55 protein-coding genes, 3 tRNA genes and 1 riboswitch (1 of these 59 running past the window's edge) are annotated in these 57,671 nt (G+C 47.3%); of the genes, 11 read left to right on the top strand and 47 right to left on the bottom strand.

Annotated elements, in window-relative coordinates; genetic code table 11:
- Positions 1–567, bottom strand: the 5' portion of a protein-coding gene (locus ACO9K6_RS12940) for a 5-formyltetrahydrofolate cyclo-ligase (RefSeq protein WP_424767976.1). It extends 33 nt beyond the left edge of the window; only the first 567 of its 600 coding nucleotides appear in the window; the start codon lies at positions 565–567; its stop codon lies off the left edge, out of view.
- Positions 568–719: 152 nt separating this feature from the next.
- Between ACO9K6_RS12940 and ACO9K6_RS12935 the strand changes: the two genes are divergently transcribed.
- On the top strand, positions 720–2,657 hold the full coding sequence (locus tag ACO9K6_RS12935; protein ID WP_424767975.1) for an ATP-binding cassette domain-containing protein: 1,938 nt from the start codon (positions 720–722) through the stop codon (positions 2,655–2,657).
- A gap of 295 nt (positions 2,658–2,952) precedes the next feature.
- Here the strand turns inward: ACO9K6_RS12935 and ACO9K6_RS12930 are convergent, their stop codons facing one another.
- From ACO9K6_RS12930 to yyaC, 21 genes are all read right to left on the bottom strand, one after another.
- Complete coding sequence (locus ACO9K6_RS12930; protein ID WP_424767974.1) at positions 2,953–3,603, bottom strand: response regulator; 651 nt, start codon at positions 3,601–3,603, stop codon at positions 2,953–2,955.
- Positions 3,581–5,977 (bottom strand): ATP-binding protein, encoded by a 2,397-nt coding sequence (locus ACO9K6_RS12925; protein ID WP_424767973.1) that lies wholly within the window; start codon positions 5,975–5,977, stop codon positions 3,581–3,583. Before ACO9K6_RS12925 ends, ACO9K6_RS12930 begins: the two co-directional genes overlap by 23 nt.
- A gap of 33 nt (positions 5,978–6,010) precedes the next feature.
- Positions 6,011–6,181: a competence pheromone ComX gene (gene comX / locus ACO9K6_RS12920; RefSeq protein WP_424767972.1), complete on the bottom strand. Its 171-nt coding sequence runs from the start codon at positions 6,179–6,181 to the stop codon at positions 6,011–6,013.
- 139 nt (positions 6,182–6,320) lie between these two features.
- A complete protein-coding gene (locus ACO9K6_RS12915; RefSeq protein ID WP_424767971.1) occupies positions 6,321–7,238 on the bottom strand; it encodes a polyprenyl synthetase family protein in 918 nt (305 codons plus the stop codon).
- Positions 7,239–7,282: 44 nt separating this feature from the next.
- Positions 7,283–7,495 (bottom strand): hypothetical protein, encoded by a 213-nt coding sequence (locus ACO9K6_RS12910; protein ID WP_424767970.1) that lies wholly within the window; start codon positions 7,493–7,495, stop codon positions 7,283–7,285.
- 62 nt (positions 7,496–7,557) lie between these two features.
- Positions 7,558–8,301, bottom strand: a complete 744-nt coding sequence (locus tag ACO9K6_RS12905; protein ID WP_424767969.1) for an ABC transporter ATP-binding protein — start codon at positions 8,299–8,301, stop codon at positions 7,558–7,560.
- 635 nt (positions 8,302–8,936) lie between these two features.
- Positions 8,937–10,490: a 2-isopropylmalate synthase gene (locus tag ACO9K6_RS12900; protein WP_424768043.1), complete on the bottom strand. Its 1,554-nt coding sequence runs from the start codon at positions 10,488–10,490 to the stop codon at positions 8,937–8,939.
- A gap of 17 nt (positions 10,491–10,507) precedes the next feature.
- Positions 10,508–10,741, bottom strand: a complete 234-nt coding sequence (locus tag ACO9K6_RS12895) for a hypothetical protein (protein WP_424767968.1) — start codon at positions 10,739–10,741, stop codon at positions 10,508–10,510.
- Positions 10,742–11,431: 690 nt separating this feature from the next.
- Entirely contained in the window at positions 11,432–12,526 is a 1,095-nt protein-coding gene (gene tsaD / locus ACO9K6_RS12890; RefSeq protein WP_424767967.1) for a tRNA (adenosine(37)-N6)-threonylcarbamoyltransferase complex transferase subunit TsaD, read from the bottom strand.
- A complete protein-coding gene (gene rimI, locus ACO9K6_RS12885) occupies positions 12,523–13,011 on the bottom strand; it encodes a ribosomal protein S18-alanine N-acetyltransferase (RefSeq protein ID WP_424767966.1) in 489 nt (162 codons plus the stop codon). The genes tsaD and rimI overlap by 4 nt, the downstream gene beginning before the upstream one ends.
- On the bottom strand, positions 13,008–13,826 hold the full coding sequence (gene tsaB / locus ACO9K6_RS12880; RefSeq protein ID WP_424767965.1) for a tRNA (adenosine(37)-N6)-threonylcarbamoyltransferase complex dimerization subunit type 1 TsaB: 819 nt from the start codon (positions 13,824–13,826) through the stop codon (positions 13,008–13,010). Before tsaB ends, rimI begins: the two co-directional genes overlap by 4 nt.
- A complete protein-coding gene (gene tsaE / locus ACO9K6_RS12875; protein WP_424767964.1) occupies positions 13,823–14,311 on the bottom strand; it encodes a tRNA (adenosine(37)-N6)-threonylcarbamoyltransferase complex ATPase subunit type 1 TsaE in 489 nt (162 codons plus the stop codon). Before tsaE ends, tsaB begins: the two co-directional genes overlap by 4 nt.
- A 14-nt stretch (positions 14,312–14,325) precedes the next feature.
- Positions 14,326–15,540, bottom strand: coding sequence for a thiamine-phosphate kinase (locus tag ACO9K6_RS12870; protein ID WP_424767963.1), 1,215 nt, complete (start codon positions 15,538–15,540; stop codon positions 14,326–14,328).
- Positions 15,459–15,629, bottom strand: coding sequence for a hypothetical protein (locus ACO9K6_RS12865; protein ID WP_424768050.1), 171 nt, complete (start codon positions 15,627–15,629; stop codon positions 15,459–15,461). The genes ACO9K6_RS12870 and ACO9K6_RS12865 overlap by 82 nt, the downstream gene beginning before the upstream one ends.
- A complete protein-coding gene (locus ACO9K6_RS12860; RefSeq protein ID WP_424767962.1) occupies positions 15,616–16,485 on the bottom strand; it encodes a YitT family protein in 870 nt (289 codons plus the stop codon). The genes ACO9K6_RS12865 and ACO9K6_RS12860 overlap by 14 nt, the downstream gene beginning before the upstream one ends.
- A 206-nt stretch (positions 16,486–16,691) precedes the next feature.
- Positions 16,692–17,774 carry an HD-GYP domain-containing protein gene (locus ACO9K6_RS12855; protein ID WP_424767961.1) on the bottom strand — a complete coding sequence of 361 codons (1,083 nt, stop codon included), beginning with the start codon at positions 17,772–17,774 and terminating at the stop codon, positions 16,692–16,694.
- A 128-nt stretch (positions 17,775–17,902) separates the two neighbouring features.
- The gene (locus ACO9K6_RS12850; RefSeq protein ID WP_424768042.1) at positions 17,903–19,579 is read right to left on the bottom strand and encodes a histidine kinase N-terminal 7TM domain-containing diguanylate cyclase; all 1,677 of its coding nucleotides are present in this window, start codon (positions 19,577–19,579) and stop codon (positions 17,903–17,905) included.
- An 83-nt stretch (positions 19,580–19,662) separates the two neighbouring features.
- Positions 19,663–20,862: a class I SAM-dependent methyltransferase gene (locus tag ACO9K6_RS12845; protein ID WP_424767960.1), complete on the bottom strand. Its 1,200-nt coding sequence runs from the start codon at positions 20,860–20,862 to the stop codon at positions 19,663–19,665.
- A 79-nt stretch (positions 20,863–20,941) separates the two neighbouring features.
- A complete protein-coding gene (locus ACO9K6_RS12840) occupies positions 20,942–21,586 on the bottom strand; it encodes a DUF6483 family protein (protein WP_424767959.1) in 645 nt (214 codons plus the stop codon).
- Positions 21,587–21,618: 32 nt separating this feature from the next.
- Entirely contained in the window at positions 21,619–22,482 is an 864-nt protein-coding gene (locus tag ACO9K6_RS12835; RefSeq protein WP_424767958.1) for an alpha/beta fold hydrolase, read from the bottom strand.
- Entirely contained in the window at positions 22,479–23,027 is a 549-nt protein-coding gene (gene yyaC, locus ACO9K6_RS12830; protein ID WP_424767957.1) for a spore protease YyaC, read from the bottom strand. The genes ACO9K6_RS12835 and yyaC overlap by 4 nt, the downstream gene beginning before the upstream one ends.
- Before the next feature lie 170 nt (positions 23,028–23,197).
- Here yyaC and ACO9K6_RS12825 point away from each other — a divergent pair, with 170 nt between their 5' ends.
- Complete coding sequence (locus ACO9K6_RS12825; protein ID WP_424767956.1) at positions 23,198–23,428, top strand: DUF1128 domain-containing protein; 231 nt, start codon at positions 23,198–23,200, stop codon at positions 23,426–23,428.
- Between the two features lie 111 nt (positions 23,429–23,539).
- Here the strand turns inward: ACO9K6_RS12825 and ACO9K6_RS12820 are convergent, their stop codons facing one another.
- From ACO9K6_RS12820 to ACO9K6_RS12805, 4 genes are all read right to left on the bottom strand, one after another.
- Positions 23,540–23,992, bottom strand: coding sequence for a hypothetical protein (locus tag ACO9K6_RS12820; RefSeq protein WP_424767955.1), 453 nt, complete (start codon positions 23,990–23,992; stop codon positions 23,540–23,542).
- A gap of 216 nt (positions 23,993–24,208) precedes the next feature.
- Positions 24,209–25,792: a UDP-glucose--hexose-1-phosphate uridylyltransferase gene (locus tag ACO9K6_RS12815; RefSeq protein WP_424767954.1), complete on the bottom strand. Its 1,584-nt coding sequence runs from the start codon at positions 25,790–25,792 to the stop codon at positions 24,209–24,211.
- A 33-nt stretch (positions 25,793–25,825) separates the two neighbouring features.
- Positions 25,826–26,812: a UDP-glucose 4-epimerase GalE gene (galE, locus tag ACO9K6_RS12810; RefSeq protein ID WP_424767953.1), complete on the bottom strand. Its 987-nt coding sequence runs from the start codon at positions 26,810–26,812 to the stop codon at positions 25,826–25,828.
- A gap of 46 nt (positions 26,813–26,858) precedes the next feature.
- Positions 26,859–28,031, bottom strand: coding sequence for a galactokinase (locus ACO9K6_RS12805; RefSeq protein WP_424767952.1), 1,173 nt, complete (start codon positions 28,029–28,031; stop codon positions 26,859–26,861).
- A gap of 205 nt (positions 28,032–28,236) precedes the next feature.
- Between ACO9K6_RS12805 and ACO9K6_RS12800 the strand changes: the two genes are divergently transcribed.
- Positions 28,237–29,118 (top strand): AraC family transcriptional regulator, encoded by an 882-nt coding sequence (locus tag ACO9K6_RS12800; protein ID WP_424767951.1) that lies wholly within the window; start codon positions 28,237–28,239, stop codon positions 29,116–29,118.
- 72 nt (positions 29,119–29,190) lie between these two features.
- Entirely contained in the window at positions 29,191–30,420 is a 1,230-nt protein-coding gene (locus ACO9K6_RS12795) for an NAD(P)/FAD-dependent oxidoreductase (RefSeq protein ID WP_424767950.1), read from the top strand.
- A gap of 131 nt (positions 30,421–30,551) precedes the next feature.
- Here the strand turns inward: ACO9K6_RS12795 and ACO9K6_RS12790 are convergent, their stop codons facing one another.
- Positions 30,552–31,112 carry a hypothetical protein gene (locus tag ACO9K6_RS12790; protein WP_424767949.1) on the bottom strand — a complete coding sequence of 187 codons (561 nt, stop codon included), beginning with the start codon at positions 31,110–31,112 and terminating at the stop codon, positions 30,552–30,554.
- 171 nt (positions 31,113–31,283) lie between these two features.
- Here ACO9K6_RS12790 and ACO9K6_RS12785 point away from each other — a divergent pair, with 171 nt between their 5' ends.
- Together ACO9K6_RS12785 and ACO9K6_RS12780 are read left to right on the top strand one after the other, a co-directional pair.
- Positions 31,284–32,477: a magnesium transporter CorA family protein gene (locus tag ACO9K6_RS12785; RefSeq protein ID WP_424767948.1), complete on the top strand. Its 1,194-nt coding sequence runs from the start codon at positions 31,284–31,286 to the stop codon at positions 32,475–32,477.
- Positions 32,478–32,857: 380 nt separating this feature from the next.
- The gene (locus ACO9K6_RS12780) at positions 32,858–33,673 is read left to right on the top strand and encodes a lipase family protein (RefSeq protein ID WP_424767947.1); all 816 of its coding nucleotides are present in this window, start codon (positions 32,858–32,860) and stop codon (positions 33,671–33,673) included.
- A 108-nt stretch (positions 33,674–33,781) separates the two neighbouring features.
- Here the strand turns inward: ACO9K6_RS12780 and trhA are convergent, their stop codons facing one another.
- The 6 genes from trhA to ACO9K6_RS12750 all read right to left on the bottom strand — a co-directional run bounded on the left by trhA (position 33,782) and on the right by ACO9K6_RS12750 (position 37,680).
- On the bottom strand, positions 33,782–34,426 hold the full coding sequence (gene trhA / locus ACO9K6_RS12775) for a PAQR family membrane homeostasis protein TrhA (RefSeq protein WP_424768041.1): 645 nt from the start codon (positions 34,424–34,426) through the stop codon (positions 33,782–33,784).
- A gap of 79 nt (positions 34,427–34,505) precedes the next feature.
- On the bottom strand, positions 34,506–35,201 hold the full coding sequence (locus ACO9K6_RS12770; RefSeq protein ID WP_424767946.1) for a lipase family protein: 696 nt from the start codon (positions 35,199–35,201) through the stop codon (positions 34,506–34,508).
- 248 nt (positions 35,202–35,449) lie between these two features.
- Complete coding sequence (locus ACO9K6_RS12765; RefSeq protein ID WP_424767945.1) at positions 35,450–35,653, bottom strand: hypothetical protein; 204 nt, start codon at positions 35,651–35,653, stop codon at positions 35,450–35,452.
- 32 nt (positions 35,654–35,685) lie between these two features.
- Positions 35,686–36,603, bottom strand: coding sequence for a TRM11 family SAM-dependent methyltransferase (locus tag ACO9K6_RS12760; protein WP_424767944.1), 918 nt, complete (start codon positions 36,601–36,603; stop codon positions 35,686–35,688).
- A gap of 24 nt (positions 36,604–36,627) precedes the next feature.
- On the bottom strand, positions 36,628–36,954 hold the full coding sequence (locus tag ACO9K6_RS12755) for a LapA family protein (RefSeq protein ID WP_424767943.1): 327 nt from the start codon (positions 36,952–36,954) through the stop codon (positions 36,628–36,630).
- Positions 36,955–37,110: 156 nt separating this feature from the next.
- Entirely contained in the window at positions 37,111–37,680 is a 570-nt protein-coding gene (locus ACO9K6_RS12750; protein WP_424767942.1) for a hypothetical protein, read from the bottom strand.
- A 376-nt stretch (positions 37,681–38,056) separates the two neighbouring features.
- Between ACO9K6_RS12750 and ACO9K6_RS12745 the strand changes: the two genes are divergently transcribed.
- Positions 38,057–39,004, top strand: a complete 948-nt coding sequence (locus ACO9K6_RS12745; protein ID WP_424767941.1) for a hypothetical protein — start codon at positions 38,057–38,059, stop codon at positions 39,002–39,004.
- A 161-nt stretch (positions 39,005–39,165) separates the two neighbouring features.
- Positions 39,166–39,417: an NHLP leader peptide family RiPP precursor gene (locus tag ACO9K6_RS12740; RefSeq protein ID WP_424768040.1), complete on the top strand. Its 252-nt coding sequence runs from the start codon at positions 39,166–39,168 to the stop codon at positions 39,415–39,417.
- Between the two features lie 53 nt (positions 39,418–39,470).
- Here the strand turns inward: ACO9K6_RS12740 and ACO9K6_RS12735 are convergent, their stop codons facing one another.
- A complete protein-coding gene (locus ACO9K6_RS12735; protein WP_424767940.1) occupies positions 39,471–41,372 on the bottom strand; it encodes an ATP-binding protein in 1,902 nt (633 codons plus the stop codon).
- A 216-nt stretch (positions 41,373–41,588) separates the two neighbouring features.
- Here ACO9K6_RS12735 and ACO9K6_RS12730 point away from each other — a divergent pair, with 216 nt between their 5' ends.
- The gene (locus ACO9K6_RS12730; RefSeq protein ID WP_424767939.1) at positions 41,589–41,807 is read left to right on the top strand and encodes a tetratricopeptide repeat protein; all 219 of its coding nucleotides are present in this window, start codon (positions 41,589–41,591) and stop codon (positions 41,805–41,807) included.
- Positions 41,808–42,138: 331 nt separating this feature from the next.
- On the opposite strand, the gene ACO9K6_RS12725 is transcribed toward ACO9K6_RS12730, so the two are convergent.
- The 9 genes from ACO9K6_RS12725 to ACO9K6_RS12685 all read right to left on the bottom strand — a co-directional run bounded on the left by ACO9K6_RS12725 (position 42,139) and on the right by ACO9K6_RS12685 (position 54,562).
- A complete protein-coding gene (locus ACO9K6_RS12725) occupies positions 42,139–43,581 on the bottom strand; it encodes a nicotinate phosphoribosyltransferase (RefSeq protein WP_424768039.1) in 1,443 nt (480 codons plus the stop codon).
- A gap of 143 nt (positions 43,582–43,724) precedes the next feature.
- On the bottom strand, positions 43,725–44,324 hold the full coding sequence (locus ACO9K6_RS12720; protein ID WP_424767938.1) for a response regulator: 600 nt from the start codon (positions 44,322–44,324) through the stop codon (positions 43,725–43,727).
- Positions 44,325–44,352: 28 nt separating this feature from the next.
- Positions 44,353–45,471 (bottom strand): histidine kinase, encoded by a 1,119-nt coding sequence (locus tag ACO9K6_RS12715; protein ID WP_424767937.1) that lies wholly within the window; start codon positions 45,469–45,471, stop codon positions 44,353–44,355.
- Between the two features lie 85 nt (positions 45,472–45,556).
- On the bottom strand, positions 45,557–46,612 hold the full coding sequence (desA, locus tag ACO9K6_RS12710) for a Delta(5) desaturase DesA (RefSeq protein WP_424767936.1): 1,056 nt from the start codon (positions 46,610–46,612) through the stop codon (positions 45,557–45,559).
- Between the two features lie 249 nt (positions 46,613–46,861).
- Positions 46,862–48,094: an aminopeptidase gene (locus ACO9K6_RS12705; RefSeq protein ID WP_424767935.1), complete on the bottom strand. Its 1,233-nt coding sequence runs from the start codon at positions 48,092–48,094 to the stop codon at positions 46,862–46,864.
- Between the two features lie 292 nt (positions 48,095–48,386).
- Positions 48,387–49,256, bottom strand: a complete 870-nt coding sequence (locus ACO9K6_RS12700; protein WP_424767934.1) for an SDR family oxidoreductase — start codon at positions 49,254–49,256, stop codon at positions 48,387–48,389.
- Positions 49,257–49,263: 7 nt separating this feature from the next.
- Positions 49,264–50,073 (bottom strand): adenosylmethionine decarboxylase, encoded by an 810-nt coding sequence (gene speD / locus ACO9K6_RS12695; protein WP_424767933.1) that lies wholly within the window; start codon positions 50,071–50,073, stop codon positions 49,264–49,266.
- Positions 50,074–50,221: 148 nt separating this feature from the next.
- Positions 50,222–53,128, bottom strand: coding sequence for an EAL domain-containing protein (locus ACO9K6_RS12690; protein WP_424767932.1), 2,907 nt, complete (start codon positions 53,126–53,128; stop codon positions 50,222–50,224).
- A gap of 95 nt (positions 53,129–53,223) precedes the next feature.
- Positions 53,224–53,308: riboswitch (cyclic di-GMP riboswitch) on the bottom strand.
- A 261-nt stretch (positions 53,309–53,569) separates the two neighbouring features.
- A complete protein-coding gene (locus tag ACO9K6_RS12685; protein WP_424767931.1) occupies positions 53,570–54,562 on the bottom strand; it encodes a Gfo/Idh/MocA family protein in 993 nt (330 codons plus the stop codon).
- A gap of 192 nt (positions 54,563–54,754) precedes the next feature.
- Between ACO9K6_RS12685 and ACO9K6_RS12680 the strand changes: the two genes are divergently transcribed.
- Together ACO9K6_RS12680 and ACO9K6_RS12675 are read left to right on the top strand one after the other, a co-directional pair.
- Complete coding sequence (locus ACO9K6_RS12680) at positions 54,755–55,150, top strand: GntR family transcriptional regulator (RefSeq protein ID WP_424767930.1); 396 nt, start codon at positions 54,755–54,757, stop codon at positions 55,148–55,150.
- Between the two features lie 15 nt (positions 55,151–55,165).
- On the top strand, positions 55,166–56,557 hold the full coding sequence (locus ACO9K6_RS12675; RefSeq protein ID WP_424767929.1) for a DUF5808 domain-containing protein: 1,392 nt from the start codon (positions 55,166–55,168) through the stop codon (positions 56,555–56,557).
- Between the two features lie 6 nt (positions 56,558–56,563).
- Here the strand turns inward: ACO9K6_RS12675 and ACO9K6_RS12670 are convergent, their stop codons facing one another.
- The 4 genes from ACO9K6_RS12670 to ACO9K6_RS12655 all read right to left on the bottom strand — a co-directional run bounded on the left by ACO9K6_RS12670 (position 56,564) and on the right by ACO9K6_RS12655 (position 57,493).
- Entirely contained in the window at positions 56,564–57,157 is a 594-nt protein-coding gene (locus ACO9K6_RS12670) for a P-loop nucleotide/nucleoside kinase family protein (RefSeq protein ID WP_424767928.1), read from the bottom strand.
- A 72-nt stretch (positions 57,158–57,229) separates the two neighbouring features.
- Positions 57,230–57,304 (bottom strand) — tRNA-Gly (locus ACO9K6_RS12665).
- A 7-nt stretch (positions 57,305–57,311) separates the two neighbouring features.
- Positions 57,312–57,386 (bottom strand) — tRNA-Gln (locus ACO9K6_RS12660).
- Between the two features lie 30 nt (positions 57,387–57,416).
- A tRNA-Asp gene (locus ACO9K6_RS12655) sits at positions 57,417–57,493 on the bottom strand.
- Positions 57,494–57,671 lie beyond the last annotated feature (178 nt).

Below are 57,671 nucleotides of genomic sequence, written 5' to 3'. Positions count from 1 at the left end.
TCCATTCATCGGAAAATCATGCGGTTCAACCGGAACCCGTTCAACCAGCTGCGCCTCAAATGCTGCACCGATCCATATAGGCTTAGATTCTGACTGCTTGATCCGCTCAGCAAAACGATCATAATAACCGCCGCCATAGCCTAGTCTGCCGCCTTGGCGGTCGAACGCCAAGCCTGGGACAAATACGACATCCGGAACAAAATCCTCTGCTAGTGGAGGAGTCATTACCACGTTTGGCTCCCTGATGCCATAGGCGCCCGGTACAAGCTCATCCCAGCTGCGCAAATAATGCAGCGTCATGGATCGATCAGCAGCAACGCAGCGCGGAACGACCACTTTACGTCCTGTGTGCCAGCCCCATTCAATCAGGCCCGACAAATCGAGCTCGCTCCGAAAAGGCACATATACCATAAACACTGCTGCAGCTCGGCTTTCTAGAAAAGCACCTGCGATTACGCACGCTTGCTCCGACCATCGCTCACGCTGTTCGACTGACAAGCCGCTCCGTTTTTGGGTGATGTGTTTTCTTATGCCAGCTTTATGATCCAATGGATTCCATTCCATCATAAGCACTCACCTATTCTGCGTCCCATGAAATTGTTTCATTAAATGTAGTTTACCACTCTTATACAACTTTCGCCAATGCAAGCGCTCGTTTATGGTACACTAATGAGTAATGAAAGCAAACATTCTTATAATTATTTGGTGGAGGTTTCAAAATGCTGCTTCAGGTTTCAAACATTACCAAAAGCTACGGCGTCAATGTCGTATTATCCAATATTTCATTGCAAGTTCTAGAGCGGGAAAGAATCGGTCTTGTGGGCGTGAATGGCGCCGGCAAATCAACACTTCTCAAAATAATCGCCGGCGAAATGTCCGCGGATTCTGGCGCTATTCATAAAGCGAAGGAAACTAAAATTGGCTACTTGGCACAAAATAGCGGGTTAAACTCTAATCGGACGATCGAAGCGGAGATGCGCGCTGTATTTTCACATCTGCTCGAGGCCGAGCAGGAGCTTCGCGATATGGAAATCAAAATTGCCGACCCTTCTCTCCATGCCGATGAGAAACGGTATGCCGACACGCTTGACCGTTACGCTAAACGTTCAGACTGGTTCCGTGAGCAAGGCGGCTTTGAAATGAATACACGTATTAATAGCGTTCTGCACGGAATGGGGTTTGGTCACTTCGCTCCTGATACCGTTATCTCAACGTTAAGCGGTGGACAGAAGACAAGGCTTGCTTTGGCCCGCATTTTGCTGCAGGCACCCGACCTGCTTATGCTCGATGAGCCTACAAACTATTTAGACATCGAAACGCTCACATGGCTGGAATCTTATTTGCGAGGCTATTCCGGCGCGATCCTTGTCGTATCTCATGACCGCTATTTTCTCGATGCTCTTGCCCAAACCATAATTGAAATTGAACGCCATACCTCAAAGCGTTACACCGGCAACTACAGCCGCTACATGGAGCTGAAAGCCGCGGAGTATGAAATCAATATGCGGCAATTTGAGAAGCAGCAGGATGAGATATCCCGTATGGAGCAATTCGTGCAGCGAAATATTGTTCGAGCCTCTACGACAAAACGGGCACAGAGCAGGCGCAAAGCGCTGGAGAAAATGGATCGCTTGGACAAACCGATGGGTGATTTGAAGAAAGCCCACTTCACCTTCGAAATCGAACGTACAACCGGCAAGGACGTCCTGTCAGTAAGCGATGTATCCGTCACTTTCCCTGGTAAAGACAAGCCTTTGTTCCAGGATGTATCATTCCAGCTAACTCGCGGTGAAACCGTCGCTCTAATTGGTCCTAATGGTATAGGAAAATCAACCCTTCTCAAAGTGATCGTGGGTCAGAGCGAGCCTACCACCGGCACGGTCCGCTTCGGAACACATGTCAAGCTCGGTTACTACGACCAGGAGCAGACAAGACTTAACGGTCAAAATACCGTGCTGGAAGAGGTGTGGGGCAGCTATTCTCATATGGAAGAAGCCCGCATACGTACCGTTCTGGGCAATTTCCTATTTAGCGGCGAGGATGTGCTCAAACGAATCTCATCGCTAAGCGGCGGAGAGAAGGCACGCGTATCGTTAGCCAAGCTGATGCTCGCTCAGGCTAACGTTCTTATTTTAGATGAGCCTACTAACCATCTTGATTTATTTAGCAAAGAGGTGCTTGAAGCAGCGCTGCTTGACTATGAGGGCACTCTTCTCTTTATTTCTCATGACCGGTACTTCCTCAACAAAATGGCCGAACGTATTGTCGAGCTTAAGCCGTCTGGAACTGATCATTTCCTAGGAAATTATGACGAAATGATAGAGAAAAAACATGAAATCGAGGAAGCGCGGTTGGAAGCCTTGGCAAAACAAGCTTCGTCGGGCTCTAAAGCAACGGCTATTTCCGACAATGCACCGACAAGCTCCTACGAGGCGGAGAAGCAAGCCAAACGTGAAGAACGAACACGTCAGCGTAAAATAGAGCAGCTGGAGCAAGAAATTGCGACGCTGGAGCAGCAGATTTCAGAGCTTGAGGAGCAGCTCGCGAATCCTGATATATTTAATGATTATATTCGAATTCAAGAAATACAAGCACACATTGAGCTCTGTAAAAACTCTCTATCAGCTGCTTATGAGGAATGGGAGCAGCTGATGTAATTGTGTGCAAGACAGTAAAAGCTGCCATTAGGCCATGGAGGAGCTGTCTATGTCAAATATTTCCGAGAAGCAATTGATACCCTTAATGGACCGCCAACCGTATACCCAGGCTGGGCTGCGTTTGGCGTAACCGGTCTAACCGATGCTCTAATGGCCGAGCGGCTTGATATTTACATGTCCAGCTTGGTGGCAAGGAGCAATCATGCAAAACGGCAGGCTAAGGAATAATCCGTAGCCTGCCGTTTTATAGTTCTCCTAATCGTTAACCTGCTGACTCAACTCTTTCTGTGTGTTACTAATATTGCTCTAAGCTAATAATTCCCAAGCGCTGCGCTTCCTTAATCGCCTCAGAGCGGGAGCGAACATTCAATTTATCGAATATACGAGATAGTTGATATTCGACATTTCTTTGACTTACATGCAGCATAACAGCAAGCTCTTTGTTGCTTATTCCGGTAGATACCTCTTGCAGTATCATTTGTTCTTTTTCTGTAATCGAAATTTCCTCGATGGAAACCTCTGCGCGACCAAGCGTTACTTCATGCCGTCTGAGCTGCTTCAGCAGAGATATAGGGATAACCGCATCTCCGCGCATAGCGCAGCGAATCGCATTATGAAGCTGCTCTCTTGGTACCGTTTTGGAGATAAAGCCGGAGACGCCAGATTCTATGAGTAAATTGAAATGCGATCCAATTTCATATCCGGAATAAATAATAACCTTCCGTTCAGGATCCTGCTGAAGCAGCCGCTTGGTCAACTCCAAACCGCTGATTCCCGGCATATTCAAATCGCATAGAATGAGATCGAACTGCTCTTTATCCACAATATCCATTGCTTCCACTGCGGACAAAACGACCGCTACCGACATCTCGTTATCCTGCTCAATCATCGTTTTTGTTCCTTCACCGACGGAAGGATGATCATCAACTAATAAGATACGAATCACGCGAAATCCCCCTTTCCGTTCGGCCGGTTGTCATCATTTCTGGCAGTAAAATTACTACCTCCAGGCCTTTACCGCGCTCTGAATGAAATGAAATATCTCCTTCAAGACCGGTTACACGCTCTTTAATACCGGATAAGCCCATATGCTCGAATGATTCTATCATTTGATTGACGTCCATGCCTACGCCATCATCCATATAACGGAAATAAATCGTCCCTTTCCGAAGCTCCAGCTCTAAAGTAATGATTTTAGCTTGCGCGTGCTTATCTGCGTTACGAAGCAGCTCTTGCACAATACGATAAATAGCCGTGATTTGCTCCTCATTCAACGGACGGCTAAGTGGTTTGGCACGAAAATCAACCGCAAAGTTAACACGCATTAACGTATGCTCAATAATGGATTCTACGGCCTCTACGACACCCATTTCCTTCAATAGCGGCGGACGCAGCTCGTTACAGGTTTCACGAATTTGATGAATGACATCAAGCAGTCCCTCTTTAATCTCTTCCAGCTCATGCCCCAGCTTATCAGAGATTGGATGATCCATGATGACAGCCTCCAGTTTGCGATACCAGAGCAGTTGATCCTGAAGCGCCGAATCATGCAAATCCGCGGCCAGCTTTCTCCGCTCATTCTCTGAAAGACAGAATAGCAGACGGAGCACCCATGGCGAGGTCGAGTGTTCTTTGCGAACCTCCGATTCCAAGTTCTCAATCAATCCTTCAATAAGAAATAAGTTTTCAAACACAATGCTGGCGTAATTCGACATCGTCTTCAGCCAGCGCAGCTCATCGGAATTAAAGCGCGTATGATTTGTCTTCATACCAATCCATAAAATATGGTATCTTGAACGCTGTCTGCCTATGACAAGTCCCAGGCCATAAGGCAGTTCAATCAACTCGCCTACCTGAAGAGAATGAACAGCGCCAAGTAAAAACTCCGCGGTAATCCGTTCTTCATGATGGTCGCCCACAGGGTAGACGGTATTTTCCGATTGCTCAATCATCAAAAAAGTAATTCGATTCACGGGTAATAGCTCAGTTATCTCTTGCTTTAAAACAGCCTCTAGGTCACCTTGCTTCATCACTCTTGCCACTTTACGCGAAAAACGGTCAAGACTGTCCTGATAGCTGTACATCGCTTTGAACAGCTTAGGCCGGAAACGCTGGTCCAACTGTTCTTTTGCATATAAAAACAACGTCATTCCGATATAGATGACAAAGACAATGCCAAACCATGTGGACCATGACGGGCTCTTCTCGTTTAATATGACCAACACCACGAATGTCGCTACAATAATCGAAGGAACAACAGAAAGCGCAGTATAATATTTAAATCGGGTTAAAATAAAATCAATATCAAAGAGCTGGTTAGAGGTCGAAAGATAGAAATAGACGATTGGAAGAACGAATAGGAAGAGCGCTGTAAACGCTGCTGGCAATACTTGTTTTTCTCCAAATATTTGAGGCAGCACATTCAAAGCCGCAAACGGAGTAAACGCTACGAGATGCGAAATTAACGTAATGGTGAATAATGAGTTCAGCTTCGTCCTGCGATGCTTTATAAACTTTCGAATGAGTAAATAAACGCACACAAAATTACCCATTAGCACAACACTGCTATAGGCTATTTGAATTAAGGAATAGATTTTAATTGATGCCATATCTGTCCATATATAGATTAAACTTACGATGCCAACGGAGCCAACTATTGCGAACAGTCCGTTTAATACTCGCTTGCTTATAAAACGAACATCGAATCTTTTCAAGTAGTTATTCATGAAACACATGAATAACAGCGGTATCAGAGGCAGGACTAGATATATAATGGTAAGTCCCACTGCATCGCTTCGGCTAGAAGCAGCAGAGCTGTAATAGCTCAGACCTATTGAAATAAAGAATAATATAAGCAAGATTGCTGCTTTATCATGACTGCGTTTCTCATAAAGAAAGCCTGAAAAAGCACAAAATATAACAAGAGATATTCCTGGAATATATAGCTGTATGAACAGCTCAAAAAACGAATGATCCCCTGTCCATCCCTTTGGGAATGCGATTTCTTGCTTCACATTGTCTCGATGCAAAACAAGCACAGTGTCTGCGTATTCAATCGAATTATATTTTTTAACATTTTCAAAATCGCTTACCGGCCTGCCATTAACCTCTAATATTTCATCGCCGACACGAATTCCTTTGATTTGGGCTTGTCCTGCAGGCTCCAATGACTTGACGAAATATCGTTCGCCAGACGCCTCCAGCAACACGGCCCCGATGGATGGAATTCTTACGATTACGGCAGTTAAATAGAGCAAAATTGCTAAAAATGCAACCAGGAAGAGGATTGCGAGAGTCCGATTAAGTGGCGATGTTTTCATGCAGTCCTCTTCCCTCCGAGCATAATCAATGTCTTAGTTCCACATGTAGGCGTAACCATTGTTTTTCTCGCTTTTGTCCTTCAATTCCCCAAGAAGAGCCTTCTGTTCTGCTGTAGAAACACCTGCTAATTGAAGTTGTCCACACCTAGCCATGGACATCTTTTCCGAATTGCTTACCAATTGACGTATAGTTTCTTTCAACATTTTAACTCCTCCGCTTCTCTAGTAATATATGATTTTTATACCACTTTTCTAATATAACAGGAAATTGCTTAGGGGCAAACGCAAAAATTATTCGTATTTACCGAAATGGGTTTTGCGTGGTGGTTAATTATGCAAAAATTTAATTTAAAATTTGCAAAAAATCACTTTTCCAAGGACCTGCTTCCTGTAGAGAATGAAGAAGCTCCTCAAACCGATTATAGTGTATTCTACTCATGACTGAACCGTACAATAGAGTACCAGTACGCTCACAAACTTCAACGAAATGTCCTTTGTTAAGCACAACATCCTCATGGGTCATACGCCCTTCAAAATATTCCCTAATCCATTTGTCGTCTTCCCCAAGACTCTCAACTAAATACATGGTCAAAAGCGTTCTCTTACGCTGCAAAAAATCGCTTTTGTCATCCCAGCGCATTAAATCGCGAATATCATTTCTCAGCTGTGCGGCAATGCCTATTTCAATTGCATATTCCGCAACCACAGCATTCCAAGGCTGGCCTGAAAGCATAACGCCGGCCATACATGCGAGTAATAATAAGGGGGACGATTTTTGCTTGACCATTTCCAAGTAGGATGGCTCATCCATAATCGAATTCATAATATCCAGCATTTGCCCATTCGCGGCTGCAAGCATCTGAGTATTCATCAACTCAACTAGCACAATCCGCAGATCATTATCCTCTGTGCAATGAAGCATCGCCTGCTGCGAAAGCGTAATAAGAGACGAAGCGATATGTATAGCCGTAGCGGCAGGGACCTGCATCCATGGCTTATCAGGAGCATCCTGATCCTGTAAATCATCCAGCATATCGGATCCCAGTACAAACAGCTCAACAGCTGCAGCAGCTTGATATACCTCATCCTTTGCGCCGCCAAACATTTTATAATGAATAACGGTCAATTGGCCAAATTTGAATGACTCTCGCAACTTCTCTTCAATGAACAGCTCAGCAAAATGCGCGAGCGGCCGCACGGTAAACCAGCGCAGAACCAGCTCGCGCATTTGCTGAGCGATGAGCGGAATACAATCGTTCACTATCGATCCTCCAAATATTCAGCATAGTTCAACTATACTATTTTTCATTCAAGAAACATACGATGAAACAAATTTGCAAAACGTACTAGCCTGCTGCATTTCTCAATTCTCTTCAAAAAACCATTTGAATTATTGTACTGCTCCTCATTTTCCCCCTTTTGCATTTGATGCATTAAATGTGAAACCATCTCCATTCTCTTTTCAATTAATTTTCCGCGCTCGATTGACGGACTTTCGATGAGATCACGATGATCCATTGACAAAAAAGCCCTCCTTGAGGTTCGTTATGCTATGATTTCAAGCGAATGAAGCTATAACGCTATACACTCACACCCCCCTTCTTATCAACGGCATAGTGCATATATACCGCCTCCATCGTCATGCCCCCATTCGGCAATTTGGAGATCAGCGTTGATGGATTGCCGCATGTGATGAACTCCCCTTTACGTAATATACATACCCGATCGCAATTGCACTGCACCTCTTCCATATCATGAGAGGCGACAACAATCGTTTTTCCCTGCTGCTTCAAATCAACTAATAATGACCAATAATCCTTTTTGGCCTGTGAATCGAGCCCTGTTGTAGGCTCATCAAGGAAAATAATTTTGGGATCATTCACAAGCGCAATCGCAAGAGCTGTACGCTGTCTCCAACCGCCTGACAAGCACTTCACCATTTTATTGGAATACGGCAACAATCCAAAATGCTCGATAATGTGATCCAGATCATTTTTACGTTTATAAAAGGCCTGGAACAGCTCCATTGCCTCACGCACATTCATTTTATCGACTAACGAAGTACTTTGCAGATAAATACCGATATCTTCCTTCAAGCGTTCAGACTCTGTCTGCGTATCCATGCCTAATACTTGAATGCATCCCTTGTCTGGCAGCCTAAGACCCATCAGCAATTCGAGCAGCGTAGTCTTCCCGGCACCATTCGTTCCAACGATTCCAAATATCTCGCCTTCTTTTACTTTAAAAGATACGTCAGCGATTGCTTGATTCACACCATAATGCTTGCTGATCGAGCTTACTTGAATGATTGTTTGCTTTTCCATTTCGTAATTAGCCTCCATTCACGCTTGAACGTCGCTTCCACAAGTCGTTTTTGTGAGATTAATGCTGTTGGTATGCGTCATATTTTTACCATAACGTATATGCCCGTATTTTTCACCGAAAACGTAATTCGTAATTCACGCAAAATTTTTGCGTGACCGAAACGAAAGCGCAAAAATTGAGGAAGTCTCCAGCCTCAAAGCACCATAGCTTACTATTTTTCCATCTATACTTATGCACAGAGATATCCACATACCTGCATAAATTGTTAGTTAATTCTGTCGATATCACTCTCGGCTAGACCTAGTATTTTCACGGATTTCGTCAAATTATAGGTCTGCGTTCATATATTTTAATATCTTATCCCTGTTATCCACATTATCCACAATTATTCTATGAAAAATCTATCCCCTTTTCCAACACAATGTTAAGCTACTGTAAATCCAGTATTTATACGGCTTTTACGTTCTTATTCACAATTTCAAGTCTAATTGTGGATAACTTTGTGCACAACACTATTTTTGGAAAAAAAATAGGGCTCTCTTTCGAGCAGCCCCTTCTAATAGATTAATCGTCATAGAATGTAATTGATCCACGCTCTTGAAGACAATTTTGAACGGCAGCTGCTGCACAGCGATTAGTTGGCCGCTATGCCCGTTTTCGTGTCTACGACTCTGCTGCCCGTCGTCATAACCGCCTGATTGCAGGCGGCTACATAAGCCTGTGCGGCCGCGAGTACAATGTCATTGTGTACAGATGTGCCGCGGAAACGTTGCTGCTTGTGGACAACGCTGACTACAGCTTCTCCATGTGCATCCTCCCCTGTGGATAAGGAATGAAGCTCCAAATCCTCGAACTCAGCTGCGACTGGAATCGCTTGTTGAATCGCATGAATGACTGCCTCCAGCGGGCCCGCTCCCATGGCGATATAAGCTTGCTCTGAGCCGCGTTCATTCTCGCGAATCGTCACGGTTGCCGTACGAGAGCGCTGCGTGCCGGCATGTACATGCAGATCAACAAGCACGTAGGGATCCGGCTGGGTTTGCGTCAGCTCGCCGGCAATGCGAATCAGCTCGTCGTCGGTCACCATTTTTTGAGCATCGGCTGTTTCTTTGAACTTTTCATATACGTCTTGAAGCTGCGAATCTGTAACCTTAATGCCATATTCCGAAAGCCGATGCTTAAGCGCGTGACGACCGGAATGCTTGCCCAGAATAATCATGTTCCGCGGAATGCCCATTGCTTCCGGATCCATAATTTCGTAAGTGCTGCGATTTTTCAGCAAGCCGTCCTGATGGATGCCGGATTCATGCTGAAATGCATTGCGGCCGACGATAGGCTTGTTGTAAGCAATCGGGAAATGCATCGCGCGGCTAACGATACGCGAGGTTTCATAAATTTCTCTGATTTGAATATTCGTTTGCGCCTTCATTGCATCCTTGCGCGTCTCAATCGCCATGACAAGCTCTTCAAGTGAGCAATTGCCAGCTCTTTCACCAATGCCGTTCACCGTTACCTCGATTTGAGTCGCTCCGCCGTGAATTGCGGCCAGGCTGTTCGCAACCGCAAGGCCCAAGTCGTTGTGACAATGCGCGCTATATCTAACCGTTTCGCCGCCTCGCGCTTCCCTCCTCACAGTGCGGAACAGCTCGCTCATCTCTTCAGGCATCGCATAACCAAGTGTATCCGGCAAATTGATGATTGTAGCTCCTTCAGCAATAACAGCCTCGACCAATTGAATGACAAACTCTCTGCCGGATCGCGTGGAGTCCATTGCCGAAAATTCGATCTCATCAACAAACTGTTTGCCATAAGCGACCATTTCACGCGCAATATGAACGACCTCATCTCGCGATTTCCGCAGCTGAAAATTTAAATGAATATCCGAAGAGGAGATAAACAGATGCAGCCGGCGTCGCGCGGCATCCTGCGTCGCTTTCACTGCTGCGTCGATATCACCCTTAACCGCACGGGCAAAACCGGCAATTTCAACATGCTGCAGCTCCCTGGAAATTTGCTCGACTGCTGCAAATTCCCCTGGACTTGAAACGGGAAACCCCGGTTCAATAACATCTATACCCAGCTTGCCCAACTGACGAGCGATAATGATCTTACGCTCAGGCTCGAGCGACGCCCCCGGCGATTGCTCGCCATCTCTTAAAGTCGTATCAAATATTTGAATTTTTTTCATATCATTTGTCATATTCGTTAGCCTCCATTACTATTTTTGAGTACAAAAATAGGCTCGCCGCCTCCTTGTAAGAGACGACGAGCCTTACGCTGCCGTGGTACCACTCTAATTGGCCGGACTGCTGCAACAATTAAATTATGCGCGGCCGTCGATGATGACAGCCTTGCCGCTGCTGCGAGTCCGAGCCCGCTTAAATGCCCGATGACGGCGGCTAGCCGTAACGATGTACGCTCACGCCGCTTGTCAAGCAACGTGATTCCACCGTTCCGCTCCCAGGCGAGATTCAAACCTCAGCTTCGACTGCGTCACACCATCCCGCAGCTCTCTGTGCGCTTCCGACTAACCAGCTCAACCAATTAAAACCGTTGATCAGTCATCAAAAACCGCTTTGCCAGCTTCCTGTTTTACTGCTCCTGCTCATAGCGTTTCCACTTTATGATTTATTGTTATTTTGCATTTTGTTTGATTGTGCTTCACTTCATGGACAACAAGAAAAGCCTGTCGTCTCTATATGCAAGAGACGACAGGCTATTAATGACCCGCGCGGTACCACCCTTGTTGACATCCTATACGTTCACAAACGAGCAGGAATGCCCACCTTAAGCATCTGGCCAATTCCGGTTATTGGCACACATGCACCTGATTACGGAGGTTATCCGTAACAGCGTACTTGCAATGGCTTGCCGACTCTCATCTGCACTGCCGTTGCTTCCGCTGCTCCGCTCCCAGGCGAGCTTCAAGCATCCTTCGACTGCGTTGCACCAACCCGCAGCTCTCTATGTCATAGCCTCTTGCGTTTGTTAATCAACCGCAGCGATGCTAACGACAATCCCAGATAAGCTTTACTATTCCTGTTCCCAGCGTTTGTAGCGTATGAAGTTTGAAGTATTGTTGCTTATTATATGCGCTGGGAAATAGTCTGTCAATTTCAAATATACAATTTAACGTATAATCGAACCGTTGTCTGGTTCAGATTCAGCTACAGTCCAGCCTTCAAGCGAAAATCCGGGATCTGCCTTCATGTCCAGATCAGTGAACTGCTTGCGTTTAAACTTCACATGTGCGGCCGCTCCAATCATAGCAGCGTTGTCCGTACACAACGAATTCGGCGGAATCAGCAGCGGAATCTGCTCGACTGCACAGCGTGTCGTTAACGCGGCCCTTAAGCCGCGATTTGCAGCCACACCGCCGCAAAGCAGAAGCTGCTTTGCGCCAAGCGCGTGGACAGCACGCAATGCTTTTGTCACCAACACCTCAGTGACCGACTCCTGAAAGCCTCGTGCAAGCGCTGCTTCATCAAGCTGTTGTCCCTTCATCCGCGTCTGGTTAATGACAGCAAGCACAGCCGATTTCAAACCGCTGAAGCTGAAATCATAGCTGTCTGCCTCCAGCCATGCGCGCGGAAGTATGATCGCTTCCTCTGCGTTCACTGCCAGCTTGTCAATGTGCGGTCCGCCAGGGTATGGCAAATGAAGCGCGCGCGCTACTTTGTCATAGGCCTCCCCTACGGCATCGTCCCTCGTTCTGCCGATCATACGAAATTGTCCTTCGCTTTCCAACAGCACCAATTCCGTATGTCCGCCGGAAACCACAAGCGCCATACACGGGTATTCAATATCGTGCACAAGCGCATTGGCGTAAATATGGCCCGCGATATGGTGGGTGCCAATTAACGGAATATCGAGCGCCATTGCGAGGCTTTTGGCCGTAACGACTCCTACAAGCAGCGCTCCTACCAAGCCAGGACCTTGTGTCACCGCAATCGCTGAAATATCCTTTAGGGACAAACCAGATTCCTGAATCGCTTGCTCTATAATTAACGTTATGGATTCCACATGCTTACGCGAAGCGATCTCCGGCACAACACCGCCATAGCGTTCATGAATTTCGATTTGACTGGAGACAACGTTGGATAGGATTTCTTTCCCTCCACGAATAACAGCTGCCGATGTTTCGTCGCAGCTCGTCTCAATCGCCAATATAATTGTAGTTGTCGCGTCGTCGTTTTCTGTAATTGCTGAATGACTCACTATCATTGCTCCCCTGCCTCGAACTGCTCTCCATCAAGCTCTGCCCACATAATTAGCGCATCTTCATTGTTGTCCGAATAATATTGCGGCCGAATGCCGGATGGCTCAAATCCATGTTTGCGATACAGCCCCTGTGCAACCTCGTTCGACACACGAACCTCCAAAGTCATTTTGACAGCCCCTAGGAAAACAGCCGTCCGCTGCAGCTCACGCATGAAGCGGTCACCTAATCCTTGTCCGCGAAAATCTGATCGAATCGCAATGTTCGTCACATGCGCTTCATCCATAATGATCCACATGCCGCCATACCCAATGACTTCTCCATTAAGCTCCATGACCATATATCGCGCGAACATATTATTAATCAGCTCGTTCGTAAATGCCTCTGCCGTCCAAGGACTTGTGAAGGCCTCTTGCTCGATCGCGATGATCGCATCAATATCATTCAGCTCCATTTCGCGATAAACCAAATCCAAATGATCGAACCTCATGCTCCCGCCTCACCTGCTTGCTTCGCCTTCCAATTCACTTCCGCTTCGGTAAGCTGCGTATAATTTGGTATAAAGGTATGCGGGTTCTCAACTAACCCCTTCTCCAGCCGCTCTCGGCCAAGCACCGCAATCCATCGGCCCTCTTGAACGAAGGGCTGCAGACTAACCTGTACGCCAGCCGCCTCTCCAAGCTCCTTCAAGCGTTCCGCCTCCGCTTCATGCAGGGAAAGATCCCCTACAAGAGAGATACTGCGAACATTAGCCTTCGGATGATTATCAATTTGCTCTGCGACCTTCCCGACCCAGTCTTTCATAAGACGAACACCATCGTCTGCAAACCGTGTCCATCCGGATAGATTCGACATCGCAAAACCTGACGTGTATACCTGTCCGCGTCTCGCATCCATTATCGGGAGCACCCAATGCTGCTCCGCCTTGCCGTCGGATTGACCGACCGCACCGCTTAATTGCTGCTGCCAGGCACCATAAGCAAGTGCTTCTAGACTTGAAACGCCGACAAGAGGCTTATTCCAAACCCAAGCTAATGTCTTCGCAACGGCTACTGCAATGCGCATGCCCGTATAGGATCCAGGACCATTCCCTACCGCAATCGCTATGATTTCTTTATCTGTGACACTGCTGCTCGTAAGCATTTCCTTAATATGCGACACGACATGCACCGAATGATTTCTTTCTGCTAAGGATTGAATTTCCGCGACAATCTCAGTACCGTTCACAATGGCAGCAGCCATTGATGCCGTTGAAGTATCGAGTGCCAAAATCAGTCCCTCCTGATGGTTCTGCACGTCTGTCATCTGTCCGCTCCTATCTCATTCAAAGCCTCGCACCAAGAAGCATATGGCTCGCCGGTACCCGTCAGCTTAATTTTCCTCATTTCATCGCCTAAGTGCTCGATATAGAGCTCCAGCCGATTATCCGGAAGCAGCTCTTGAATTAAGCTGGCCCATTCTACAATCGTAACACCATTTCCATAAAAATAATCATCCAAGCCAAGCTCGTCCGCTTCTTCCAGCGACAGCCGATATACATCCATATGGTAAAAGGGAAGAGACTCCCCTTCATATTCTTTAATAATCGTAAAGGTCGGGCTGTTCACGATGCCCTTCACGCCAATCGTCTGTGCAAATGCTTGAGAAAATCTCGTTTTCCCTGCTCCGAGATCACCGTCAAGCGCTAGAAAAGCGCCTGGCATCACCCATAAAGCGAGCTGCCGCGCCAATGCGACCGTTTCCTGTTCCGTTTGTGCTGTCCATTCGGCATAACCTACTCGATGCTGCATAACTATTCACCCGTTCATGACGAAAAATGATTGTATCCCCGTTTTTCCAACTTAACTCTTTTAGCATCTCCAGAAGCCTTCAACGAAGCTCCCTTATTTTTCAAATCGCCGCGTACGAGCTCGACACCCGGCGCGCCGGCCTCGGTTACCCCAATGATGTAGAAGGGCATCCCTTCCGCATGAAAGGCTTGTCGCATCGTTTCCGCTTGTTCCGCAGCCATAGTTCCCAGCAAAACATAATCCTCTCCGCCATAGAGCATCCACTCCAACGGATCGATGCCAGCCTTAGAAGCATAAGCAGTCATACTCCCGCTCTTCGGCAGCAATTGTTCGCTAAGCACCAGACGTATGCCAGACGCCTCAGCGATTTCCCAAGCCTCGCTTGCCAGACCATCGCTAACATCATTTAACGACCTGCATCCCCCGCTTTCAAGCAGCAGCCGTCCCGCTCGTACAGAAGGGCTCGGACGACGATGCGCCTGCACGATTGCAGCGACCTGTGCAAGCTCTATACCGCAAGCCTCAGCAATCACCTTGTCAATCTCGCTGCCTTCTGCCGCTGTATCAAATCTGGCGTCTTGCGCGTCGGTAACAACAATCCCGCTCGATTCGGTAGTCTCTGCCCCGCTGCGCGTTTCGCGCCGTTGTACCGCTTTCGCCCGCTGGGCCATCAGCGCATGCAGACCCGCCGCCGCCTTGCCCACCGCACCGGTCACAAACACCGCATCGCCCGGCATAGCGCCTGAGCGTCGCAGCTCCCGCCCCGCTTCAACGGTTCCCGTCACCGTTACCGCGACAACCAGGTGCTCCGGCGACGAAGTCGTATCGCCTCCCGCAACGGCAACCCCATAGCGCTCGGCGCATTCGTACAGCCCGTCATACAGCCTCCGCATCTGCTCCGGCTTGTACGAGGGCGGCACGCTGACCGACACGAGCGCATGCAAAGGCACGCCTCCCATCGCGGCAATATCGCTAATGTTCGCGGCTAGCGCCTTATAGCCGACATCCGCGTCCCGCATCGTCGTCTCATTGAAGTGGATGGTCTCCACCATCGTGTCGACCGCCAGCAGCAGCCGCTTCGGCCCCTCTATCCCATCGGCCGCAGCGATAACATCCACGACAGCGGCATCATCACCAATGCCGACAACTACGCCGCGCTGCCGCTGCCAATCTTCATTCTGCCGCGCTCCCGTCCAATGATGAATACGCGCAAACTCATCCACCGCCATGTCTCCTTCATCCTTGCACGATAATCATTTTCCCGCTTTAGTCCCGCATTCGCTCCTGCGTTTTTGCGATCAGTGTTAGTGAATATCACGTTTCTTAAACCGTCCGCCCTTCACGTCGTGGATATTGCCGACGGCTAGAAACGCCACAGGGTCCAGCTCGTGAACAATTGATTTCATCTTCGCTTCCTCAAGCCGTGTAATGACGCAGAAGATCACCCGTTTGCTGCCGCCTGAAAATCCGCCTTCCCCATGCAAATACGTGACACCGCGACCGAGCCGGCTCATAATCGCGGCACCGATCTCATTAGCTTCATCGCTAATAATCCAGACGGCCTTCGACTCATCGAAGCCTTCAATCGTGATGTCGATCAATTTGAACGCGATGTAATAAGCTATAAGCGAATACATCGCGCGATCCCAGCCAAAGACGAAGCCGGCGCTGCCAAGAATGAACAAATTAAAAAACATAACCGTCTCGCCTACTGACAGCGGAATACGATTATTAACCAAAATAGCGACGATTTCCGTACCGTCCAGCGATCCGCCAAAACGGATAACCATTCCCACCCCGATGCCCAGAATGACACCGCCGAATATCGCAGCCAAAAAAGGCTCTTCCGTCAGCGCAGGAACCGGATGCAGCAGAATTGTCCCGATCGACATAACCGTAACGCCATATAAGGTCGAGATGGCAAAGGTTTTGCCGATTTGCTTATATCCCAGAAACAAAAAAGGAAGATTGAGAACAAATAGAAAAATGCCTAGCGGTACCTTAAACAAATAAGCGGCCATGATCGAAATACCGACGATACCCCCGTCAATAATTCGGTTAGGCACGAGAAAGATTTCCAGCCCGATCGAGACCAGAACTGCGCCGAGTGTTATAAAGAGTACTCTTCGCAGCACATCCAGCTTCGATAGCTTGTGGTGCTGAGTTAATCCCATGGCGTAGCACACTTCCCCTGATCGAGCTTTTTCTCCTTATTTTAACTTAATCCACCGCATATTCAAAGCGAAACTGCCGCTGCCGCAAAAAAAAGAAACCCTCCAATCCATTGACACCTCCGTCATAGAATGGAAAGCTTCTGCAAGTTTAATCCTCCAACAAGCCCGAAAGACTCTATATCCGTCATATTCGTTCTCATCCGAGGCTATAGCTCCTTCACAATTGTAATTTGAAGCTCATTCTTTAGCTCAATCTCATATGGCGATTTCGGCTGACTGCCATCCGATTCTTTTATGATCCGTACGCGCGGACGATGCACGGCAAGCTCAGTATTTGCCGATACGACCCCGACTTGCCCTGTGTTTAGAAGAAGCATAGTCGAGACGGGATATATTGAAATATGCTTGCAGAACAGCTTGATCAATTCCAAATCGAAAAAGGTGCCACCAGCAGCGAACAAAAATTCGATCGCCTCATTGGCCGTATACCGTTTCCTGTGCGGCCGCGGCGACGTAAGCGCATCGAAGGTATCTGCTAAACCGACAATTTGTCCGTACATATGAATCTCATCCTTCTTCAGCCCTCGCGGGTAACCCGACCCATTATATCGTTCATGATGCTGCAGCGCGCAATGCGCAGAAACAATCGATATGTCGTGATACTTTCGTAAAATTTCGAAGCCTTCCTTCGGATGACTATGCAAAATTGCGAGATCTTCCCTCGTAAAGCTCCCTTTTTTGCTAAGCAGCTTCTGAGGAATTTTGGTCATGCCAATATCGAAGAGCAGTGCGCCGATGCCGAGCTCCTCTAGCTGATTTCGATTAAAGCCCTTCGCAATCCCCATAATGCCCGCAAGCACGGCAACATTGAAGGAATGCTGAAACAAATAGGCATCCGCCGAATGAATGCTTGTTAAATTAACTAACATATTCGGTCTGGTTGCCAGATCCTGCATAATTTGTCCAAATACCGCACGGAAATTACGGCCCATGTCCGGTGCAATCGTTCGACCCTTTGATTCGGTTTGGTCCTTGAAGGCGTTCATTGTTTTATATATCGTATCCACCGCTTGCTTACGGGTCTCATCACGAATGGTATCCTCAGGAATAAGATCCTCCGTCAACCCATCCTCTATGAATAAAAAATCGATGCCCAAATCAAGCAACCGATCAATGTATCGATCATTTAATTCGACCCCTTCTCCAAGAAGGATGTTGCCATTGTCCTGATAAATTGGCTTTGCAAGCTTGTCTCCCGGCTTGATCATTCCAATTTGCACTTTTCTCATTAGATTAGTTCCTGCCTTTGCTTGTTATGGCGATGCAACCGGATGTTGTTGGTCTCTATTTTATCAGAACTCAACTATACTGACTACGTGATCAGCCTGAAAAAAACCCGAACATTCGCATCCGGGTTTTAGGCAAGCTTTCTCTTCACGATACGGTTACGGCCATTATACTTCGCTTCGTATAATGCGGCGTCTACTTGTGCAAGCAATTCACGTAAAAATGCTTTCGGATCAGCAAGATCAGCTGGCTCAAATTGCTCTATAGAGATAACGCCCATACTTATCGTTACCGAGATGGAATGGTCGCTAATTCCTGTATTTATTCGGTTATGCTCCACCGCTTCCATAAGCTGCTCGGCAATAATATCCGCTTGCTCACGGTTCGTATGCGGTAAATAGACGGTAAATTCTTCTCCGCCGTATCGCGCCAAAATATCGGTTAGCCGCAGCGTGCTCCTAACGGCATCGACGGTGCTGCACAGCACCTCATCGCCAACTAAATGACCAAACTTATCATTAATGGATTTGAAATGGTCAAGATCAAATAAGAAAATCGAAAATGGGATACCGTAGCGAATATTGGCAACCACCTCCTGCTCAAGCTGATGCAGCAGATAACGACGGTTGAAGCAGCCCGTTAAGCCATCGGTAATCGCCATCTGCTCCAGCTTCTTGTTGGCTTGAAACAGCTCATCCTGCATAATAAGCAAATCCCGGTTCCGGTCCTGCAGCAGCTCATTCTGTCGATTGGTTTCTTCGACCAGCTGCCGAAGCTCCGTTACCTCCTGAAACGTAAGGACCCTTCCGACTGGCGTCTTCTTATGGTTCAGTATGGGGGCGGACTGGACAATAATATGCTGATGCTTCTCATGATCGAAGGCGAGCTCAAATTCCAGTCTCTCCAACGGCCGCTTGCGCTGCACCTGCAAAAAGGCTTCAAAATCACGAGCTACAGAGCCTTTAAAGTGTGAGGCTATAGCGGCAGGATCAAATTTATCGCCAATATGAAGCCGAATAATCGGCTTGATCACTCTGTTCACTTCAATAATGATATCATTCTCATCAAGCACGATTACGCCCATAGACATCGTATTCATCACATCTCGCTGCACCAATTGAATAATATCGAATACCTTATTGCGGCTAATTGCATGCACCAGATATACAGCAGCAAATGCCATTCCGATCGAAATAAACGGAATGTAGCGAGTAAAGTTATCGATTAGCATCACATTAACGGCTAGATCCAGGATGGAGAACAGCAGCAGCACAAACATACCGGTCATTGCTGTCCTAACTAATGTTCTCTGCCTCTCGGACTCTTTAGCGCGCAGCTTGTACACCATGATGGTGACGGATACGGTCATGTAGAGAAGCAGCTGCGCAATCATGATCCAGTACAAGGGCCCATGCTGCAGCTGCTTGAGCGGATCCAGCTCCGTATTAACCTTCAGGAACATCCCGTTCGGATTAATGACTACAGCTAGAACCGAAAGAAGAGCAGGGATAGACAAAACGAACAACCGGCTTTTCCGTATAACATACGATTGGCCGGTGAGAAATACGGTAAATACAAACCACCCTACGCCTAGCAAAGAAAGACTGATATAGGAAGCCGTAAGATAGAACATTTTGAAAAAGGGTGAAGAAACAGTATTCGACGCAAACTGAAAAAGAGGCCAAATCGTAAATACGACATGAAGCAATAAGTAAATGCGATGCAATACCGTAACGGAGCTAGAAAGTAACACGTAGAAAAACAAGCCAAGCAGTACGAGAAACATACTAAAGTCTAGCCATATCATCCATTCCAATACGGTTCACCCATTCATTTGATAGCCATCTTCTTCCATTGTAGCAAATGTTAAATGCATCGACAATTGCCTTTTCATTCAAATCTTTTATTTTTTTCATGATCGGGCCAGCGCTCGGACAGCATATGCTCCAAGGTTGGAGAAATATTCAGAAACTGCCGGAACTGCTCGTACTGCTGCCACTTATTCACAGAAAAGACTTGCTGCTCATTTTTTACGGCTCGGATCAACAAATTTTTGGGCGTATGCTCGGGATCCACGAACTCCAGCATTTGCACCTTATACCCTAGAGCTTCGAGCAGTGTACCTCTTGCGGCATCTGTCGCCAGAGCGGCAAAGCGCTCCTTCAGCAGCCCTTGCGACAAAATTGGCGACAGCACTTCATTGCTAATCTGCCGGAACAGCTCATGCTGGCAGCATGGCACCGACATAATGACCGACGCCCCCCAGTTGACAGCCTTAGCTAGCGCTGCATCCGTAGCCGTATCGCATGCATGCAGCGTAACCACCATATCGGCCGCCTCCAGCTCCTCATAATCGGCGATATCGCCTACGAGAAAGCGAAGCTTGTCATAGCCAAGCTTCTCTGCAAGCGCTGAGCAAAAGGCAATGACATCGGCTTTTAAATCCAGCCCGACAACGTTAATGCTCCGCTTCTGCTCGATAGCGAGCAAATGATAGAGCGCGAATGTTAAGTAGGATTTGCCGCAGCCAAAATCTACAATCGTGAGCTCGCGATCGGCCGGCAAATAGGAGAGTACATCGGTTACCATCTCTAAAAAACGATTGATTTGCCGATATTTATCCTGCTTCTTCGCATAGACCTGCCCCTCAGGGCTCATTATGCCCAGCTCAACAAGAAATGGCGCCGCCTTGCCCTCTGCCAGCACGCGCTGCTTCTGCCTGTTATGCTGAAGGCTGTCTGGACGCGCCCCGCCGGTAGCCGTCCTCGTCAGCATCGACGCTTTCCCTTTCTTGTTGAATAGCAGCTGCACATCCGCCGCAGGCGTCTTAACGAGCGCCTGGCGATACTGCTGCTCCAGCAGCAGGGTCAACTGACCGGCAGCTTCCTTCTCCGCTACGTTGTCATGAGTTACTTTATTGGAGGTATGATACTCAAACTGATAGTGCAGTCCGTTCTTCAGCTGAACAGGACGAATGACGGTTTTTGGTGCTGTCGCTCCATCCTTGCGCCGTGGCTGACTAAGCGTTGCCTGCAGCAGCTCTCCGTTCTCAATCCATTTGCTTATGTCTTGCTGCCATTGCTCTGTCATGGTCTGCCATTCACTCCTAAAGGTATGATCCCGTTTAATTTGCTATCCGTCCTTAGACAATGGAGGTCTAACGTTTTATTTACGTCTTCAAAAGCGCTTCCAGCTCGTGCTCAATTTCTTCGCGGGGCAGGCCGCCTGTCTCCAGTTGTTCATCACTATAACGCAGCATGCGCCTATAGATGTCAGCGGCCTCCTCTGCTCGCAGCGCATGATCCTGCAGCAGCTCGTGCATCACATTCTCCGCTTTATCAAAGCGGCCTTCTGCTTCATGCCATTCCAGCAGCAGCCGTTTGGTTGGCGCAGGCAGCTCATAAGGACGCAGCTCCTCCAACAATTCCGCAATTTGCTCACGAGGCTCGGCAATCGTTGGTTCTGCCCCTATTAACGATAAACGAATGAACAGATGCAGCGATTTCAAGCTTGCCGCATAGCTCTCCGCTTCGCGTCCAAGCTCGAGAGTAAGCTGCGCCTCCTGCTTCATCAATAAGGCAATCACCTGCACATAATCGCTCTCCAGCACACCGTTCGTCGTCATCACCTTCATAAGGTCCTCATCAGACAAAGAACGGATAAGCTTGCTGCTTAATCGAAACCGCTGCTCCAGCAAATCATCGATATAAAGCAGCGCCTCCTCATGCTTGCGTTCCCGCCGCAAATTTAAGATTTGTCCGATTGCTTCCGTCATTTGCTCAATCATTCTCATGAAATAATCACGTTGAAACAAAAGGCTTTCCCCCTTATCCCGCTGAAAAGCGGTTAACCTCCAACCTTATTAACAAAACCAAGGATCGCTGCAATCAGCTCCTTCGGCTGCTCGATCATCCCCATATGTCCGGCACTGTCCAGCTCAACCTTTACCGTATTATCATTCACGGCCGCAAAGGCGCTCTCCACTGGAATGATCTTATCATTCAAACCCGCAACGAGAATAACCGGCAAATTGGCACTCTCGATCACCTTTGTACGGTTGGCTCGAGCCTTCATTCCTCTTGCCGTTCCAATGGCTCCTTGGCGTGAGGTGCCATAGCCAATAAGCTTGCCGCGCTCAATCTCCTCCGCCATTGCCTCTACATTACCCGGAGCAAACAGCTTTGGCACTAATCCGTCTACAAATGCAACAACGCCGTTTTCCTCTAATGCTGTGACCGCTTTATCGCGATTTTGCTTGGCTGTGTCGCTGTCCTCAAGTGCGGTAGAGTGGATGAGGCCGAAGCCGGATAGCTTCTTCGCGTATTGCTCTGCAAATGCAAGCGTAATATAACCGCCTAGTGAATGGCCGAGCACAATCGCGTTGTGAATTTGCAGTTGAATGAGCATGTGAGCAAGATCGTCCGCATACATTTCCATCGTATATGTCTCATTATCAGGAGCTGAGCTATAACCATGTCCGCGTAAATCTGGCGCTATAACACGCACAGACTGCTCAAGCGTCTCCACGATCGACTCCCAGTAAGCAGAACTCCCGCAGTAGCCATGCAGCAGCACAACAGTCTCAGAAATGCCGTCCGCCGCGCCTCCATCGTCAGGATGGGAATCATAATAAGCAAGCTCTACTCCATTATTCAAAAATAACTTGCGATGCGCAATCGAACTGCTGTATTTCTCTGCTTCCCTGCTCATGGCATGAACACCCCTTTATGCGTTTTGGTTTTATTATGCTTGCCTATGGACTGCTGCTGCTCGTTTCTGCCCCATGCGGCGTCGATGGCTTCCGACACTTCCTTCGCCATTTGCATAACGCGATAAAGGGAGGTCGTCTGCAGCATCCAATAAGCTTTCGGCCCATTCATATTCACCACGCCGGCGATGCTGTAGCTGCCAATTGGCGGAAGCCGTCTTCCAATGGCCTTGCCTGGCTGCAGCGGTCCTTCCGCAGTGATATATGCACCGATCGACTTCGGCTTGCCAAGGCAGGCATCAATGGCAATAACCACTGCATCCTCCTGCAACGTAAGCGCTGCATGTTCAACGGCATGCGCATCGCACGGCTGCTCCAGCGTGCCAATGACATTAGTCCATCCGCGCTCCTTCAGCATGGAGCCGATGAGCGGACCGAAGGAATCACCGGTTGAGCGGTCGCTTCCTATGCAGATGAACACGACGCGGCTGCGGTCTGGATGCTCGCCAGCTATCCTTTCAAGAAATGGCTTCAATTCACTTTTCATTAAATGTACTGTCTGTTCCGTCGCACAAACACCCGCCTTACATTAAAAAGATCCAATTGTAACTGATGACTTCTTTTAATTGTATCCAATTTCAACATCCTGTTCAATTTATGGTCACAGCCATTTGAAACATGATACAATTACAGCAATGCAAATCGAGGAGGTACCCTATGAACAATTTAGAAGCGCCAACACAGGAAAATGTAGAGTTTATGATTGAAGTGATTAAAACCAAGCTGAAGATGGCTTCCGCCGCGGCCATGCAAGCTTCTCACTACAAAATCGAGCAATACGAGGATATTAAGGACCTTTACGAGGTCGTGGCCTCAAAAAATAATTTCAGCATCAGCGAGGTCGAGGCGCTCGTATCGGAGCTTGGCAAGCTCCGTTCACAGCAATAGATTTTACAGTAAAAATATCCCATTAAAAGACATATATTTTTATTATTCGACAAAAAAAACCGAGATCGACATATTGATTGATCTCGGTTCTTTCTCGCGCCTGCCGAAGCTTTACTCCTGCTCCTCCGCTTGCTCCTCAGCCGCTTCAATGGACAGCTTAATCGTAACATTCTTATGCTCGCCCTTAAGAAAATGTGCAATTCTCTCCAGCTTATCCGCCAGATCAGGTCCGCTAAGCGTTGTATTCAAATGATAATCAAAGCTATCGGATGGCAGCTTGCGCTCATCGTAAGCTCCTTGACCGCTCCAGCCGCGCTCGCCGCCTCCGCTCCCTCTAGTCAACATTTGCTCTTGTACAGGATAAAATTTATCGGACTTGTTCACGACTTTTTCGTAAATACGAAGCTTCTTCAACAGCATATAATATTGCGCAGAGTGCTTGAAGTTCCAAGCCTCCCTAATATCCTTCAGCGTGTAGTCCATCTTCCAGCGCTTTAGCTTTTCAACCTGCTCATCAGTGCTCAGCTGCAAAAAATCATCTAGCGGCAGCATTTTTTCGGACATTTCTACCCCTCCGATAAATAGTTTATTTCTATTTAAGAATATCTATAAATTAGAAATTTATAAATTCTTATGTATTAAAAAATAACATAAATTTTGGCTGTTTACAAATAAATATAAATTCATAATTATGAATGTTTGTATTATGACTTTGGGCTCTAAAAAAAGAGACCTTCGGGCATACGCTGACATTTCAGCAATGCTGGAGGTCCTGTTTTATTATCGTTTCTGCAGGCCGATTGTGGTCAGGAAGCGTTCAAATGCGGCTATTCCACTTTCGTTGCGTTTATAAACGCCCGCATCCTTAAGAACATCAAGAAACTTGACGCCTGTTTCTGCTTGCAGGATCAACTTTGCCTGTTCGGCGGAAGCGGACTTGCCGTATTTTTCAATCAGCTCGAACATCCAGTCCACATGCTTATGCAACGGATGGGAAGGACTTCGAAGCTCCTCAGGTGCCGGTAATACGCCGGTCAAATAGGCTGCGAGCTGCTCCAGCTCCTCTTTCAAGCGGCCAGGCAGCACAGCGAGACCCATTACCTCGATCAAGCCGATGTTTTCCTTCTTTACATGATGCAAATGCTGATGCGGATGGAATATGCCGTCTGGATGCTCATCGCTCGTACGATTGTTGCGCAGGACGAGATCGATTTCAAATTCGCCGTTATCCCGCAGCCGCGCAATCGGTGTGATCGTATTATGAGGTGTCCGTGAGCCGTCCGCCTGCTCGGTAAAAGCCAGCACATCGGCAGACGCATCGCTGTAGCCCCGCCATTCATCAAGCAGACGGCATGCCGCGCGGTGAACGTCCGCCTTTGACGTGCCGTTCACCCTTACGACCGACATCGGCCAATTCACGATTCCGAAGCGAACGCCAGAGAGCTTCGAATCAGCAAATATCATGTCCGTAGAAGCATCCTCCATGGCGAACACATGTCGCCCCCCTTGGAAATGATCGTGACTGAGGATAGAGCCCCCGACGATCGGCAGATCGGCATTTGAACCAATGAAGTAATGCGGAAATTGCTCCACGAAATCCAACAGACGCGCAAAGGTCGAATGCGATATCGCCATTGGCTCATGCGCGCCTTTGAAAATAATACTGTGCTCATTGTAATAGACATAAGGAGAATATTGAAGGTACCACTGCTCCGCCTGCAGCGTCAGCGGCAACACCCGTAAATTTTGACGCGCGGGATGATCCGGCCGCCCCGCATAGCCGATGTTCTCCGCACAAAGCAAGCATTTCGGATAATGAGCCTGCTGCATTGTTTTAAGCAGCGCAATTTCCTTAGGGTCCTTCTCCGGCTTCGACAAATTGATTGTAATTTCCAGCTTGCCGAATTCAGTCTCATACAGCCAATATTGATTTTTGCTTATACGATCCATCCGAATGTAATTCGAATCGATGTTAAGGCTGTAGAAGGCATCTGTCGCCGCCTTCAGCCCCTCCGCTTGCGCCTTGCGCCGGAAAGCTGCGTTCACTTCCGACGGTCTCGGCAGCAATAGTCCCATAATGCGCGCATCGAGCAGATCGCGATACGTCGTCGTATTATTCGGTATAAGTCCAATTGAGAAGCCGTAATCGAGCAGCGGCTCGAGCAGCTCTACTGCGCTTGCCAAACTTTCCTCCATTATCAAGCCTTCATGGGGCTCCGAGAAATGGAACAGATCCAGCAGTGAATTCCGAGCTGCGTACAGATCAAGCTCTTCTATAAGTTTGTGCTGCAATGCGAATTGCAACAGCCGTTCGATCCCAATAAGCGCTTCGTTTGCCGAGGGCGCTTGTTGTTCATTTGCCACGAGGTACAGCCCCTTTCCTTTGAACGATAAGCTTCAGTCGTTGTAGCCGTTCGGATTCGCTTCTTGCCAGCTCCATGCGCTCTTGATGATATCCTCCAGCTTGTCGCGCTTCGGATTCCAGCCCAGCTCCTGACGGGCACGCTCGGACGATGCGACCAGGACAGCAGGATCACCGGCGCGCCGGGCTTCGAATACAGCCGGAATTTCTCTTCCGGTAACCGCCCGCGCGATGCCGATCACCTGCTTAACGGAGAAGCCCGTGCCGTTGCCCAGGTTGTAGACGGAGCTATCCGCGCCGGAACGCAGACGATCAACGGCTAATACATGCGCATCCGCAAGGTCGCTGACATGAATATAATCGCGAATGCAGGTACCGTCCGGCGTATCATAATCCTCACCAAATACTGAAATATGCGGCCGCTGTCCAAGTGCTGCTTGAAGCACGATAGGAATAAGATGCGTCTCAGGACTATGGTCCTCGCCGATCTTGCCGCTCTCATGCGCCCCCGCAGCGTTGAAATAGCGTAACGAGATGAACTTAATTTGATGAGCGACATCAAACCAGCGCATCATTTTCTCCATCGCCAGCTTGGTTTCGCCGTAAGCATTCGTGGGGAGCGTACGGTCATATTCATCGATTGGCACGTTTTCCGGCTCGCCATAGGTTGCCGCCGTTGATGAGAATACAATTTTGCGAACATTGTATTCCTTCATTTTCTCCAAAAGACAAAGCGTGCCGTAGACGTTGTTATGATAGTATTTTCCAGGATCCTTCATGCTTTCGCCAACAAGTGAATTCGCTGCAAAGTGAATGACTGCGTCTATTTCATTTTCTTGGAACACGGCATCCATAAATGCTGCGTCGCGAAGATCTCCTTCATACAGCTTGCCTCCAAGCAATGCCTGGCGGTGGCCCTGCTGCATGTTGTCTACCACGACGATTTGCTCGCCGCGCTCCTGCAGCGCCGCTACTGCATGTGATCCGATATAGCCTGCTCCGCCTGTTACAAGTACTGCCATTGATAATTTCCCCTCTCGATATTCAGAATTTATGTTTAAATCAAGATTATACGAGTCGTTCTACACCGTTGCCGATCGTGCATACGTAGAAGTCAGCCGTTAATCCTGTTGCTTCTTTATAATTGCGGCCAACCTCTTCCTTGAAGCTCTCAACGCTGTCTTCATGAACAAGCGAGACGGTGCAGCCACCGAAGCCCGCGCCTGTCATGCGGGAGCCAAGCACGCCCGGAATTTGGCGAGCCGCAGCCACCATCGCATCAAGCTCGTCGCCCGTAACCTCATATAAGTCGCGCAGCGAATCATGCGATCCGTTCATAAGCTGGCCGAACTTACCAAGATTATTCGCCTTCAACGCTTGGATCGATTGAAGCACACGATCGATTTCCTCTACAACGTGCTGAGCACGCTTACGAACCGTTTCATCTTTGATTAAGTGCTTCGCTGAATTGAATTGCTCCAGATTGATCTGACCGAGCAGCTTCAGCTCAGGGAATGCGGCTTGCAGATCTTCAACAGCCTGCTCGCATTGGCTGCGGCGTTCGTTATACGCCGAATCGACAAGGCCGCGCCGCTTGTTTGTGTTGCCGATTACGAGCTTATAGCTGCCCGAATCAAACGGCACAAGCTCATACTCCAGCGTATCGCACATCAGCAGGATGGCATGATCCTTCTTCCCGTTTGCAACGGCAAATTGATCCATAATGCCGCATTTCACGCCGTTGAAGTCATTCTCGGACTTTTGCGACAGAAGGGCGATCCTCACTTTATCGGCAGGCAAACCTTCCATGGTTTGAAGCGCATAAGCGGTAACAACCTCGATGGATGCGGAGGAGGAAAGTCCTGCTCCGTTCGGAATTTCACCGTGGTAAAGCAGATCATAACCATGTTTGAATGCTACGCCACTTTGCTGAAGCTCGTTCACAATTCCTTTTGGATAATTCATCCAGTCGTCAATATCGTCATAAACGATTGTATCGAGTGAAAACTGCTTCGCGGCTGGGAAGTTTGTGGATGCCAATCCAAGCTGGCTGTCAGAACGCCTGCGAATAAGCAGCGTTGTTCCAAAGGTTAATGCAGCCGGGAACACATAGCCCCCGTTATAATCTGTATGCTCACCGATCAGGTTAACGCGGCCCGGAGCATGAAAGACGGCGATGTCATTCGCCTCTTCGCCGTATTGCTGTATAAATTGCTGTGTTAGCTCCTCAATGTTTGCCATTTGCTATCACGTTCCTTTTTTATCAGTGTAGTGTGACCTCTATTTTCAACTTAAGTATACGGTAAACGGGTTGAAAACAAAATGGCGCTAAGTGCTTATCACATGGATTTATGTGACTTTTTGAATAATGATCGGACATGCTAAGATGATATTATTCGTACAATTATTCTCATACAAATTCAAATTTGAAGGAGATGTCATTTATATGCATCAGGATAGGTATACGGTAGCGTCTAACCCGATTATTGCACAGAACGAGAACAGCCCTTTGAATGTGCTGTTTGCCGGAGAGAGCCAGACAAAGCCGCTGCACCGACTCGGACCGAAGGTATACGATTTCTACTTGATGCACATTGTGCTCGAGGGAAAAGGAAAGTTCATTTGTGAAGGACAGACGCATATGCTGGGTGCGGGTCACACATTTCTGATTGAGCCGGAGCAGCTCATCAGCTATGAATCGGATGGCGAAGATCCGTGGCGCTACCGCTGGGTCGCTTTTAATGGAAATCAAGCGGCAGAGCTTGTCTTGTCGGCAGGCATCAAGGCTGTCCAGCAAGTTGTATTATCTACGAACTGGCGCAGAGCTGACGGTTTGTTTCGTCAGATCTATGAAACCTTCCGGCGGGGAGACGGAGCTGCGGACATGATGGCGGTCGGCTACCTTTATCTTTTATTAGCCGAGTACAAAACGCTGCTTCACCCGCAAAGCGGAAACACGCTTCGCACCTCGCAGGCGGAGAGCGACCATTTGCTGAAGCAGGTCGTACACTACTTATCCACGCAATACGCCCAACCTGTCTCTATTGAACAAATGGCAGAATCGCTCGGATACAACCGGGCGTATTTGTCCCGCTTGTTCAAGCAGCGTACCGGCGCATCGCCGGTAACCTTCCTGCTGAAGCTGCGCATTGACAAGGCGCGCCATATGCTCCGCGAGCGTCCCGAGCTCACCGTTGAGCAGATCGCCGCATCCGTCGGGCTGCAGGATGCGCTCTACTTCTCCAAGCAGTTCCGGCGCATGCACGGACAATCCCCCACTGCTTATCGGAATGCGATGCGAACGCTGGGGAAAGAGCAAAAAGTCTAATATGTTCCACGCATCCTTTTTAAGCTTCATATTCGAAAAAACGGGTAATACTATCTTAGGGAGTGATGATCTATGAAGGAGCTCTACACCGGAAAACTGTACTGGCCGGCAACTTTAAGCAGCACGAGAGATTACCCGTCCTTGCAAGAAAACATAAAAACACAGGTCGCGATTATCGGCGGCGGTATGTCAGGCGCCATATGCGGCTCCGTCTTTACACACAGCGGCATTCCTGCCGTCATTCTCGAGAGAGGACAAGTCGCTGGCGGAAGCACGTCTGCCAATACCGGACTGCTGCAAATTTCCAACGATATAATGTTATGTGATCTCTCCAAGCAAATTGGCGAACACGAAGCACGCGCCTTCTACAACGCCTGCAAGGATGCTGTCCACTTGCTGGGGAAAACAGCTGCCGCTCTTTCGGTCGATGTCGGATTCAAGCAGCGAAGCAGCCTATATTACGCCTCAACCGAGCAAGAGCTTCCCAAGCTAAAGAAGGAATATGAGGCGCTTAAGGCTTGTGGGCTGGAAGTCGAGTTCTGGGAATCGGACGAGATTGCTAAAAGGTTTCCATTCCGTAAGCCAGCCGCAATCGTAACCCATGGAGATGCCGAGGTGAATCCCTATCAATTCGTCAATGCATTAGCCGATGCTGCCGTTGACGCCGGTCTCGGGATTTATGAGCAAACCGATGTTGCATCGCATGATACGCTGCCTAACGGGCTGCATCGTCTTCGAACCGCTGACGGGTATGAAATTGAAGCGGAGCAGGTTGTTTATGCCGTGGGCTATGAACCGGAGGAATTGCGCGGTCAGCTGATTAAAGCCGAATTAAATCGTTCCTTTGCGATGGTAACCGGCGTCCAGCAAAATCTCAGCAGCTGGTATCAAAACTATCTTATATGGGAAACCGCAAGGCCATACTTATATATGCGAACGACGATTGATAACCGCGTTGTCATCGGGGGGCTTGACGAGGAGGAGGAGCAGCCAGTTCACAACGAGCACGTCAGAGAGAAACGCATCTACAAGCTGCTTGCTCAGCTCCAGGCTCTTTTTCCTGAGCTGCAAGCTCCAATTGAATACGAATGGAGTGCAACGTTCGGAGAATCACGCGACGGCCTTCCTTTTATTGGTGTAGACCCCGCTTGGGATAATGTGTATTACTGCTTAGGTTACGGGGGAAACGGCACTGTGCACAGTATGCTGGCCGCTCATTTGCTGCGGGATCTCATACGAGGTGAAAAAAATCCTATAACCGACATCGTAAAGCTTGACCGTAAATCATTAGCCAATGTATAGCGATAGCTATAAGATGAAAGCCCGCTATTACTGCTCAGCCTTCTTTGCGGCAATAACGGGCTTTTTTAGTATCGCTTGCTGCTGATTCAGGCCTATACAAATGGTCTTCGCCCTCTAGTCAGCGCGTCATCCTATGTCTCTGCTACAATTGATGAAGCGTTACACTGGCGCATCACCGCCTCCGCTACGCCGAGGCGGGATAAATCAGGACCGCCGTCCTTATCCAGCAGCGATTTGCTTTCGTCCGTTTCTGCAATAACAATGACAGAACCATTTTGCAGCGCTTGATAGCATGCCTCTGCTTCCTTATCATCTAAACCAAGTGCCTGCAGAACGCCATGATGCTGATTATGATCAGCAATTACAGCAGCATATGGATAACCGCCTCCGGCATAGGAAGAAGCGGCTCCGTAGCCAACAAGCCCATATGCGCCGACAAAGCCGATTCCGCCGGAGCCTGCTGTTGCGACAACGCCGGGGCCATCTAACCCATGCGCATCCTGCGCCGATGCTTCTTCCAGCTCGCGAAGCTCATCGGCATGGACGTCACTTTCCGCTTCAATCCTTCTGGAATGCTCAGAGTCCTTCGTGAGCACCTTAAGCTCGCCAGGGACGAAGCCTGACTGCTCCAATTGCTGGATCGCATGTATGGCCTGCTGCTCGGTATCAAATATCGCTAATTTTCTTGTCATTGCTGTACCCTCCCCATCTCGATTGTATAGAAGCTATATTTGGTATGCCCTGATTTTGACGTATCAAATCGGATAAATGATTATTCAGCATCATAGGTTGTGCATATTTCCAGTTCAGAGTATGATGGATAAATAAGAATTTGGAAAATCGGACAAGCAGGAGGCAAAGCGATGTCCCATCGAATGCTTCGCTTTCCCGCAGGATGGGAATGGCATGTACTGCAGCAAGATGAGCCGCAGACAGTAAAGCAAGAATCTTTGCCTAGCAGGAAAGAAATATTGAATAAATCGGATGATGCACGCGGAGAGATGAAAGCTCTGCATGCTGCATCAAGCATGAAGCTTGCGGCAGTCAGGCTGCAAGAGAATGAGCTGAAACGGCTGTTTCCAGCTTGCGCGTCATGGATAGACGAATGCGCTGGCAGACATTCGAATCATATATCCGTTGGAGAAGGGCCAGACACCGAACCTCTGCTCTACGGTACCCTTATGTTCCAAGTCACGGAGGAGCAGTCGGATGTACAGCCCTTCCATTTCTGGATCGAGCAGAAGCGTCTGATTACGATGCATCATGACATTCGTCTGGCGGTTAGGCTGCAAGCTCCCCAGTATACGCCGAAGCTTAACGAGTGCAGTTCCGCAGCGGAAGGTTTTTTTGTTATGCTTGGCATCATTTTAGATACGTTTCATGCTGGACTGGACGGTTTTGAGGCGAGGCTGGGCGAGCTCGAATCCACGATGCGCAAGGAAAATCGCACCGGTCTAATTGATGAAATTTTCGAACGCCGCTATGATTTGCTCCACTGGAGTCATCTCTTCATTCCGGTGAGAGAGGTTCATGGTGCCGCTAAGGAAGCGTTTATGGAGGAACTGACCGAGACGGACAGCTTTAAGCGCATTACCCATAAATTAGAACGAATCGATGAGCTCCTCCGGCATTACGCGCTTGAAATCGATACGCTCATATCGATGGACGACGCAATCTCTAATTTCCGCGGCAACGATATTATGAAGACGCTGACAATATTTACAGTGCTGTTTCTGCCTGCTACGGTTATAGGCGCCATTTGGGGCGTCAACTTTGAAATTTTGCCGTGGAAGGATAATAAGTGGGGCTTTACCAGCATGACGACGGGAATATTTATTATCACTGTCATCATCTATATATGGCTGTGGAAGAAGGGCTGGACGGGTGATCTGCTGAATGGACGCAGGCCGCAGGAAATTACGAACGACAATTCCAAGTCCCGGTCCAAACGGTCCCGCAGCTCCAAATCGAGCGGCCGAGCTAAACAGGCTACAACCCGTTCTAGTGAAGAGACTTCCTCTACCGAGGGAAGATCTCGCCGATATCGGAGTAAATAAGTAAATGATACGCTTAGGAGCTGTCTTTTAAGGTGTAATTCATCCTTAGAAGAGAGCTCCTCTTTCATTTATAGCTTCACTGGCAGACCTGTCCGCGCCGACTCATTCGCAGCTATGGTTACCCTGTGCGTCCGCCACGCATCCGCGTAAGTGGAGCGGATACACAAGGCATCGCCTGATTTGACGCATGAAGAAAGGCTTCATTCTCCAAACTGTATGGATCCGTCTGATTCGCATACTCCGTTTTTCGCCCTGCATCAATATCCAGCAAGCCTTCTTGCTCTGCAGCATAGCTAAGTCCATTTCATATCCGCTGGTACCCATTCGCCTGCCGCAACATACATTACAATAACCATCAGATCGGGGAACGGAGGGATGATATGGGGGTTTACATGCAAAATAGGGCTGCAGCACAGGATCTGGATCTTCAAACGGCTTTGTTTTTGGCTGCGGTGTGCGGACAAACATATATGCAATTCAATAATAAGGACGGCCTGTTTCTTGTTCCAAGAACATACAAACTGGCGGGCGAGCTTTGGGCGAAGGCTGCTGAAAGCAGCGAGGAGAGGTTTGGCTTTGTATTGACCTCGGAACACGCTTCTGTGCTCGCCTTTCGAGGCAGCGGCTCAGCGGTGGACTGGGTAGCCGACTTCATTGCCCAGCAGACCCCTTACCGTCCCGTCAAAAACGCCGGGCTGACGCATAAAGGCTTTACTGATATTTACATGTCTGCCCGCAATCAAATTTTAGAGCTGGTGAAGCAGCTTCCGGAGGATAAGCCTCTGTTCGTAACTGGTCATAGCCTGGGGGGAGCGCTAGCTACGCTTGCCTCGTATGACTTGGCGAGCAATACCGCTTTTACATCTCCCATCGTCTATACGTTTGGCGCGCCGCGGGTTGGCGATCCAGCATTTGTACGCCAATACAACACGACGATCGCGACCCATTGGCGATTCCAGAATGAATTCGATATCGTTCCCCATCTCCCAACGCTCGTCTACCAATCGCCAAAGACGAAACAAGCCTATTACTATATGCATGTAAAAGGTGAGGTTAAGCGCTCTTTCCGCATGGGTTCGGTGGTCCGCAACCATATCCTGCCGAGCTACTTCGCAGATCTTTCGCAAGAGGCCCCCGACTTTGCCATGGCCATTTGCACCGAGCCGCCTGGCTGGTGCCCAGCTAATGAGCTGTGAGACACTTCATTCCGGAATATAAAAATAGTGAGGAACCTCCGATCATCATGAAGCATATAGCTTCATAACGAATGAGATATTCCTCACTATTTTAAAAAACTCCCCTTATTACGCAGGCAATACATACAGCAGGATCGCGAAGAAATGGACAATCGAGCCGCCAAGCACGAACAAATGCCACACGGCATGATGATACGGGAAGCTGCGCCACATATAGAAGACCGTTCCGAACGTATACAATAAGCCGCCCGTCACGAGCAGTTGTACCCCGCCCGGAGCCAAATGCGTCGTAAGCGGCTTCCATGCGAACACGATAATCCAGCCCATCGCAATATAAACTAATGTAGAAGTAAACAGAAATTTGTTGGCAAAAAACGATTTGAACACAACGCCGACAACGGCAGCTCCCCATACGATACCGAACAGCACCCAGCCGAGCGCTCCCTGAACGATATGAAACAAAATCGGAGTATACGTTCCAGCAATAAATACATAGATGAATGAATGGTCTAATGCCTCAAATACACGCTTAGCCTTTCCCTCTGGAAAGCAGTGCACAAGCGTAGAGGCTGTATAAAGAAGCAGCATCGCGCTTCCATAGATGGTGAAGCTTACCACATGAAATGCCGTTCCCTTCGTTGTCGCGAAGACGATCAGCAGCACTAGTGCAGCAACGCTTAAGCCCGTTCCGATGCCATGCGTAATCGCATTCGCAATTTCCTCTCGTTTCGAGTACGTATGAGTATTCGCTATAGCCGCTCACCTCCTGTATTCGCAAACAGTCCAATTGTTGCTATAAGTCCGTTGCTTACTCTAACCTCATTGTAAAGGTTCATGCCCACCCTTTCAACCACTGGCGCATCCGATTAACCGTTTTGTCCAAGTTGCAGATGGCCTCCTGGTCTTTATAAGGTTCTGTGTGACGAAAATAATCAGCATGTCCGCCAACCATAGGAATCCCTTCGACATAGCCCGGCGCATATTTCATTCGATTCCACCGCGGCATCATATTTCCGCTGCGGATCCAGCCTCCCCACGTTCCGATTCTGCTGATGGGATCGTTAAGCTTACCTGAGCTGTCAATGGAATAAAAATAGCAGACACGCTCCTGCAGCTTGGGTTCAATCGGGGTTCTCGGCGAGCCCACCTGTACGATGCGAAAATCTTCTGCCTCTTCCTTCTCATACAGCATTTTAGCCGCTTGATAGGCTGCCGCTCCCCCGCCGCTATGGCCGATTAGCAGCATACGATCACCAGTTAACGTTTGTTTGATTTTGTCCAGCGCGTGCTTGCCGCCAATACGTCCAGCCCTCATTCGATTGGATAAATCACTCCGTACCTCCAGTACTTGCTTAACCAGACTGCGGCTGGCATCACCATATGGAAAAATGACATGAACGGTCGGCTCTACACCGCTTTCCCGAAACAGCTTCTCCAGCTTTATTTTGCATTCCGTAAATATGCTATTGGACGTTGCCACACCGGCAAGCAAATAGATGCTGAGTCGTGATGTACTAGTCGCCGTCATAACGAATCCCTCCGTATATAAAAAGAATCTGTCATATTTTACGTTTCATGCACTCACTGGTTTCTGCATAGACCCAGCCTGTCACTACGGCCGAGTATTTCGTCCTCCTCAGCATGCGCTAAGCAGATAACCATTATTCTCGCTTCAGCATAAGACAGCTGGGCATGAAAAAAAGCAGAACGCCAAGCTGCTGCCAGCCGGCGTCCTGCTTTGTCGCTATTGCTGTGGGCACAAGTCCGCTCCAGCTGCTATACACCCATTTTTTTACGTTGGTTATTGACTTTTTTCGTGTTCTGGCTTTTCAACGCCTGCGTCCCGGTCGAAAGATGCTTTTGGCCAGGAGCTCCGCCAGCTTGTGCTTGCTTCTTCTGAGCTAGCAGCTGCTTTGCTTTCTCTGCTTGTGTCAGCTTCTTCGGCTGCTCTGCAGATTCGTTCTGTTCCATTGTAGACATAGGTTCACCTCGCTTCATACGCTACATCATACTTATTCTACTACACTTATATATCTGGTAAAAGAGGCTTTGCTCAAGGCAATGCATTCGGCAACTCGCCAAGCTGCCATTTCCAGCTGATGCGGAATCGGTTCCGTCGTAACAATGACCGCTCGTTTAGCGAATCGCCTCACAGCTTCCAGCATCGCTTGCTGCTCGTCCTTCGGCAGGATAGAGCATAAATTGTATGGCAGGTCGACGATTGCTGCATCATAGCTGTCTCTAATCAACCGCATATCTTCCCGTTTTACGCGATCCGGATAACCAAAATGAGCCAAATTCACACGAGCCCCTCTTACGGCAAGAGGATTAAGCTCCACACCTTCAATGCTGATTCCCATAGACATCGCCTCTATAAGAACAGTGCCCATTCCGCAGCAGGGATCAATCATGCTAATATGCTCAATAGCAGGACCGGCGGCAATATTAACGATAGCTCTGGCCGTTCTGGCCGGGAGCGCGGTAGAATAGTTTTGCGGCTTGCTTTGATGCTTCAGCCACACAGCATGATTCTCCTCACATGGACCAAAATACCACTTTTCCTTGAGCTTCAATAACCCGAACAGCAGCTCCGGTGTTCGCATCACCGCCTTCCCGCGTATTGCAGCTCCTGCAGCGCGCTCCAGCTGCCTTTGCTCCTCATAGGTGAAGGACTTCTCCGCTGAGGTAAACAGCACCTTAAATGTTCGACCATTAAGCTCAACCCCTGAAAGCTTAATGATTAACTCCTCCAGGCTGTCTGCCGCAGCTATAACACAGATTCTCCGTTTCACGAATGGACTTCGATCCTGTGAAATCGCAATATCGCTGATCACCGCTCCGCCTTGTATAGGCTGTCCAAGCAGCGTACGAAGCTCTAGCTCGCATAAGGCAGACTCTGTTTCATGGCATGCATAAGTATAAATAAACATGAAGACCTCACAATCTAGAATGCGCTAATTGTTAACCGGCTCTGCTGCAATTTCTTGCGGCTCCACGCGGGCTGTCGGCATTCCTCCGAGCATTTCGACTTCTTCAGTCAGCTCAGCTACCTTCTTCTCCAGTCCCTTGATCGTCCGCTGAAGACGGAATTGACGGATCATGCCTAAAAGCCCAATCGTCAGTCCGCTTAGCAGTGTCGAGATGAGAATCACGAGAATAAGAGGCAGCGACGCCTCGGTAAACAGGAAGTTCACCCGCACCGATTCGACATTAATGACAGCGAAAACAGCAATAAGCAGAGCAAATACTAACGCGGAAATTAAAACGCCTTGTCCTTTCATGGCGATTCCTCCCTTTTCCACAAATCATACCACAAACACTACGCCTTCGCTCAAATCGTTTAGCGTCTCCAATCGTAATTATTGACATCGTTAGATCCTCCCTTAAACCTTTCTGTCCAAGAAAGAAAAAAAGACCTCCCGATGAGAGATCTTTCGTTATGCGGTACGAAACGCTCCAGTAGCTGGAAGCTCCTCTTTGCAGCAGGCATAGGCTTGCAGCTTGCCGTAATATACAAGCTCGAGAATTGAGGTCTTCTCCAGATCCCCCGGGGTGACGAACAGCGATGGCTTATCGACTAAGCAAACGCCGCTCTGCTCGAATACCGAAGCTACAAACTGCGAACAGAAGTACGCGTGCTCCCTCTTCATCTCAATATTGAACATTACGCCCAGCATGCCGAGTAAATTATATTTGTATTGGTCGCAATTTCGCTCCATATGATGTATCTGTTTGCGAATATCTATATATGCGCTTTGACTGATTGAACATCTGTAGAGGGCGCAGGTCGTATCCTCAAAAAATCCGCAGCGGACATCCTCTTTCACGAATCCCGCAATAAAAGGATTGTTCGGATTTTTCCTCCCGAAGCTATACACCTCCGTAAGCTCTCGATCAAAGGCGATTGATGCATGATTTAACCTGTTCTTGGTGTATAATTGTATGGTTTTCGAGAATAACGTCCCTGTATTCGTCAATAACACATAAATATCCAACTCTCTGTTCATTCCATACGACCTCCACATTAAAGAACTTTCATCACGGTATTAACTTTAATGCAGGAGAATGAATTTCTTAACCTGCTCAGGTAATAGATCTATCCCCGACTTTAGTCCAGCTTTGTTCGTATTGCATGATACAGACTCATCTACTATCCTTTTTTTCTTTCTCAATCCTATTTCATTTTACTGGATAATCTGTATTTACTCAATAAGCGATTCATCATTCTTTCCCTCATATTTAAAAAAATGTTAACTTTTTCTTGTTTCCTGCGTGGTATAGTAGATTAAGAATATCATCGTTCATTTACTATATATATGCTTCAATAAGTTCATTCGTATAGACGAATGAAGCCTATTAGAAGGTTGCGGAGGGTATGAAATAATGGATTGGATTGACCGTTATAAACAGCAGCTAGAGCAAATTTTTGAAGAAGCGCAGCAGCGAATTGGCAGTTTTCCGAAGCCGCTGAATACGATTGGACTCGTCTATGCAGACAAGTTCCATCCGGTCAAGCATATGGGCAGAGTGGATTACATCTGCACCCTGCTTCCTTTTTGGATGAAAGACACGGCCTCCATCAGCGATGCGCAGTGCGCGCGGCTTGCATTAGCTAATGTATATGGAATGCTTTATTTTTTTATTCAGGATGATGTGATGGATAGCGCTCCCTCCTCGAATGGGAAGGAGCAGCTCGCGCTCGGCAATTTGCTTCTGCTGGAGATGTTCAGCGTATTTCGCGAGCTTTTCCCCTCTGGGTCGCCATTTTGGCATTATTACAACCGTTATGTCGCGACCTGGGCAGACTGCGTGGTAAATGAGGATCGAGACAATTACTTCATAACCGACCCCGTCCGTATGGCTTGGAAAGCAGGTCCTGTCAAAATTGCGAGTACGGGAGCGCTGCTGCTTTCCGGATTAGAAGCGAAAATTCCAAAGCTGGAGAACGCCATCGACATCATTCTCATGACGCTGCAAATGTCCGATGACTGGGCAGACTGGAAGGAGGATTTGGCGGAGGGCAGCTATAACGGCCTCCTCGCGATGATTTCAGCCTCAAGAAGCTCACAAGAAGAGGCTTTAACAGAGCAAACAGCCGAAAATGCGATTTATGTCAGCGGCTGCTTGAAGCAGTATGTCCAGCTTGCCCGCGACAATCATGTGCGATTGCTCGCTATGGAGCTCGAAGCCGTCGAACTAATAGACTTTCACTCCTATATGTTAAATCAATTGAACAAGATAGCCGAGAGGATAGATTCAAACCGATCGCAGCTGTTAAAAGGCGGATTTGAGTATTTATTATCTAAACTTGCAATAAATAAAGAGCAATAGAACAGGACTTGCGCTATACAAGCACAGAACTAGTTTCCAATAGCTAGAATGATTTGCATAGTCACAATAGACATTTTTCTGTATTTTTTTGAATTTTTTTATATAATTTGTCGAAAGTGCATGCTATACTCAATATGGTAATCTTATACATATTCGAAAGGGTGATCAATTTGTCCGCAGAAAAATCATTGAAAGACCAAATCATTCAAAAAGCCTGGGAAGATGCAGCATTCAAGCAGCAGCTGCTCGTCAATCCGAAGGCAGCTGTTAAAGAAGCTTTTGGAATTGAAGTGCCGGATACGATTGATGTAGAAGTCGTAGAAGAAACGGCGAGCAAGCTATACCTGGTTATTCCGCAGAACCCTGCAGCGGCAGATGACTCCGTCACTATACAAACAGCGATGTGGATATAAGTATCTAATAAAAAACAAGCGCTGATCGCTCGTCAATGAGCAATCAGCGCTATTTATTTCGCGGAAGGGAATTGAATAATAGCTTCCGTGCCAACGCCTTTATGGCTAAAAAACTCGATTTCCCCCTCCATGACTTCAATAATTCGGAAGGTAACCATTAATCCGAGTCCAGTACCCTTTGATTTTTTAGAATAGTATGGCTCGCCTAATCTTTGAAGATCAGCTTCGCTCATCCCCTCACCGTTGTCTTTTATGCAGATGAAGACTTGATTAGAGTCGTTATCCCTATAGGCTCGTATTGAAATAACTCCGTCCTGCTCCAATGCTTCGATACTGTTTTTGATAATATTGATTAGAGCTTGCTTGAATTTCGTGGAATTTCCGTGCACGTATAGATTGCCTGCTATATCAACCTCGATAACACCGCCCTGCATAGTCGCCAAAGGGTGTAATATTCCCACAATTTGCTGAAGCTCCTCAGCAATATTTAGAAGCGTTGTCTGCTCCAGCTGCGGCTTGGCGAACGTCAAAAAATCTGTAATGATTTCCGAAGCCCGGTCTAATTCATCTATTGCCAGCATCATAAAGCTCTCATCCTTGACACTCGTGGCCTTAGTGCGAAGCAACTGAAGAAATCCTCTCGTCACCTGCAACGGATTGCGCACCTCATGAGCGATAGATGCAGCCAACTGACTAATAATCTCCATCTTCTCTGATCGTTGGAGCTCATTGTTTATAACTTCCAGTTGCTTTGAATATTCAACGACTTGCTCGTAATTTTGTAATATTCTTCTCGCTAATATAATAATGAGGGATGCAATAAAACTTAAAATGCCCCATTTCCATAAAAATAATTCATAATTCATGCCCCGGATGAAATACCATATCATTTCTGATACGCCGACTAATGCAAAAAGTCCAAAACCCGTTGTTAAAATAATGGCTTCTTTATTTTTTTGCAAACAATACCTGATAAGAAAAATAAACAACAGAAGGTTTCCGATAATGACCGAGAAGCCGAACGTTATAATTGACGCAATTTGAAAATAAATAGCAGTTGAGTTTGAATAAATGCCTATTACTAATATAAAGGCATTAAATGATGCTAAACCCATCTGAATCTTTCTAAAAAGTGTAATAAGTCCGTAAGGACCTCGGCCAAATATACTTTCAAAAAAGAAGAAAATAGCAGGCATTAATAAAATTGTGGCGAAATCGAAAGAATGATAAGCTATAAAACCAAATTCGCTATATACGGTATGAAAAAAAGAAGAGTAAGTAATGATCATAACGCCAATTGAGAAAATAACTACACTCAACGAAGCCCAACTGGCTAAAAATGACTTGTTTAAAAAAATAATACTGAAAAGCATAGCAAAAGCTACAAATATTAACGCCGCACCTAGAATAACATCAAACATTTCAAGAGATAAAAATTGCTTGCTTAGCGTCTGACTTTCGCCAACTTGAATGCCTTCTTCTAATCCTGCCAATTTTACATCACTAAATAATAAAATATAAACCGTCTTATTTGCTTCATCGGCATCTAACTGGAGTAATATTTCATTCTTATAATAAGGATAAATCCGGTTCGATTCATAAACAACTCTATTATCAATATATATAACAACTTCTTTGCCGATAAGCTTACTTATTAATATCGCTGGTCTCGCTAAATCTAGCTCAGGAAGCTGGAAACGGAGCCATGCATAATCTACTTGCGCTGGTTTGGGAGGCAGCCCGTCTCCCTCCGAGTATAATTTCCATTTATTACTTTCTGCATCAGCAGATATATCCTCAATCGTACGCTCCGGATCTGCCTCCCACATCATCTCCCACTCTGTAATCTTCGTCACAGGGGCATCCGTTAAAGCATGCGTCGGCGCAACTAGAAAAGGGAGTACAATCACCAGCGAAAGTACAAAGACGATCGCGAACCTACATAAAGCGTTCATTCAGCACCTCAAAACCCCAAAAATGTAAATCCTTCAACGGTCCCGTTCAAGCAGAGATATCACTTTTACTAAAGTATACCAGCAATTAACGACTTCGTCCGACATATTTTTCAAAAATAAAAAGTCAATCCCATAAGTAGATAAATCTACATAAAGTGTAGCCTTTGAACGTTCGAAAGCTATGCCTATGCGCTGCTTAGCCAAGTGTGCTTGCGAATGGAAAGCTATGATCAAGCCCTTAACTGGGCAGGAGAAGCGCTTAGGCGCGATCCGGAAAATGTGGCAGCCTGGTTCGTGCGCACGACAGTCTACTACGAGCAGGAAAATTGGAAGGCCACCAAAGAGGCGCTTGAGGAAGCGATGCGAATCGATCCGTATGAAGGTTTTCGGGTGGACGAGGAGAAGGTGAGCGTACAGCGCTCGCCTTTTTATTAGCAGTACTACTACTTTTTTAGGAGGGAACCATCGGTTTATACATAAGGGAAGAGGGAAATAAGAGCGCATCAACTATGATGCTGCGAGCTATAGAAATTCGGAATTCTGCTTAGAGTCTGCTATATTGAACGCAATAGATCCATTCAGATTAGTTAGGAATAGCAAAAATTAGTATGAATCTATTGCACAATGTACTTCGCAGCGATCAAAGCTGCAGCTAATTCGTCCAATCTGCTGTAAGCAGTGCAATGTAAATCTTTCTGGGCTAATGACCGACCATTATCCGTGCCGCAAGTCGACATCTATGTGCATTAAATGAAGGCTAGAGCTGCTAGCTTTCATGCTCTCCAATAAGCTTCATTTTCAGCTGCCACGCCGTTTCACTTAAATTAACGCGATAAGCCTCGGGATTCAGTATCCGCAAATATTGCGGCCAAAATTGACCGAGCTGGCGGACATGATAAGCTCGAATATCAGCAAGGGCGGGCAGCTCATACACAAGCTCACCCTCCTGTATAATCGGTTTTAGCAATGGCAGCGCCTCATAGTTGTCCACATATTTACTTATGTACGGATGAGCGGGATCAAATAGCTTTATTCGTCCGCCCCCCTGCACCTGCCGCTCTTCCCTTAGCGTGATGTAATCCGCTTCCGCTTTTCCGGTTTCTTTATTCATAATGCGGAATACTTGCTTAAAGCCTGGATTCGATACCTTCTCCGGATTGCCCGAAATTTTAATGACCGGCTCATAGGCGCCATTCTTCTCTCTCGCAACAAGCTTGTACACGCCGCCAAGCGACGGCTGATCGGCAGCGGTAATAAGCTTCGTGCCTATACCCCACGAGTCGATCCTTGCGCCCTGCGATTTAAGATTGACAATAATGTGCTCATCCAGATCGTTTGACGCCACGATTTGTACGTAAGGGAATCCCGCTTCATCAAGCATTTTGCGCGCCACCTGCGAAAGGTATGCCAAATCTCCGCTGTCGAGCCGGATCGCATTCATTCGTTTCCCCTTCTCCTCCAGCAAACGTGCAATTTTTATCGCATTAGGAATACCGCTCTTAAGCGTATGATAGGTATCTACCAGCAGTGTGACATAATCGGGAAGCGACTCCGCGTAGGCCCGAAATGCTTCCTCCTCCGTGTCATGTCCCTGCACCCAGGAGTGAGCATGAGTACCCTTGGCTGGAATGCCGAACAGCATACCCGCCCGCATGTTGGAGGTCGCATGAAACCCGGCAATATAGGACGCCCGTGTACCCCAAATTGCGGCATCAGCCTCCTGCGCGCGTCTCGTACCGAACTCCATCAACACCTCATCAGGAGCAGCCTGCTTGATTCTCGCCGCCTTCGTCGCAATGAGCGTTTGATAGTTCACAAAATTCAATATAGCTGTCTCTACCAGCTGGGCTTCGAATATGCGCGCCTCCACGCACAGCAGAGGCTCGTTCGCGAACACCAGTGTCCCTTCCTCCACGGAGAACAGATTGCCGGTGAACCGAAATTCCCGCAGCTCCTCCAGAAATTCTTCTTTATAATTCTCCTCCTGCGACCGCAGGTAAGCAAGCTCCTCATCCCCGAAACGAAGGGAGCGAATATATTCCACGACTCTCTCTAAGCCCGCAAATACAGCAAAGCCATTGCCAAAGGGAAGCTTGCGAAAAAACACCTCAAAAACTGCTTTATCGTGCAGACTTCCTTGCAGCCAATGCGCATACATCATATTGATTTGGTACTTATCCGTATGCAGCGTTAAATGATTATAGCTCATCTCAATAGCTCCCTTCCCTTTTACTCTATCCATAAACTACACCTCTAACTCTTGAAAATAAAAAACGCCGCTCAGGACGACTCACTCGTCTCAGCAGCGTAACGATAACGATTCAGTTCAGCTTTCGGCCAATGCAGTCTCGTTTATTTAAACCAGCCCTTTTCTTTAAAGCGTGTAATAGCTTCAATACGGTTGCTGACGTCCAGCTTATCCAGGATGACGGAAATGTAATTCCGGACGGTCCCTGTCGTAATGAACAGCTCGCTTGCGATTTCCTTCGTATTCTTGCCGTCTGCGACAAGCTCAAGCACTTCCTTCTCCCGTTCGGTCAAAGGATTTTCTTGTCCATAGGCCTCATCAACAAGCTCAGATGCGAAAATTCGTTTGCCATCTATGACGCTGCGAATCGAGTTCGCCAGCTCCTCGCTCGGGCTGTCCTTAAGCAAATAGCCGCTAACCCCAGCCTTAAGCGCCCGCTCAAAATATCCGGACCGCGCGAACGTCGTCAGAATAATGACCTTGCAGTCATGTCCCTTCAGCTCCTCCGCCGCATCAAGCCCCGTTTTCACAGGCATTTCGATATCCATCATGCAAATATCTGGCTTATACTCATGAACGAGCTTAATCGCATCTTCTCCGTTGCTTGCTCTCCCAACGACCTTCATGTCCTCTTCCAAATCAAGCAGGGAAGCGAGGGCGCCCAGCAGCATGCGCTGGTCCTCCGCAATGACGATTCGAATCACCTCCCTCAGCTCCTTTCCAGGCATTTCATTATACTTGCCTTATCACATTCGGCACGGTAATGATGAGCATTGTACCATCCTTCGATACAATTTCGAGGCTTCCATTCACGAATTCCAGCCTTTCCTTCATGCCTTGAAGTCCATGTCCCCTATAGTTTTTCGCTTTCTCAGCGATACCTATGCCGTTATCCTTCACCTGCATTACGACCTCCGTACGGGAAGAATCGATCGTAACAGAGCAATGATGAGCGCCGCTATGCTTAACGACATTCGTGACCGCTTCCTTCAAGCACATACTGAGAACATTTTCCGTCATGGCATTGGTATCCTCCAACTGCACATCGCCCTCAAATTCAAATTCGATTTCTGCCGCCTTTAAAATTTGCTTCACACGGAACAGCTCATCCTCAAGCCGCGTACCCCGCATTTGCGTAACCATTTCCCGTACTTCTTTCAAAGCCGTTCTTGCCGTTTGACGAACATCATCGATCTCGGCTTGCGCCTTTTCGGGATTTGTACTCATTAATCTTCCCGCCAAATCGCTCTTCAGGCCGATCAAGGATAACTTCTGACCAAGCGTATCATGCAAATCCCGCGCAATACGCTGACGCTCCTCCAGCTTTACCAGCTCTGAAATCCGTTTATTCGCATCCTCCAGCTTGCCTTCAAGCTGCTCCTGCTTAATGCGGCTGTGCGTGTTGAAAGGTAATAGAATAACAACAATAAGGCTAATAAGAATGAACGGAAACTGTGTGAAAAAGAGTGAGTTCTGCGTTGCGAAGCCATAATTGACCGTAATAAACGTACTGGCCAGGTGTATCGCGTACAGTGTAATAAATCCGGCGCGATTCTGAATATTGCCGATAAAAAAAGCCAAAAAAACCGAAAAATAGACGTAGCTGAAAAGCAAAGTCATTGCGATTGAAATGACGATTTGCACGCTAGTCCAGAAATAAACGAGCCAGCCCTTCGAGACGAAGGACTGCCGGTAGCATATAAAGAAAAGAATGATCATAACGATCCCGGAAGCAACCTCATACGGTGAGGAGGACCGGAAAATAAAGTAAAAAGGGAGGATGTAGAAGACGACCCATACATAAGGGTTTAGACCTGTGCTTTTTTGAAAAATTTGATACCACTTATTCATGGTCGTCCACCCTTTTTTTTCCGCTAGAGCCGACTAGCTTATAACGTTTATCCTTCTATATTAACACACTGCTTATCTTACGTAATTATTTTCCCTGGAAACTTGGACGAGGATTCTTAAGCTTCTCCGAAGCAGCTTCCGGTCTCCGCAGATTGCGCTTCATCGCCCGGAAGCTGATAAACTTCTTGTCTGTCTCATCCCAAAGGTGAAAATTGAGCGATGCTAAGCTTTCCTTGATCGTGATCGTCGTTGCTTTGTGAAGGGGAGGCGTGGAATTATGCGCTTCCTCCAAGTAATAATTTGGCACCTTCGGGCTCAAATGATGCACGTGATGATAACCGATATTGCCTGTTATCCATTGCAATACCTTCGGTAATTTATAATACGAGCTTCCGTCTACGGCAGCCTTCACATAGCTCCACTCGTCTTCACTTTCAAAATAAGAATCCTCGAACTGGTGCTGCACGTAGAACAGCCATATACCCAACAGACCGGATACGAAGAAAATCGGGCCCTGTACGATAACGAACGCCTGCCAGCCGATCGCCCAGATAAGCAGCGCATACAAGCCAACAATCAGAGCGTTAGTCAGGTAAGTGTTCAGCTTTTCCTTGCGTCTTGCACCTTTACGGTTGAAGCGATATTGAAGAAGAAATACAGCGATCGGTCCAATGCCGAACATGACAAGCGGGTTCCGGTAAACGCGATATGCCATACGTTTTACGAAAGAAGCCGATTTATACTCATCTACTGTTAAAATCCATAAATCGCCAACGCCTCTTTTGTCGAGGTTGCTGCTGGTCGCATGATGGATGGCATGCGTGTTTTTCCACTGCATATATGGAACGAGCGTAAGAACGCCGGTAATCGTGCCTACGATATCGTTAGCCTTTTTTCTTTTGAAGAACGACCCGTGACAGCAGTCATGGAAGATAATGAAGGTCCGAATGACAAACCCTGAAGTAACCATCCCTAATGCAAGCGTAAGCCAAATCGAAACTGAAAGACTATAATAAGCGGCATACCAGAGCAGAACGAGCGGAATTAAGGTATTGATCATCTGTCTGATGCTCGATTTTAAATCCGTTTTTTCAAAAGGGGCAACTTCTTTTTTTAAGTGAGCTTGCTTCGGCTCTGTCATTAACTAATTCCTCCTTAATATGACGCTTGGAGACTACCCTGAACGTCTAACGTACTATTCTATAACTATTGTAAACAAAAGCGTCATGCCGCTGTAGTCATAAACGTCAATAAGAAGACATGACAAACGTCATACAGGGCACTGGAAAGTCCTAAGATATCTGTAACGAATCCCAGAAAAAAACAAAAAAAGGTAGCCGTGAAGCAGCCGCCGCTTCTCCAAGACAACCTTTTATAAAAGCTTGCGCTATTAAATTGCCCAGTTCCCTTTGCGGAAGATCGGAACAACCGTTCCGTCACTACGAATGCCGTCGATATCCATCTCGGCAGAGCCGATCATGAAATCGTTATGCGTAATACTTGCGTTTACGCCGTGCGCCTCAAGCTCCTCCGGCGACATTGTTTTACCGCCTTCAATGTTGAAAGCATAGCCGCTTCCAATCGCGAGATGATTCGATGCGTTCTCGTCAAACAGTGTGTTGTAGAACAAAATGTTCGATTGCGAAATCGGAGACTGATGCGGGACAAGCGCGACCTCGCCAAGGTAATGCGCGCCGTCATCGATATCAATCAACTTCTGCAAAATGTCCTGGCCCTCCTCAGCCTCTGCCTTCACGATGCGGCCACTCTCAAATGTCAGCTTAAACCGGTCAATAATATTGCCGCCATAGCTTAGCGGCTTCGTGCTCGATACGTAACCGTTCGTGCCTGTCTTCAGCGGAACTGTGAAGACTTCCTCCGTCGGCATGTTAGCCATGAACGGAACATTGTTTATGTTGGTGCTGCCCGCAGCAACCCAAATATGCTTCTCGTGCAGTTCAATCGTCAGATCAGTACCTGGAGCGGTATAATGCAGCTTCTGGAACCGATTTTCGTTCAGCTTCTCACCCTTGCTGTGCAGGTTGGCATTATGCTCTTCCCACGCTTTAACCGGATCATCCGTATGAAGTCTTACAGAATTGAAAATCGCCGTCCACAGCCGTTCGACCGCTTCCGCTTCTTCCGCTTCGGGGAACACCTTCATCGCCCACTTCTTGCTGGCAGCGGCAACAACCGTCCAGCTTACCTTATCCGATTGAATCGCTCGGCGGAATTCCTTCAGTCCTTCGCCGGAAGCCTTCTGGAAGCTGGAAATTCGTCCGGAATCGATCCCTTTCAGCAAGTCCGGACTGGAAGAAACGATGGAAATAAATGCCGCCCCGCGCTCAACAAATGAGTTGCGCTTATCGGTCTCCCAAGCCGGATACCGAGTAAACACCTCATCTGCCGCTTTTTCATACTTCAATCTGGACAGCGAATCATCGGTCCACTCCACATGAACGTTGCTTGCCCCTGCTGCATACGCCTTGTTTGCCACGAGCCTGACCAGCTCTGCATTGTCGACAGCGCCCGTTACGAATACCTCTTGCCCCTGCTGTACATTTACGCCGATCCGTACGATCAGCTCCGCATACTTATCTAAATGTTGTTCGAATTCTTTCATGAATCATCGTCTCCCTTTCATTCCAATACCGCCTGTTAAATCTTGCTATAGCTTGCATTGTATCCAATGTGCACCCCCTAGTCAAATGAGCCCCATTTCCAAAAAAAAATCGCCTTCCGTTGTTCTAAAGGAACAATTCTGCGACATTTCATTGCTGAAGAATCAAACGCAGCTCCACCGATAGGTACAAGCCATGATGTGGCTCCGCTGATGGAGAAGAGAAAATCGGGATTAATTAGACGCCGCACTGGGGAAATTATGCGAAGCTGCATGGCTTCTTGTGAGCTGACAATTAACCATTAACGACTTCTCCGCCATTAATATGAAGAAACTGACCCGTCATATAGCTTGAATCCTCACAAGCCAAATAGACGTAGGCGGCCGCCAGCTCATGCGGCTGGCCCGGCCGCATCATCGGCGTGTCGGAGCCGAATGTAGCTACAGCCTGCTCATCGAAGGTCGAAGGAATAAGAGGCGTCCAAATCGGACCTGGTGCTACTCCGTTAACCCGGATGCCCTGCCCGGCTACATTAACCGCAAGAGCTCGTGTAAACGAGACGATTGCGCCTTTGGTTGCCGAGTAATCAATCAACGATGGATTTCCTCGATATGCCGTAATCGAAGCTGTATTAATAATCGCGCTGGACTCCTTCAAATGCGGAAGGGCAACAATGGTAAGATAAAACATGCTGAATACGTTCGTCCGGAACGTAGCGATCAACTGCTCAGAGGTAATATCCTCAAGCTTCTGCTGCGGATGCTGCTCCGCCGCGTTATTCACAAGGATATCCAGCTTGCCGAATGCCGTAACCGTTTGGTCGACTACACTCTTGCAGAAGCCTTCCTCCCCGATATCTCCAGCAATGAGCATGCATTTCGCTCCCGCCTTCTCTACCGCTTCCTTCGTAGCCTTCGCGTCCTCATGCTCATTCAAATAAACAATGGCAACGTCCGCGCCTTCCTTCGCGTATGCAACGGCAACCGCACGGCCAATTCCGCTGTCGCCGCCCGTAATAATCGCTGTTTTCCCCTTCAGCTTGCCAGCCGCTTTATACGTTTCCGTTTCATAGACCGGCAGCGGCTTCATTTCCGATTCATAACCTGGCTGATGATTCTGATGCTGCGGCGGATTTACCTGCTTCTTCGTGGAAGTGCTCGGCATAATGGGATCAGCTCCTTATATTTTTTCCGTAAAAGATTTCGTCCATCTCAGTTTTCAGACTTCTCGTAATTTCCTCTTGCTCCTGCTCGGACAATGTATCCTTCGTATACCCAAACAAATAATTGTTCAAATCGAACCGCTTTAGCTTACATTTCGTGTGGAAAATGTTCTCCTGGTAAATATTAACGTCGATCATGTCATAGAGGATGCAATCTTCCTTCGGAATATAGTTCTGAATCGAATTGATGTCATGATCGATAAACAGCTTATGGCCGCTAATGTCGCGCGTGAAGCCGCGCACCCGGTAATCAATCGTCATAATGTCCGTATCGAACGAATGAATCAAGTAGTTGAGCGCCTTAAGCGGTGAAATCTCACCGCAAGTCGATACGTCGATGTCAGCTCGAAACGTGCTGATTCCTTCATTCGGGTGATATTCCGGGTAAGTATGTACCGTTATATGACTTTTATCCAAATGCATAACGACTGAATCAGGCAAGGGGCCAGGAGACTCTTCAAAAGATTCCGTAGGCGCCTCATCGACGGGTCCCTCCGATACGAGCAGAGTCACGCTCGCGCCCTGCGGAATGTAATCCTGCTTCGCTATATTAAGCACGTGGGCCCCTATAATATCCGACACCCCGTTCAAAATTTTCGTCAGCCTGTCTGAGTTATACTGCTCGTCAATGTAAGCGAGATATGCTTCGCGCTCTTCCCTCGTTCTCGTATAACAGATGTCATACATGTTGAAGCTCAGTGACTTCGTCAAATTATTGAAGCCATGCAGTTGAATGCGCTGCTCAGGCGTTAATTTCAACGCGAATCCCCTCCTTTACATTTACTACTATTTCCTATTACCCATTGGCCGATGCGACAAAACTGATTTTGGCAAAAAAAACAAAGCATCCCGCTGCCGGTCGATGCCGATTGCAGGATGCTTTATTTCCTATCTCTATGAAGTTCACTTATTTCAGCCTTTGCAGCTCCTTTATACGCAGCACCGGGTCACCTATATCATTTTGCGTTTGCGGCAGGATGCCCTCGAGCTGCTTAATCGCCAATATATTCAGTCCATTGACCAGCTCTGCATGCTCAACTTCCTTCATTTGAAATTGCACCCCATATTCATAAATCTTATCGTCTATTTCATTTGTCCAGACAATAAAGCCATGTATTTCATACATTTGATTCATGATTTGAGTCTTAAACTTCAATAAAATATCGCTGTTTACCGGCAGCTTAACACCGACCATAAATCGAAGACCGCCAGAACCGATATTCACGACAAATACTTCTGTGCTTCCAAGACTCACCCTTCTTCCTTTGAACATCGAAATCGTCATTTCAGCAATGATACTGTACTCTAGCTCGATTCGAAAGTATTTTCGGCGATTGATGATCGGCACTTTTTTACGCAAAAGCGCAGCCGGCATTAAACGGGAGTTATCTTTTAAATATTCCACAATAACCTCCGGATTAACTGGTCTGCTAAAGTAATAACCTTGTATTTCATCACAACGCAGCTCACGTAAATAGTTGAACTGCTCTTCTGTCTCAACGCCCTCTGCTACGACCTGCATGTTCAATCCTAGCGCTAACTGTATAATGCTTTGAATAATAAATTTGTTAGATTGCTCCGCAAGCATCTCCTCAACAAAGGAGCGGTCAATCTTAATCGTATCCAGACTCAATTGCTTAAGCAAGTAAAGTGAGGAATAGCCTGTTCCAAAATCATCGAGCGAAACTTTAATCTTTCGTTTCCTCAATTCAACCAAAAGCTCTGTTATGACCTTCTCATTGCTAATAAAAGAGCTTTCCGTAATTTCAATTTCCAAGCGATCAGGAGAAAAGCCAGTTTCCTCAATGACTTGGTCAATGATCTGCAATATATTTTGCTGCAGCAGCTGTTTCACAGAAAAGTTCACGGATACGGTGATCGCGGGCAGCCCCATACTTTTCCATTTCCTGCACTGCTTGCACGCTTCGCGCAGTACCCACTCACCGATCGGAACGATTAGCCCCGTTTCCTCCGCGATCGGAATAAATTCCGCAGGTGATACCTGTCCCCAGTCCGGATGATTCCAACGCAGCAATGCCTCGACTCCAACAATTTTCATCGAATGCGATTGCACCCTTGGCATGTACTGCAGGTAAAGCTCACCCTTAGCTAGCGCTTTTCGCAGGTCGTTGCTTAGAGCAAACAGCTTAAATGTCTGTACGTTTAATGAAGAAGAGTAGCTCTGGGACTGGTCTCTTCCGCTTGACTTGGCATAATACAAGGCCGTGTCCGCATTTTTCATCAGGCTTTCAACAGATTGTCCATCCTCAGGCGACTGACTAATGCCGACACTGACGGTAAGATTAAGCTCGAATCCCTCTACAAGGAAGGGCTCCTTAATTAACTGAATGGCAGCATTGACAATAGCCGTCACTTCACTTTGCATATGAAAATCAGTTATGACGATGGCGAACTCATCTCCACCGAGACGGTAAGCTATTTTACCGTTACTCGAAAAGCCTTTCAACCTATCGGCTATTCGCTTCAGCAATGTATCTCCTATCGGATGTCCTAATGTATCATTGATATATTTAAACCGATCCAGATCAAGCAATAGAACAGCTAGCTTTTGATTGTAAACTTCACAGATTTTAAGCTGCTTCTCGAGCTCCTCCTCGAACATCCTCCGATTAGGAAGCTGCGTCAAATAATCGTGATAAGCGAGATAATGGTTCTGCTCCTCCGTCTTGCTCCGATCGGTAATATCCAATACGGTTCCGATGATAGCTCTCTCACCCAGGTGAGTTATGCACTTATAATGAACCTCGCAAATGATAATACTTCCATTCCGCCTTATTACCCGATGACACAGATCCGTTAATGACTCACCTACCCCTAGCTCCGATATCTGGCCAGCTATCGATTTCCGGTCATTGCTATGAATCATTTCAATAACCGATAAACCTATTAATGTGTCATAACCCATCATAATGTCCAACTGCTTATTCGTATAAACAAACCGATCCTTCTGCGCGATAAAAATGCCTACGAGCGATTGCTCTACGATGCTTCGATATTTCATTTCCGCTTCTCTAAGAGAACGCTCTACCAGCTTCTGTTGCGTAATGTCCTTAGCAATGCCGTAAATTCCGATTAATTCATCGTTGATTATCATCGGAATATTCGTCACATTTACCTCTATAATCTCGCCATCCTTGGTGACGCCGGTCGTGTCATAGTTTAGCGGAGCGCGTGTCCTCACGGATTCCTCAAATTGATGAATGGTCATCTCGAGGCTTTCTTCAGCAACAAAATGATGAAAGCTGCCGCCTATAATTTCCTCTTTGCTATAGCCGAACATTTTCTCAAGAGCAGAATTGCACGACAAAAAACGACCATCCAAGTCAAACGAAAAGACAGCGTTTGGATTATTTTCGAATAATGATTTATAGTTTTGCTCTTCTACAGTTAAACGATGCTGCAATCTCTTGCCTTCGGTTACATCCTGTATCGTTCCGATTGTGATTGTTACTTCATCATTAGCATCCTTGACGTGGCTGATGTGAGACAACACGTCTCGCATCTCTCCATTTGGACGGACAATCCGAAACTCGCTATCGAGAGTTTCTTTCGTTTCAAGGGATAACTTGAAATTTTGGAGTACGCGATCGCGGTCTTCAGTATATATCAGACCGAAGAAAGCCTCCTCACTCACGGGGAAGTCATTGTCAATTCCACAAATAACAAACATTTGATGGGACCATGAAGCCTTCTGCCGCACATGATCAAATTCCCAATAACCCAAATTGGCTATTTTCTGAACAACCTCAAACCGGTTGTCGCTGCCCGTTTGACGCATAATATTTTGTTCCACTTTTCGAGTTCCCTTCCTATGTATAAAATATGCGTCAACCTGATGTTTGGAGGAAGAGTTAATCCAGCAATAACTGCAATAATCGTTATTCATCCTTCGATAACCCGGTCACCTTAAGAAATACCTATTAGGCCTGTTGGCTTTGCGTCGTTGCTTTCGACAATTTTGCTCTTAACAAGGACTTTAATCTTAATTAATTATTCCATAAAATCTTCAAGTATTCCATAACCAAATTTCAAGTAATTAGGTATAAATTTTTAACCAAAAAACAAGCTGTCCCATAAAGCTCGTGATACATAAATTCCACTCCCTCTCCACTTAATTTGTAAAAAAAAAGACCACCGACGTTATCGTCCATGGTCAGGCATTAAGGTGAGATAGCGATACAACTGACTCCGGAAAATGGGGGCGATGAAAAAATCCATTCCATCGGTCGAATGATTACAATACAACAGAATCTGCTGGATACACCAGTCCGATCTGTCTTCTTGCCTCGTCCATAATTTCCATCGTGGCTATCGAATTTTGAAAGGTATTTACCGAAGACTCCGTTTTACCAGCCTGAATTAGCTCAATAAACTCCTTAGCCTCGTAGTACATCAATTTACTGCCCATAGGCTGTGAAATATCTTCAATCGTTCCGTTCCGATATTGAATTTCGACCTTTCCAGCTTCACTGATCTTGTCAATAACCATACTGCCATTTTCCCCTTGGATCTCTGAAGGAATCAAGGAGTGTGTAATCTTCGAATACATAATGACTGCATCCATACTCTTATATTGCAGCACGATGCTTCCCTCCCCATCGACGCCGGATTCGAGTATGACACCGGTTGCTTTGATAACGTCCGGCTTGCCGAACAGCGCCACCAGCGGGTAGATACAATAAACGCCCAGATCCATCAAGGCCCCATTCGAAAAAGCCGGATTAAACGCATTGAGCACCGTACCGGACTTGTATGCGTCATATCTCGAGGAGTACTGGCAATAGCTCGCAAAATATCGACGCACCGTACCTAGCTTTTGCACATTTTGTTCAATGGCTTTAAAGCTGGGAAGCAGCGTTGATTTGAGTGCCTCCATCAACAATACGCCGTTCGCTTGTGCGGCAGCGATCATTTGACGCATCTCGTTCACATTCGAAGCCATCGGCTTCTCGCACAGCACGTGAATGCCTTTATTCATGCAGGCAATCGCATGATCCTTATGGAAGGAGTTCGGGCTTGCAATATATACAGCATCGATCTCACCGCTTGCAGCCATCTCCTCTACATCTGTAAAAATATGAGCGATACCGTGCTTGGAGGCAAATGCGCTTGCTGTCTCCTCTTTACGTGAATAAACCGCCTTTAAAGCGAAGCCCTCCACCTCGCGTGCCGCATCAATAAATGCTTCCGTAATCCAGTTCGTTCCGATCACACCAAATCGTATCATATTAGCTGCTCCTTGAAGTTATTTATAGGATTGTTCTTCTATTTTTCTCATACAATGTGCTTGAGCACCCTCGTTTATTATAGCTTTAGATGACATAGTCTGTCCAAATTTTCCAGCTGGATTTTTGACATCCTATTTTATTTGTATTATTATCTGCAATACAAACAATACTTTATTGCAAGAGGTGATCCGATGATTATTACATTAGACTATAATAGCGAAATTCCAATCTACGTTCAGCTTCGAAACCAAATCGTCATCGGAATTGGCGTAGGCGGATTGGTCCACGGGGAGAAACTACCGACGGTAAGACAGCTGGCAGATGATTTGGACGTGAATGCCATGACCGTCAACAAGGCCTATACCATTTTGAAAAACGAAGGCTTCATCTCCATCGATCGCAGACACGGCGCCAAGGTGGCGACGGAATGCATCAGAAATTCTGATTTCAATGCGAAGCTGGAACGCGATTTAACGCTAGTTATTTCAGAGGCTTGTCTTAAAGGAGTCGGACGCGAGGAATTCATGTTTATTTGCTCCAGCATTTTTGCAGCAGCTGCCGTTAAAAACCACCCCTTACCTGAATAGGAGGAATTACTTTTAATGAACAATCTGATGCTAATTATACCAACCGTAATTGCTTACATTATCATTCTTGTCCTTTATCTGAATCAAGCAAGGACGGGCAGCTCCATTTTGTTTGGCGTTACGCTCCCATCGCACGCCTTGGAGGATGCTTCCATTAAACAGCTGAAGTCTGATTACAAGCGCGCTTATACACGATTCGGTATTATTGCCTTTGTTAGCATCACACCTCTATTTTTGCTCGCGGACTACTTCTCTATGGCCTTTATCTATACGTTTATATGGTTTGCAGCATTTCTCTACACCGCCAAGCTTCCGTTCAACAAATTTCATCGCCTGACCACCGCCCTCAAAAGAGAAAAGGACTGGTTTGTCGGAGAAAAGCGCATCGTCCGTATTGATACTAAGATCAACCTGTTGAAAAAAGCCGGGGTCATCTCTCCACACTGGTTTTTAATTCCTGCTTTAATTTCTATGAGCCTGATTATCGCTTCTATTTCCAATGCCAACCTGCTGTTAAAAATGACCGGAGTCGCTTCACTCATCATGACGATCGTTCTATTCGGCATTTATGGAGCTTTTCGCAATATGAATATGAAAATCTACAGCGATAATCAAGATATCAATGCGGCTATCAATCGAGCGGCAAAGCGCTACTGGTCTGTCCTATGGTTAGGCATGGCCATATTTGAGAGTCTTAACGCCATTATCGCTTATACGATTTTGACGCAAGGCAGCTCGTCTAACTTTGACTTATGGGTAATTGGTATCGTTATGGTTTCTCTGGTTCCTCTTGGGGCGATATTCTACGTACATAATAAGGTTCGTTCTCTTGAGGAAAGTCTGGCTGATACAGACGGCCAAGGTATTCTGACCGATGACGACGAATACTGGATTAACGGCTCGACCTATTTTAACCCTAATGATCAGTCCGTCATGGTACCTAAACGCATCGGCATAGGGACAACCTTCAACATGGCAACCCGTACTGGAAAATGGATGCAATACGGCGGGATGGTGCTTGCCGTCATCATCGTATTGCCGCTTGCCGCGATGGCGGTTCGAGCGGACCATACATCGCCTGCACTGCTCATTCAGGAAGACGGCAAGGTTATTATCGATTATCCTTTGTACGATTACAGCTTCCACCTGAACGATATTCAAGAGCTTACGCTCGAGGAGACTGTCCCGAGCGGCTTCCGAACCAACGGGGCAGCAACGGCTGAGTATGCTCGCGGTAATTTCTCCTTAGAGGAACTGGGAGCAGCCAAGCTTTATATATTCAAAAATAAGCCACCTTACATCTTTATTAAGCTGGACGGCTTGTACGTTATTTATAATAAGCAAGACCCTGCTAAGACGAGAGCCGTTTATCAACAGCTGAACAATAGCAAACCCGCTGCAGAGTAACATGAGTCAAGTTGCGGCACCGTAAATAAAAGCTTCCAAAACGGCTAAAGCCTCTTGGTCTAACGGCTTGGAATTATCAAAATAAAGCACTGCCGCTGCTGGAATACTCCATTTCAGCTCTCGCTTCACAAGTGATTGGCTGAACTCGCTCCAGTGCTCGAGCTTCCACCGATCGATCTCTAAATCTCTTTGAGAGATACGGCTGTAATAAAGCTGCTCGTCTGGAAGCGTAACAAACACAACCTTTACATCAACATCACCTAATGAGGCCCCGATTGCTGAGAGCTCCTGCTCGATCCAATCCGGGGTCTCTGTTTCTTTCGTAAATGGACCAATGACCAGCGTATCCGTCCCGATTGCAATATTCTCTAGAGCGGCATCCATTGTAATACGGTAGCCTAGATCTCGGCAAAGCTCCTTGTATGCGGCAGAATCCCGGTCACTAGGATCAAGTCCTGCTTGCGTCATAAGCGCGACAGCCGCTGGACGAAGAAGTGTATCCATATCAAAAAATGCTGCACCGCTTCTCCTTGCCACAGCCTTCGCAAGCGTCGTCTTGCCCGCACCTGCTCCTCCTACAAAAAAAACCAGTTTACGCATTGAAGCATTCCCTCCCCTGCTGGATATACAAAAAAAGCATCCTGCTTAGCAAGATGCTTTGGTTAGAAATGATGGAGCGGAAGACGGGAATCGAACCCGCGACCCTCGCCTTGGCAAGGCGATGCTCTACCGCTGAGCCACTTCCGCATAAAAATGGCTGGGGATTCAGGGATCGAACCTGAGAATGACGGAGTCAAAGTCCGTTGCCTTACCGCTTGGCTAATCCCCAACAAAAATGTTAGCCAGATCGTTCATTCAATGGCGGAGCTGACGGGATTCGAACCCGCGGTCTCCTGCGTGACAGGCAGGCATGTTAGGCCACTACACCACAGCTCCATATTTGTTGCCCAAACCGTCAATATCAGTATGTAAAATGGTATGTTTTGCACGCTGAAAACTGGATACGAAAGAGAATGGCTGCTGAAAGCCTTTGCTGCTGTCTGCCGGATGTATGGGTCCATGCAAACTTTTTTAGGATAAGCCCTCGACCGATTAGTATTCGTCAGCTCCACAC

This window comes from Paenibacillus praedii (assembly GCF_049725345.1).
In the GTDB taxonomy this organism is placed as follows: Bacteria; Bacillota; Bacilli; order Paenibacillales; family Paenibacillaceae; genus Pristimantibacillus.
This window is presented reverse-complemented; position numbering and strand designations above follow the sequence as displayed.

Excerpts from the sequence above, each read along its gene's own strand:
- ACO9K6_RS12935 (WP_424767975.1), top strand. The coding sequence starts at position 720 with ATGCTGCTTCAGGTTTCAAACATTACCAAAAGCTACGGCGTCAATGTC.
- ACO9K6_RS12925 (WP_424767973.1), bottom strand. The coding sequence starts at position 5,977 with ATGAAAACATCGCCACTTAATCGGACTCTCGCAATCCTCTTCCTGGTT.
- comX (WP_424767972.1), bottom strand. The coding sequence starts at position 6,181 with ATGTTGAAAGAAACTATACGTCAATTGGTAAGCAATTCGGAAAAGATG.
- ACO9K6_RS12910 (WP_424767970.1), bottom strand. The coding sequence starts at position 7,495 with ATGGATCATCGTGATCTCATCGAAAGTCCGTCAATCGAGCGCGGAAAA.
- ACO9K6_RS12905 (WP_424767969.1), bottom strand. The coding sequence starts at position 8,301 with ATGGAAAAGCAAACAATCATTCAAGTAAGCTCGATCAGCAAGCATTAT.
- ACO9K6_RS12900 (WP_424768043.1), bottom strand. The coding sequence starts at position 10,490 with ATGAAAAAAATTCAAATATTTGATACGACTTTAAGAGATGGCGAGCAA.
- tsaD (WP_424767967.1), bottom strand. The coding sequence starts at position 12,526 with ATGATAGTGAGTCATTCAGCAATTACAGAAAACGACGACGCGACAACT.
- rimI (WP_424767966.1), bottom strand. The coding sequence starts at position 13,011 with ATGAGGTTCGATCATTTGGATTTGGTTTATCGCGAAATGGAGCTGAAT.
- tsaB (WP_424767965.1), bottom strand. The coding sequence starts at position 13,826 with ATGACAGACGTGCAGAACCATCAGGAGGGACTGATTTTGGCACTCGAT.
- tsaE (WP_424767964.1), bottom strand. The coding sequence starts at position 14,311 with ATGCAGCATCGAGTAGGTTATGCCGAATGGACAGCACAAACGGAACAG.
- ACO9K6_RS12870 (WP_424767963.1), bottom strand. The coding sequence starts at position 15,540 with ATGGCGGTGGATGAGTTTGCGCGTATTCATCATTGGACGGGAGCGCGG.
- ACO9K6_RS12860 (WP_424767962.1), bottom strand. The coding sequence starts at position 16,485 with ATGGGATTAACTCAGCACCACAAGCTATCGAAGCTGGATGTGCTGCGA.
- ACO9K6_RS12855 (WP_424767961.1), bottom strand. The coding sequence starts at position 17,774 with ATGAGAAAAGTGCAAATTGGAATGATCAAGCCGGGAGACAAGCTTGCA.
- ACO9K6_RS12850 (WP_424768042.1), bottom strand. The coding sequence starts at position 19,579 with ATGATATGGCTAGACTTTAGTATGTTTCTCGTACTGCTTGGCTTGTTT.
- ACO9K6_RS12845 (WP_424767960.1), bottom strand. The coding sequence starts at position 20,862 with ATGACAGAGCAATGGCAGCAAGACATAAGCAAATGGATTGAGAACGGA.
- ACO9K6_RS12835 (WP_424767958.1), bottom strand. The coding sequence starts at position 22,482 with ATGAGCAGGGAAGCAGAGAAATACAGCAGTTCGATTGCGCATCGCAAG.
- yyaC (WP_424767957.1), bottom strand. The coding sequence starts at position 23,027 with ATGAAAAGTGAATTGAAGCCATTTCTTGAAAGGATAGCTGGCGAGCAT.
- ACO9K6_RS12825 (WP_424767956.1), top strand. The coding sequence starts at position 23,198 with ATGAACAATTTAGAAGCGCCAACACAGGAAAATGTAGAGTTTATGATT.
- ACO9K6_RS12820 (WP_424767955.1), bottom strand. The coding sequence starts at position 23,992 with ATGTCCGAAAAAATGCTGCCGCTAGATGATTTTTTGCAGCTGAGCACT.
- galE (WP_424767953.1), bottom strand. The coding sequence starts at position 26,812 with ATGGCAGTACTTGTAACAGGCGGAGCAGGCTATATCGGATCACATGCA.
- ACO9K6_RS12805 (WP_424767952.1), bottom strand. The coding sequence starts at position 28,031 with ATGGCAAACATTGAGGAGCTAACACAGCAATTTATACAGCAATACGGC.
- ACO9K6_RS12800 (WP_424767951.1), top strand. The coding sequence starts at position 28,237 with ATGCATCAGGATAGGTATACGGTAGCGTCTAACCCGATTATTGCACAG.
- ACO9K6_RS12795 (WP_424767950.1), top strand. The coding sequence starts at position 29,191 with ATGAAGGAGCTCTACACCGGAAAACTGTACTGGCCGGCAACTTTAAGC.
- ACO9K6_RS12790 (WP_424767949.1), bottom strand. The coding sequence starts at position 31,112 with ATGACAAGAAAATTAGCGATATTTGATACCGAGCAGCAGGCCATACAT.
- ACO9K6_RS12785 (WP_424767948.1), top strand. The coding sequence starts at position 31,284 with ATGTCCCATCGAATGCTTCGCTTTCCCGCAGGATGGGAATGGCATGTA.
- ACO9K6_RS12780 (WP_424767947.1), top strand. The coding sequence starts at position 32,858 with ATGGGGGTTTACATGCAAAATAGGGCTGCAGCACAGGATCTGGATCTT.
- ACO9K6_RS12770 (WP_424767946.1), bottom strand. The coding sequence starts at position 35,201 with ATGACGGCGACTAGTACATCACGACTCAGCATCTATTTGCTTGCCGGT.
- ACO9K6_RS12765 (WP_424767945.1), bottom strand. The coding sequence starts at position 35,653 with ATGTCTACAATGGAACAGAACGAATCTGCAGAGCAGCCGAAGAAGCTG.
- ACO9K6_RS12760 (WP_424767944.1), bottom strand. The coding sequence starts at position 36,603 with ATGTTTATTTATACTTATGCATGCCATGAAACAGAGTCTGCCTTATGC.
- ACO9K6_RS12755 (WP_424767943.1), bottom strand. The coding sequence starts at position 36,954 with ATGAAAGGACAAGGCGTTTTAATTTCCGCGTTAGTATTTGCTCTGCTT.
- ACO9K6_RS12750 (WP_424767942.1), bottom strand. The coding sequence starts at position 37,680 with ATGAACAGAGAGTTGGATATTTATGTGTTATTGACGAATACAGGGACG.
- ACO9K6_RS12745 (WP_424767941.1), top strand. The coding sequence starts at position 38,057 with ATGGATTGGATTGACCGTTATAAACAGCAGCTAGAGCAAATTTTTGAA.
- ACO9K6_RS12735 (WP_424767940.1), bottom strand. The coding sequence starts at position 41,372 with ATGAACGCTTTATGTAGGTTCGCGATCGTCTTTGTACTTTCGCTGGTG.
- ACO9K6_RS12730 (WP_424767939.1), top strand. The coding sequence starts at position 41,589 with ATGGAAAGCTATGATCAAGCCCTTAACTGGGCAGGAGAAGCGCTTAGG.
- ACO9K6_RS12725 (WP_424768039.1), bottom strand. The coding sequence starts at position 43,581 with ATGAGCTATAATCATTTAACGCTGCATACGGATAAGTACCAAATCAAT.
- ACO9K6_RS12715 (WP_424767937.1), bottom strand. The coding sequence starts at position 45,471 with ATGAATAAGTGGTATCAAATTTTTCAAAAAAGCACAGGTCTAAACCCT.
- desA (WP_424767936.1), bottom strand. The coding sequence starts at position 46,612 with ATGACAGAGCCGAAGCAAGCTCACTTAAAAAAAGAAGTTGCCCCTTTT.
- ACO9K6_RS12705 (WP_424767935.1), bottom strand. The coding sequence starts at position 48,094 with ATGAAAGAATTCGAACAACATTTAGATAAGTATGCGGAGCTGATCGTA.
- ACO9K6_RS12700 (WP_424767934.1), bottom strand. The coding sequence starts at position 49,256 with ATGCCGAGCACTTCCACGAAGAAGCAGGTAAATCCGCCGCAGCATCAG.
- ACO9K6_RS12685 (WP_424767931.1), bottom strand. The coding sequence starts at position 54,562 with ATGATACGATTTGGTGTGATCGGAACGAACTGGATTACGGAAGCATTT.
- ACO9K6_RS12680 (WP_424767930.1), top strand. The coding sequence starts at position 54,755 with ATGATTATTACATTAGACTATAATAGCGAAATTCCAATCTACGTTCAG.
- ACO9K6_RS12675 (WP_424767929.1), top strand. The coding sequence starts at position 55,166 with ATGAACAATCTGATGCTAATTATACCAACCGTAATTGCTTACATTATC.
- ACO9K6_RS12670 (WP_424767928.1), bottom strand. The coding sequence starts at position 57,157 with ATGCGTAAACTGGTTTTTTTTGTAGGAGGAGCAGGTGCGGGCAAGACG.